The following is a 54356-nucleotide window of genomic DNA, read 5'->3' as shown; positions in this document are numbered from 1 at the left end:
TCCATGCCTTCGCGCTGGACGACGGCACCGAAGTGATCTGCTCGCTGACCGCGGACGGCGCGGTGCGCATCGATGCCTGCGAGGCGGAAGGCGTCGCCTGAGCCGCGCCCGGAACCGGCGCGGCGGGCGCCGGATTGCTCCCCCCGACAGATGAACCGTCGAGGAGGAGATATGTCCCACGACACCATCGGCATCGAGGCCGATTTCGCCACCCGCGATTCCGCCCACGCCGCCAAGAGCCGGCTGGTGCGCGCAGGGTTTGCCCGCAACAGCATCGACATCTTCCGCAGCGGCGACGGCTTCGTGGTGCGCGTGCCGATCCGCGAAGAGAACCGGGCGCGTGCCGCCCGCCTGCTCAAGGGCACGGCGCTGGTCGAGCGGGCCAAGCATGGCGGTCTGGCGGCGGCCGACCGCGTCGGTAGCCAGCCGTTGCTGGCGCTGGCGCTCGCTGGGCTCGCGGGGTTCGTGCTCTACGGGCTGACCAACCGGCGCTAACGGCGTCAGGCCCGTTCAAAAAAGCGGTTGCCCGGCCGCTTCAGGCCGAGGTGATCGCGCAACGTCGTGCCCTCGTACTCGGTGCGAAACAGGCCGCGGCGCTGCAATTCGGGCACGACGCCGTGGCAGAAATCGTCGAGCCCTTCGGGCACGAACGGGAACATGACGTTGAAGCCGTCGCAGGCTTGCGCCTGCAGCCACTCGGCCATCCGGTCGGCGATCTGCTCGGGCGTGCCGACGAAGGTCAGCCCGCTGTAGCCGCCGACCTTCTGCGCCAGTTGGCGCACGGTCGCGCCGGTGCGGCGGGCGTACTCGACGATCTGCGCCTGCCCGCTCTTGCTGGCGTTGGTTTCGGGAATCTCAGGGAGCGGCGCGTCGAGATCGAATCCCGAGGCGTCGGTGCCGAGCCGGACCGAGAGGTTGGCGAGCCCGCTCTCCACCGGCACCAGCGCATCGAGCCGTGCCTTCTTCTCGCGCGCCTCACCTTCCGTGCCGCCGACCACGACGAAGGCGCCGGGCAGGATCTTCAGCTCGTCCGGCGCGCGGCCGACCGTGCGCATCCGGCCCTTCACGTCGGCGTAGAATTTTTGCCCCGCCTCCAGCGACGAGGACGAGCCGAACACCATCTCGGCGGTCTCCGCCGCGATCTGCCGACCGGCGTCGGAGGCGCCCGCCTGCACGATCACCGGCCAGCCCTGGACCGGGCGGGCGACGTTGAGCGGGCCCTTCACCTTCAGGAATTCGCCCTTGTGGTTCAGGGTGTGCAGCTTGTCCGGGTCGAAGTAGAGCCCCTGCTCAACGTCGCGCACGAAGGCGTCGTCGGCCCAGGAATCCCACAGCCCCGTGACGACCTCGAAAAACTCGCGGGCGCGGGCGTAGCGGACCGGGTGGTCGAGATGAGCGTCGCGCCCGAAGTTCAGCGCCTCATCGGGGTTGCCCGAGGTGACGAGGTTCCAGGCCGCGCGGCCCTTCGAGATATGATCGAGCGAGGCGAACTTGCGGGCCACATGATAAGGCTCGTTGTAAGTGGTCGAGGCGGTGGCGATCAGCCCGATCCGCTCGGTCACCATGGCGAGCGCGGGCAGCAGCGTCAGCGGATCGAACGAGGTGACGGTGGCCGAGCGCTTGAGCGCCTCCATCGGCATCTTCATCACGGCGAGATGATCCGCCATGAAGAACGCATCGAACTTCGCCGCCTCCAGCGTGCGAATGAATCGCACGAGGTGATCGAGGTTGAAGTTCGCATCCGGATAACCGCCGGGATAGCGCCACCACGCGGTGTGGATGCCGATGGGGCGCATGAAGGCGCCGAGGTGGAGTTTTTTGTTTTTGGCTGTTTCGCCCATGGCTGGCTCCGGCCGCTTCTGGCTCGATCACGGGCGATATGGGGCGAGCTGGCGCGTGCGGCACGGCTCGGATCGCGCCCGAACCGGAGTCTTGTTTTCTCCCACCCGATCCCCTCATCCTGAGGTGCCGCGAAGCGGCCTCGAAGGAGGGCTCCAGGGATCGCCGAGCGACCTGGAGCCCTCCTTCGAGGCTACGCACCTCAGGATGAGGGTGCGGATTGGAAAAGGTGGGGAGCGATGACCGTCGATCCGACCAAGGACCCGGTGCTGGTCCGCTTCCGTGCCGCCCTTGAGGCGGCCTATGGCGAGCGAATCGAGCGCGTCGTGCTGTTCGGCTCACGGGCGCGGGGCGATGCGCGGCCGGATTCCGACTACGACATTGCTCTCTTCCTCAACGACATGGACAGCGTCGGTCGCGAGGCCAGAGTTCTCGCCGAGATCGGGACAGATGTGTTGATCGAGACTGGAGCAGTCATAAACGCTCTGCCTCTTCCGGCACACGCTCTCGCCGACCGCACAGGCTTCATGCTCGAAATGCGGCGCGACGGTCTCGCGCTATGACGCCTGAAGTCAGAGCCTATCTCGACAAGGCGGCAGAGGACTTGGCGGACGCGCGCAAAATCCATGCGATCTCACTCTACAAGGTTGCTGCGCGCTGCGCTTACTACGTTGCATTCCATGCAGCGGAAGCGCTGCTTCTGGCGCGCACCGGGCGGATCGCGAAGACGCACCGTGGCGTGCGCTCGGCGCTGTCACAGGTTCTATCCGGCGAAGGCCGGGAGATACTGACGTTCCTCGGACAGGCGTATACGTTCAAGGAGATTTCCGATTACGGCATCGGCCGTACATCCACCGTTTCGGAAGCTGAAGCGTCCGCGCTGATCGAGGAGGCGGTGCGCTGCCTCGATCAAGCGACAGCTCTGATCGCAGCGGGCGATTCAGAAGCCTGAGGGGAAGAGCGGTTGGATCAAATATCCAACTCCGCCCCATCCGCAAACGCCGCCCGCTCCGTAATGAACGCGAACCGCGCCTCCGGCTTGTTCCCCATCAGCCGCTCGACCGTATCGCCGGTCGATTCCCGCGCCTCGTCCAGGACCGCGACGCGCAGGAGCGTGCGCTTGCGCGGGTCCATCGTGGTCTCCTTGAGCTGGGCGGGCATCATCTCGCCGAGGCCCTTGAAGCGGCCGATGTCGACCTTGGCCCCCTTGAACACGGTCTTGATGATCCGCTCCTTGTCGGCGTCGTCGCGGGCATAGGCCGACTTGGCGCCTTGGCTGAGCCGGTAGAGCGGCGGGATCGCCAGATAAAGGTGGCCCTTGTCGATGAGCTTCGGCATCTGTCGGTAGAAGAAGGTGATCAGCAGCGAGGCGATGTGGGCGCCGTCCACGTCCGCGTCGGTCATGATGATGACCTTGTCGTAGCGCAGATCCCCCTCGCGGAAGTTGGCACCGGTGCCGCAGCCGAGCGCCAGCGTCAGGTCCGAGATCAGCTGGTTGGCGCCGAGCTTGTCGCGGCTGGCCGAGGCGACGTTGAGAATCTTTCCCCGCAGCGGCAGCACGGCTTGCGTGGCCCGGTCGCGGGCCTGCTTGGCCGAGCCGCCGGCCGAGTCGCCCTCGACGATGAAGATCTCAGAGCCCGCGGTGCCGGCGGCCGAGCAATCGGCGAGCTTGCCGGGCAGGCGCAGCTTGCGGGTGGCGCTCTTGCGGGCGACCTCCTTCTCCTGGCGGCGGCGCAGGCGCTCCTCGGCGCGGTCGATCACCCAGTCGAGCAGCTTGTTGGCCTGGGCCGGCGAGGCGGCGAGCCAGTGGTCGAAGGCGTCGCGCACCGCCGTCTCGACGATGCGGGAGGCTTCCACCGTCGCGAGCTTGTCCTTGGTCTGACCCTGGAATTCCGGCTCGCGGATGAAGACCGAGAGCATGGAGGCGCAGGTCGCCATCACGTCGTCGGTCGTCACCGACGTCATGCGCTTGGCCTGGTTCACCCGCTCGGCATGCTCGCGCAGGCCCCGCAGCAACGCGACGCGCAGGCCCGATTCGTGGGTGCCGCCCTCAGGGGTCGGAATCGTGTTGCAGTAGGAATGCGAGACGCCGTCGTCGGCCACCGTCCAGGCCACCGCCCATTCGAGCGAGCCGTGCGAGCCGGGCTTCGTCATCTTGCCCGAAAAAATCGCGTCGAGGACGAGTTCCTTCCCCTCGATGTCGCGGGCGAGATAGTCGGACAACCCGCCGGGGAAGCGGTGAACGGCCTCGGCCGGCACGTCCTCCAGGCCTTCGAGCAGGGCAGGGGCACAGCGCCAGCGAATCTCGACGCCGCCGAACAGGTAGGCCTTGGAGCGGGCCATCTTGAACAGGCGCCGCGGATCGAACTTGAGCGAGCCGAAGATCTGCGCGTCGGGATGGAAGCGCACCCGCGTGCCGCGCCGGTTCTGCACCCGGCCGACCGTCTCAAGCGAGCCCTGCGCATGGCCGCGCGAAAACGTCTGGCGATAGAGGGTCTGGTTGCGGGCGACCTCGACCTCCAGCACGTCGGAGAGCGCGTTGACCACGGAGATGCCGACGCCGTGCAGGCCTCCGCTCGTCTCGTAGACCTTAGAGTCGAACTTTCCGCCCGCGTGCAGCGTGGTCATGATGACCTCGAGCGCGGACTTGCCGGGAAACTTCGGGTGCGGATCGACCGGGATGCCGCGGCCGTTGTCGGTGACGACGAGGCTGCCGGATTCCTCCAACTCCACCTCGATGAAGCTCGCGTGGCCCGCGACCGCCTCGTCCATGGAATTGTCGATCACCTCGGCGAAGAGGTGGTGCAGAGCGCGCTCGTCGGTGCCGCCGATGTACATGCCGGGCCGCCGCCGCACCGGCTCCAGCCCCTCCAGCACCTCGATGGCCGAGGCGTCGTAGCCGGCCTCGGCGGGCTCCGGGGTCGGCACAGCAGCGAGCTTGCGGCGCTCGACCGGCTTCGGCTCGGCCGTAGACAGCGGCTTGCCCCCCGGCCCGAACAGATCGCGCGCCGGATCGCTCACGCGACGGCTCCTCGAATCGGGGCGGCGGGCTGCATGGCTCTTCATACCCTCTTGATACAGGAACAAACGGGAAACAAAAAGCACCCCGTTCGGCCGTACTCTCGCATGGCGACGGCGCGGCGTTCAAACCGGCCGGCGCGGGACCGTCACGCCAGTGATGCAAGCGGATGGTTAAAGAGTGACTGCCGGACGGGGCCGGAACCGATGTGCGGGTTCGCACGTTGTTCCGCCAATGAGAGCTTGACCATTGGGAGACACGCCGATGACCGCCGCTGCGCAGGCCCGCCACCTCTCCCTCTCGCGCCTGGAGCGCGTCGCCGGTCAGGCCTTCGGCTACGAAGAGCAGGAGGCCGTGGTCGCTCCCCGGGGCTCGCTGATGTTCGCGCATTCGGGCTTCGCCCTGGCGACCATGGCGACGGCGCTGGCTGCGACGATCACGTATTTCGTCTGATCGCCGCGCTTTCCGCTCCAACCCCGTCATTGCGAGGCGGAGCCGAAGCAATCCAGGGCGCAGTTTTTTCTGAAGCTTCACTGTGAGCTTCGGTGGCGTACCGTCAATGAAGTGAGCGGGCTTTGCGCCCGCCCCTCACTCCCAAAAAATCACTTGTCGTTCAGCACCTTGATCGGGTCGGTGCGTTGCGCCGGCGAGGGCTCCTTGGTCAAGTCGCTTCCGGTCTTGCGCTCCGGGGGCGCCTTGCCGCCGCCAACGGGGCTCTGGGCCGCAGCGTCGCGCCCCTGCGAGGGCACCGTGCCGCTGGCGAGTTCGAGGCAGGTCACCAGCTCGACATAGGAGGGCGAACCGCCCGCGGTGAATTGCTGCGAGCACTGAGTCTTGGCGGCGCCGGGGAACTTGCTCCAGTTCTTCTTCAGCTCGTCCTGGGCGCTGCGCTCGGATTGCAGGCAGCCCTCCAGGCTCGCGTTGTCGCTGATGCTGACCTGGGCGCGCTGCGCCGACTTGCAGGTCGATTCCACGTCGAGCTTGGGCGGGCCATCGGCGGCGAGGGCGGGTGCGGTCAGCGCGGCGAGGCCGAGGGCGGCGAGGAGCAGGCGGGGCGTCATGTCGGCTCGCGGAAGGGCAAGGGAATCGGACACGACAACGCGCGAGACGCCGCGATGTGTCGGGTGCCCTGCAAAAATCCCGCGCGACGGCTTCAGCCGCGCAGGGCCGCGTCGAGATCGCGAAACAGGTCGTCCGGGTCCTCGATGCCGGTGGAGAGCCGCAGCAGGTCGGGCGGGCAGGGCGTCGTCGGGCCCTCCACCGAGGCGCGGTGCTCGATCAGGCTCTCCACGCCACCGAGCGAGGTCGCCCGCTTCCACAGCCGCACCCGCGCGGCGGTGGCGATCGCCGCCGCCTCGCCCGCTGCGACGCGGATCGACAGCATGAAGCCGAAGCCGCCGCGCATCTGGCGCACCGCCACCGCGTGGCCGGGATGGTCGGGCAGGCCGGGATAGAGGACATGGCTCACTAGCGGATGACCGGAGAGGCGGTCGGCCAAGTGTTGCGCTCCGGCGCTCTGGGCGCTCGCGCGAAGGGGGAGGGTGCGCAGGCCCCGCATCAGCAGATAGGCCTCGAACGGCCCCAGGATCGCCCCCCAGGTGGCGCGGATCGCGACGATGCGCTCCCAGAACGCGTCGGCGCGGGCGGCGGCGAGCACGCCGGCCACCACGTCCGAATGGCCGTTCAGGATCTTTGTCCCTGAGTGCATCACGAGGTCGGCGCCGTGCTCCAGCGGCCGGGTCAGGATCGGGCTGGCCGCGGTGGAATCGACGGCGAGCCGGGCGCCGGCCGCATGCGCGATCCCGGCCACGCCCGCGAGATCGGTGATCGTGCAGAGCGGGTTGCCCGGCGTCTCGGCCCAGACGAGGCGGGTGCGGCCGGGGACGATCGCGGCGCGGACCGCCGCGAGGTCGTCCATCGCGACGAAATCGACCGTGAGGCCGAGCCGGTCCGCCTCCTGGCGCAGCCAGCGCTTGAGGCCCCAATACATCACCTCGGGCGCGACCACGTGGTCGCCGGGCGCGAGCGCGCAGAACACCGCCGCCGCCGCCGCCATGCCGGAGCCGAACAGCAGCGCGCCGGCGCCGGCGCCTTCCAGCGCGGCGATGACGCCTTCGGCCTCCCGCACGGTCGCGTTGTCGGGCCGGGCGTAGGAGAAGCCGGAGCGGTAGGCGTTGTCGGCGTCGCGCAGGTAGGTGGTCGAGAGGTGCAGCGGCGGCACCACCGCGCGGGTCACGGGATCGATATGGCCCATCGCCTGCGCGGCCAGCGTCCGCGGGCTCCACTCGGTCGCCGCGAGGGGAGCGGGATCGTCATCGCGGCCTGCATCCGGATCGGTCTCGGGCGCGTTGGTCCGGCTCATCGCATCCTCGTACGCTCTGCCCCGCGGGCTTGAGCGAAACCGAGGTTCCGGGCAAGGCGATCACACGACGGACGGAGCATCATACGGCGCATGACCACCCTGGAGGTTCCCGAGCGGCCGGCCCTGCCGCCGCTGCCCCGCCTCGCCGCGGCGATCCTGCCGGTGGTGCTGACCGCGGCGATCGGCTCGCTCGCCACCGGCCCAAACATCGAGACGTGGTACGAGACGATCCGCAAGCCCGCCTTCAACCCGCCGAACTGGCTGTTCCCGGTCGCCTGGACCGTCCTCTACGCCATGATCGCCGTCTCGCTGTGGCGGCTGCTCGGCGCGCGGCCGGTGGCGGGCCCGTCGCGGCGGGCGTGGTGGCTGGCGCTCGCGGCCTTCGCGGGCCAGCTCGTCCTCAACGCCGCCTGGACCCCGGTCTTCTTCGCCGCCCACGAACTCGGCCTCGCGCTGATCGTCGCGCTGGCGATGCTGGCGATGATCCTGTGGACGATCCGCCTGTCCTGGCGCTTCGACCGGGCCGCGGCGTGGCTGCTGGTGCCCTATGCGGCGTGGGTCAGTTTTGCCTGTTTGCTCAATGGCGTCATCTGGCAGATGAATTGAACTCGACCGGCATCACGACGGGACAAGAAGAGCCTCACCGTCATTGCGAGGCGGAGCCGAAGCAATCCAGCGCTCCGCACTTCCAGGATGGAGCGCTTGCGTGGCCGTATCTTCGGCGCGGTCTCGCCACATCCGAAAACGTCGCGCCCTGGATTGCTTCGGCTCCGCCTCGCAATGACGGCGCGGGGCCGTAATCCACGCGAAACGGGTGCCGGAACCCGGCGTTCAGGCCGCCAGCGCCCGCGATACCGTCGAGCGCAGGTCGGCCAGAGAGAACGGCTTCGTCAGCACGTCGGTGACGATGGCATCCAGGCCGCGGGCGCGTTCGCGCTGGTCGGCGAAGCCCGTCATCAACAGGATGGTCAGGTCGGGATAGTCGCGCTTGGCCGCGAGCGCCAAGGCGATGCCGTCCATCAGCGGCATGCGGATGTCGGTCAGCATCAGGTCGAAGCTGCCGCCGGCCTCGGACAGGCGGTCGAGCCCGTCGCTGCCGTCGATGGCGGTGACGACGGAGTGGCCGTCGAGTTCGAGACCCCGCTTCAGGAAGCCGCGCAAGGTGTCCTCGTCATCCACCAGCAGGATGCGCGCCATGACCGGCTGTCCTCTACCTTTCTCGGGATGTCGTCGTGTCGATCGATTGATCAAGCACGACCGTAGCCTGTCAAGCCTTTGTCGGGCTTCAGGTTCCTTCCGCCGCTTTTATGGGCGGAGTGTCGCCGATTTATCAGTCTCGACTGCGAATGAGCGTCAGGCGCCGCCGACGCGGCGTTAAGCGCCGCCGAACAGGTCCGGGTCGGTGCTCTCGTAATCGACGAGGCCGACGAAGGGGAGCTGGCGGAAGGCGTGGGCCGCGTCCATGCCGTAGCCGACGACGAACACGTCGGGGCAGGTGAAGCCGACGAAATCCGCCTCGATCGTCACCGCGCGCTTGCCGGGTTTTTCGAGCAGCACGGCGGTCAGCACCCGCCGGGCGCCGCGGGCCATCAGCAGGTCCTTGGCGAAGACCACGGTGCGGCCGGATTCGAGGATGTCGTCCACGAGCAGCACGTCGCGCCCGCGCACCTCGCTCTGCACGTCGCGCAGGATCTCGACCTGACCGGAGGACACCGTCGAGGTGCGGTAGCTCGACAGGTGCACGAACTCGACCTGCGGCGACAGCCCGGCCCGGTGCAGCGCCCGCAGCAGATCGGCGGCGAACATGAAGCTGCCCTTGAGCACCGCGACGACGAGGAGGTTGTCGGGCTTGGCCGCGACGATCTCGGCGGCGAGCTCGTCGTTGCGCTGGGCGATCGTGGCCTCGTCGAACAGGACGCGGACGCGCTTGGATGCAGTGCTCATGCGGATCTTGAAAACCTGGGACGCTCGCGACCGGCGCCGAAAGTGGGTGCTGCAGGGCAGCATAGCACGGGCCGCCGCCATCGCCAGCGTTCGAACCGGACGCTCAGGCGTCAGTGTTCCTGCGGCGCAGGCGACGGCACGGTCTCGCCGAAGCGCACCTCGATGCGGCGCCCCTGGGCCGGCGGGGCCGACAGGCTCGCCTTGAAGCGGGCTCGCTCGCCGGGCTCCAGCGCTGCGCGGGGGCCGGGCACCGACCAGCGATAGAGCGACTGGCCGTGCTCGTCGCGCACCTCGATCTCCACGGGCGGCACCGCCACGCGCTCGCGGGCGACGCCGACGAGGTCGCCCTCGACCACGAGGCGGGCCGGCTCGGCGCCCTCGGCCGGGCTCTGGAAGGCGGCGAGATCGGTGAAATCGATGCCGCGCAGGTTCACCGAGAGGCCGATGCCGGCATAGAGCGCGGCGGTCTGCGGCATCGCCCGCACCACGGTGGCGCGGCCGAGCAGGGCCAGCGGCAGCAGGGCGGCAACCGCGAGGCCCGCGGCGAGCGCGGGCGAGAGGCGGCGCGGACCGCTGCGCTTGGGCTTGCGCGTTGCCTTGGGCGGCGGGCGGCGGCGCGGCGGCGCTTCAGTTTTCGGGGCCGGCGGGGGCTCGGGCTCCGGCGCCTCGCTGCCGAGGCCGGTGCTGAACGGATCGGTCTCCGGCGTCATCTCGGCGAGCAGACCGGCGGCGACGTCGTCGGGGCCGATGAACCACGTCTCGCGGCAGGCGGCGCAGCGCACCGAGCGGCCGGCGGTGCCGACCTTCTCGGCATCGATGCGGTACTCGCTGGCGCAGGCCGGGCAGACGATCAGCATGGGGATACGCGGCCGAGTCCGGGGCGGCGGGTTGCCGCGCGCTCGAAAAGGACACAAACGTTCTCCCCCAGTAGGGTTAACCGGCGGTGAAGCCGGCCGCACCGCCCCGAATGCGGGGCCGGCGCCTGTGAAGAGTCAGCTGGAGCGAGCCTTGTCGGCTGGGAAGAACACGGGCAGCCTGCTGTCCGGCGCGCAGGAGCCCGTCGTCCGGTTCGAGGGTGTCGGCATGCGCTACGGGCTCGGCTCCGAGGTGCTCTCCGACGTGAGCTTCGAGATCGCGCCGCACTCGTTCCAGTTCCTCACCGGTCCCTCGGGGGCGGGCAAGACCACGCTGCTGCGCCTCATCCTGCTGTCGGTGAAGCCGACGCGGGGCCTCGTCTCGGTGTTCGGCGAGGAGGTGAGCGGCATCTCCAACGAGGCGCTGACGGGCCTGCGCCGCCGCATGGGCGTGGTGTTCCAGGATTTCCGCCTGCTCGACCATCTCACCACCTACGAGAACGTGGCGCTGCCCTTGCGCGTGCAGGAGCGGGCGGAGGCGAGCTACCGGGCCGAGGTCGTCGAGCTGCTGCGCTGGGTGGGGCTCGGCGAGCGCATGCACGTGCTGCCGCCGCTCCTGTCGGGCGGGGAGAAGCAGCGCGCGGCCATCGCCCGCGCGCTGATCGCCCGGCCCGAATTGCTGCTCGCCGACGAGCCCACCGGCAACGTCGATCCGAGCCTCGCCCGGCGCCTGCTGCGCCTGTTCATGGAGCTGAACCGGCTCGGCACCTCGGTGCTGATCGCCACCCACGATTACGGCCTGATGGACCTCGTCGATGCCCGCCGCATGGTGCTCGGCGAGGGCCGCCTGCGGATCGAGAACTGATGAACGAGGCCCGCCCCCCCGCGCCCGCGCGCCCGGCCAAGGCATCCGAGCCCTCCGAGCCGCCGCTGCCGGCGAACCTCCGGCGCAACGCCCCCCTGGTGCCGACCGATTCCGCGGCGAGCCGGGCGCTCGCCGCCGTCATCGCGATCCTGACCTTCCTCGCCGCCCTCTGCGCGGGGGCGGCCGAGATCGCCGTGTCGAGCGCCGGCCAGTGGCAGGGCAGCGTCGCGCAGGAAGTCACCGTGCAGGTCCGCCCCGGCGCCGGCCGCGACATCGAGGCCGACGTGAAGCGGGCGGAGGCCATCGCCCGCGCCCATCCGGGCATCGCCGGCGCCCGTGTCTTCTCCAAAGCGGAGTCCGAGCGGCTGCTGGAGCCCTGGCTCGGCAGCGGCCTCGACCTGTCGGACCTGCCCGTGCCGCGCCTCATCGCGCTGACCCTGCCGCCCGAGGCACGCCCCGACCTGTCGAGCCTGCGCACGGCGCTGACCGAGGCGCTGCCGGGGGTGGCGAGCCTCGACGACCACGCGCTCTGGCTCCAGCGGCTGTCGGTGATGGCCAACACCTTGGCCGGCATCGGCATCGGCGTCGTCGCCCTGGTGCTCATCGCGACGGGGCTCGCCGTGGTCTTCGCCACGCGGGGCGCCATGGCGGGCAACCGCGAGGTGGTCGAGGTGCTGCACTTCGTCGGTGCCGACGACGCCTATATCGCAAAAGCCTTCCAGAGCCGGTTCTTCCGCCTGGGGCTGCGCGGCGGCGCGCTCGGGGCGGGGGCGGCGCTCCTCGTCTGCGCGCTCGCCGGGTTGGCGGCCCGCGCGTGGCGCTCCGGCCCGGCGGGGGAGGAGATCGCCGCCCTGTTCGGCACCTTCCAGATCGGCTGGCAGGGCTACGCGGTGATCGTCGCGATCGGCGCCATCGCCTCCGTCGTCACCGCGATCGTCTCGCGGGTGACGGTGCGCCACTTCCTGCGCTGAAGGAGGAGAACCCCGTTAACCTTTCATCAAGCATTGCGGACCGAATCTCCGCCTCCATGATACCGCAATGAGCCGCTGTCCTGTCGCCCATGTCCGCGCGAACGTCACGACCGACGACCGGCGCCCTGACCCTGAAAGCACGGGACGCGCTCGGCTGGTCCTGGTCGGCGCCGGTGCCGCTGCGGATGGGTGAGGCGCGCAAGATCGGCCGGGGGCGCCTGCTGCTGCGGCTTGCCGTCTTCGTCGGGGGGCTCGGGTTCCTGGCGCTGGCGGGCGGCTTCTTCGCCTTCGTCACCGCGATCGAACGGGCCGAGCGCCCGACCCAGGGGAAGGCGGACGCCATCGTCGTCCTCACCGGCGGCTCGCAGCGCATCGGCGACGCCATCGATCTCCTGGCCGCCGGCCACGGCCGCCGCCTGCTGATCTCCGGCGTCAACGAGCGCACCAGCCGCGAGGAGATCGCCCGGCTCAACCCGAACCAGCAGCACTGGATCGATTGCTGCATCGATCTCGACTACCGGGCGCGCAACACCATCGGCAACGCCATCGAGACCCGCCGCTGGATGCGCCGCCACGGCTTCGCCAGCATCGCTGTGGTGACCTCGAACTACCACATGCCGCGCACCCTGGTGGAACTGCACCACGCGCTCGACGAGGGCGAGACGGTCATCCCCTATCCGGTCGTCTCCGACGGCTTCGACGTGTCGCGCTGGTGGGCCGACCCCTCCGCCGCCCGCCTGGTCGGCGCCGAGTACCTGAAATTCCTCGTCGCGTGGCTGCGCACGCAGGTCGAGTCCGACCCGGAGCAGTCCCACTTCGCCGTGCTGGTCGGCCGCCGCAAGCCGGTGAAGATCGTGGCGGAGCGATTGATGCGCGAATTGAATTGATCGTCGCCAGCTGAGGGCTCGGCCTCAGCTCAACGCCTCGCGAAACGCCTTCAGGTTCGCGCGCATCATCTCCAGATAGGTCGGCGCCGGGCCGGTCGGGCCGCTGAGGGCGTCGGAGAACAGGCGGGCGCCGACCTTGGCGCCGCTCTCGCGGGCGATCTGCTGCATCAGCCGGGGATCGGCGATGCTCTCCACGAACACCGCCGGCACCTTGTCGCGACGGATCTGGCGGATGATGCGCGCGACGTCCTTCGGGCCGGCCTCGCTGTTGGTCGAGATGCCCTGCGGCGCCAGGAAGCGGAGCCCATAGGCCGCCGCGTAGTAGCCGAAGGAATCGTGGGTGGTGATGACCCGCCGCTGCCCCTCGGGGATCGCCGCGAGCCCGGCCCGGATCTCCCCGTCCAGCGCGGCGAGTTTTTCTGTATAAGCCGCGGCCCGCGCCGAATAGTCGGCGGCGTGGTCCGGATCGGCCTTGGCCAGGGCGTCGCGGATGTTGGCCACGTAGGTCTTCACGTTGGCCACGCTCTGCCACGCATGCGGATCGGGATGGTCGCCCTCACCGTGGGCGTGCCCGTGATCGTGGTCGTGATCCTCGCTCGCGGGAATCGTTTGGATGCCGGTCGAGGCCGTGACGACCGGCGCCTTGGTGCCCGAAGCGCGTATCAGCCGCTCGATCCAGCCCTCGAAGCCGAGGCCGTTGACGACGACGAGGTCGGCCTCCGCCACCCTGCGAGCATCGCCCGGCGCCGGGCTGTAGCCGTGGGCGTCGGCGTCCGGCCCGACGAGGCTCGTCACCGCCACCCGCTCGCCGCCGACCTGCGCGACGAGATCGGCCAGGATCGAGAAGGTCGCCACCGCCTTCAGCTTCGCCTCGCCCGCCGTGGCGGAGAGGGGCGCCAGCGCCGCCAGCACGACCAAGACCCGCAACAATCCCCGGCCCATTCCCATACGCTCCCGACCTTTGGTCCGGTCGGCATAGTGTAACATTATCACATCGCCAAGAGTGGGAGGGACGATCCTTCATCGCAATCGCTCGGAACGAGCGACTGCGCCTTATGGCCCGGCGCGAAGAGCGCCGCGCGCAGCGGCCTCGGCTCAGCCGAGGCGTCTAGACCGTCGTCCTGGATATCGGATCCGAGACGACGGTCTAGATTCTTGAGCCGCATCGGCTTTTTCCGAAAGCCGGTTCCCACCTTTCGGGCCGATGCTCTAGCGGAGCGATAGCCAAGGCCGCGGATGCGGCCGCCGGCGATTGAGGCAAACAGGAAGCCGCGAACATGGACAACCTGTCATGTGCCGGACACCCTGCGGTGAGGCGAGCTTGTCCATTCTGGCGCCACTTCGGGGGAAGTGTCTCACGGGATGGAGTTCATCCATGCTGAATCGCAGAATGATGGGGGCCGCCGCCCTCGGGCTGATCGGGATCGGCTCCGCGGCCCTCGCCGCGCAAGCCAACGAACGGCCCGATCCGTTCGCCCGCGGCCACTGGCACGGCCGCTGGAACGCGCTCTCGCCGGAGGATCGGGCGGCCTTCACGGACGCCCGCCTCGCCGCCTTGCGCGCCGGGCTGAAGCTGACTCCCGATCAGGAAAAGCTGTGGCCGCCGGTCGAGACGGCGATCCGCGACCTCGCCAAGCAGCGCGACGCGCAGCGCACCGCCCGCCGCGAGCGCGGGCGCATGGTCGACGACGCCCCTGTGGCGCTCCGCGGCATGGCGGATGCCGCCACCGCCCGCGGCGAGGCCCTGCGCAAGCTCGCCGACGCCACCACCCCGCTCTTCGCCACCCTGGACGAGGGCCAGAAGCGCCGCGCCATGGTGTTGGCCCGACCGCTGCGCCCCGGCGGTGGCGGGCATCATTGGCGTCACCGCCACGGCCGCGATTGAGCCCCCGCGCTTGATCCGAGGCCGTTACGGCGGCAAACCCCGCGGGAGCCCTCCGGCTTCCCGCGGAAAGACACGGAACGATATGGCGCGCCGGCCGCTCCTGAGGGGCGACACCCTTCCCCTGCTCGGCCGGCTCTGGCGCGAATGGCTGTCGCCCCATCGCGGCACGCTGGCCGTTGTGCTGGTGCTCATCGCCATCGTCGGCGCCGCGACCGGCCTGTATCCGGCGCTGATCAAGGCCGCCTTCGACGCGTTCGACCACAAGGATTCGTCCGCGCTGGCTTACGGGCCCCTCGTCGTCATCGCGGTCACCTCGGTGCGGGGCTTCGCCCTGTTCGGGCAGACGGTACTGACCAATAAGGTCGTCACCCGCATCGAGGCCGACATGCAGGCGGCGCTCTACGGCCACCTGATCGAGGCCGACCTGGCGCAGCTCGGCCGCGAGAGCCCGGCCGCCTTCACCCAGCGCTTCACCACCGACTTCGCCTTCATCAAGGAGGCGCTGACCCGCATCTCGACGGTGCTCCTGCGCGACCTCGCCATGCTGATCGCGCTGGTGATCGCGCTGGTCTGGATGGACCCGCTGCTGACGCTCGCCGCCGCCGTCACGGTGCCGTTCGTCGCCGGACCCATCGGGAAGATCGGCAAGAAGCTGCGCCGGGTCTCGACCACGACGCAGGAGCAGATGGGCGCGACCGCGAGCCTCATCACCGAGAGCCTGCAAGGGGCGCGCGTCGCCAAGACCTACGCGCTGGAAGGCTACCTCAAGGGCCGCGCCTCACAGGCGCTCGACGAGGTGCGCCGCCTCAAGATGAAGGCCGCCAACGCCCGCGGCCGGCTCGACCCGCTGCTCGAAGTCGGCGGGGGCTTCGCGGTGGCCGGCGTCCTGGTGCTGGTGGGCCAGCGGGTGATGTCGGGCGACCGGACGGTCGGCGACTTCACCGGCTACGTCGCTGCCCTCCTGCTCGCCGCGCAGCCGGCTCGCGCCCTCGGCACCCTCAACGCCATCCTGCAGGAGGCGTCGGCCGCGCTGACCCGCTACTTCGCCCTGATGGACGAGGCGCCGACCATCCGCGAGAAGCCGGGCGCGCGGGCACTCACGGTTACCGCGGGCGAAATCCGCTTCGAGGGGGTGCATTTCCGCTACCGCGCCGACGCGCCGGCCCTGGAGGGCATCGACCTCGTCGTGCCCGCGGGCTCGACCACAGCGCTCGTCGGGCGCTCGGGCTCGGGAAAATCCTCGCTCCTCAACCTCGTGCCGCGGCTGCACGACGTCACCGCGGGCCGCGTCCTGATCGACGGGCAGGACCTGCGCGACGTGACGCTGAGTTCTCTCCGCGCCACCGTCGCCGTGGTGTCGCAGGAAGTCGTGCTGTTCGACGACACGGTGGCCGCCAATATCGGCTTCGGCCGCCCCGGCGCTACGCCCGCCGAGATCGAGGCGGCGGCCCGCGCGGCCGCCGCCCACGGCTTCATCGAACGGCTCGCCGAGGGCTACGAGTTTCGCGTCGGCCCGAGCGGCGGACGCTTGTCGGGGGGCGAGCGCCAGCGCATCTCGCTCGCCCGTGCCTTCCTCAAGGACGCGCCGATCCTGCTCCTCGACGAAGCGACCTCGGCGCTCGATTCCGAATCCGAGCATCTGGTGCAGGCGGCCCTGGAGCGGCTGATGCGCGGCCGCACCACGCTGGTCATCGCCCACCGCCTCTCGACCGTGCGCGAGGCCGGCCGCATCGCCGTACTGGAGGCCGGCCGCGTGGTCGAACTCGGCCGCCACGAGGAGCTTGTGGCCGCGGGCGGCACCTATGCGCGGCTGCACAGGCTCCAGTTGTCGGACGATTCCGGCCTCAACCGGGCTGGCGCCGACCGGTCGTGATGCTAAGCTTCGGCTCCGATGAGCCTGATCGACAACGAGCAGACGAAGCTGCTGGCGACTGCCCCGAACACGGCGGCGACCTCGTGCTTCACCGTGGGGATCGCGACGCCGATCGCGGGGTATCTCTATAATGTCGGCGGGTTGCAGGCCTATCTGTCTCCGGCGAGACTGATCGCCGGTGGGATCGGCTGGCTGGTCGCCGCGGTCGGACTACATCTGCTGGCGAGGCGGGCTCTGAGGAGGCTGGAAGCGTGAACGGATCGTTCGTCGTCGCCTTCATCGTCATGCCGCTCATCGTCCTCGCGATGGGCTACGCCGCCGTTCGCCTGCACGAATGGGACCTCGACCGCCGCCACCGCAACGACCCGGCCGAGTGAGCTTTTTTCGCCCACGAAAATGAGCCGGGCGCTGCCACCGGCGTCCCCCTTCGCGCGTAGTCTCGCGGGACACGAGGGACGCACCGCATGACACCCGCATTGTTCGGACGCACCGCCGCCGGCGAGGCTGTGACCCGCCATGCGCTGGTGCGTGGGGCGATGCGGGTCGAGATCATCACCTACGGCGCGGCGATCACTTCCATCGCGGTGCCGGACCGCGAGGGACGCACCGCCAACGTCGTCCTCGCGCTGGGTTCGGTCGAAGCCTACGAGACCCTGAGCCCGCATTTCGGCGCGGTGGCGGGCCGCTACGCCAACCGGATCGCGGGCGGGCGCTTCACCCTCGACGGTCGGACCTACGCGCTTCCCGTCAACGCGCCCCCCAACACCCTCCACGGCGGCCCAACCGGCTTCGGCAAGCGCAACTGGCGCGTCGCGGCGGCCGAGGCCACGCGGCTGGCGCTGGCGCGACGCAGCCCGGACGGGGAAGAGGGGTTTCCCGGCAACCTCGACGCCGAGGTGGTCTACAGCCTGCCCGAGGACGGGACGCTCCGGATCGACTACCGCGCCTGGAGCGACCGGCCGACGGTCGTGAACCTGACCAACCACAGCTATTTCAACCTCGCGGGCGAGGGGGCCGGCGACGTGTTCGGCCACGAAGTCGCGGTCTTCGCCGACGCCTTCACGCCGACCGACGCGACGCAGGTGCCGACCGGCGAAATCCGCGACGTGGCGGGCACGCCGTTCGATTTCCGCGAACCGACCCCGCTCGGCGCCCGCATCCGCGCGGGCGACCCGCAGATCGTGATCGCCAAGGGCTACGACCACAATTTCGTGCTGCGCGAACCCGGCGACACCCTGCGCCCGGCGGCGATTTGCCTCGATCCGGTCAGCGGGCGACGCCTTGAGGTCGCGACCACGCAACCGGGCCTGCAACTCTACACCGGCAACAACCTCGACGGCACGCTGGTCGGCCCGTCCGGCCGCACCTACCGGTCGGGCGACGGCGTCTGCTTCGAGACGCAAGCGTTTCCCGACGCGCCGAACCGCCCGGACTTCCCGAGCACGGTGATCCGGCCGGGGCAACGGTTCGTGTCGAGCACGGTGTACCGGTTCTCGACGGTGTGAGCGCCGGCTCGATCCCACCCTGACCCTCATCCTGAGGTGCTCCGCGAAGCGGAGCCTCGAAGGAGGGCTCCAGAAGTCGCGCGATCCGCTGGAGCCCTCCTTCGAGGCCGCTTACGCGGCACCTTGTATTAGCGATCCATGGCAGAGTGGCCTCATCCCGCGAGGGATGCCGGATCGAGGGTGGCCACCCTCGATCCGGCGGCGACCGTCGGATCCTGACGCACCTCAGCCCTCGGGGCTGATCCTGAGCCTGATCGCGGTCGCCCTCTTCATCGGACCCGGATGGTTGAAAGAACGCCCGGTTCGCATCGCAAGGATGGGACGACGAAGATGGCCCAACATACCAAACCCGTCGCCGGGATCGATACCGGCAAACTCCACCTCGACCTCGCCCTGCACACCCAGCCCGACGTGCAGCGCGTCACCAACAACGCCGACGGCTGGCCCGCGCTGATCGCCCACCTCAAGGCGCACGGCGTGGAGCATGTCGGTATCGTCCTTCGACAGGCTCAGGATGAGGGCCTCCGGCGGCTACGAACGCGGTGTGGTCGCCGCGTTGCGGGCGGCCGGCTTTCGGGTCAGCCTGCACCAGCCCCGGCAGATCAAGGCCTTCGCCAAGGCGCGCCTGCAGCGAGCCAAGAACGATCGCCTGGACGCACGCCTGATCGCGGCCTTCACCGCGCTCATCACCGAGCACCAGCCCGAGCGCAGCGCCCCCGATCCGCGCCTCCAGCCCCTGGCCGACCACCTCGTCTTCAACGAGCAGGCCATGGACGACGCCGCCCGCGCCCGCCTGCGCCTGGAGCACCAGCACGACCCGCGCCTGCGCTGCCAGCTCGAAGCCGACATCCGCCGGGCCGATGCCCGCGTCGAGCGCGAGCTCGACCGCCTGCTCGCCAAGGTTCGAGCCGAGCCCGATCTGGCCGAGCGCCTCGACCTGCTGTGCTCCATCCAGGGGCTCGGCGAGAAGACGGCGGTGCGCCTCGTCGTGCTGATGCCCGAGTTGGGAAGCCTGTCGCGCGAACAGGCCGCCAGCCTCGCCGGTCTCGCCCCGTACGATCACGACAGCGGAGAACACAAAGGCGAGCGCCACATCGCCGGCGGACGCGCCCGCGTGCGCACCGCCCTCTACACCGCCGCGCTGCCCGCCTCCCACCGCTGGAACCCGGCGCTCATCGCCCTGCGCACCCGCCTGATCGACCGTGGCAAGACCCACAAGAAGGCGCTCGTCGCCTGCGCCCGCAAGCTGCTCACCTACGCCAACGCCGTCCTCGCCAGGAACACACCGTGGGTGCCGGAGGGCAGGCCCGGATAACGGTTGCTCAGGATGAGGAAGATGGATCGGATGAGGCGGGCACACCGGGTCTCAGCCGCCTCCGACGACCCTCACCGTCATTGCGAGGCGGAGCCGAAGCAATCCAGAGCGCGACGCGGCAAGACGAGGCGCGGCGACCGACGGTCCGGGCACGACGGCGCGCCCTTTCCGGTGAGTGCGGAGCGCTGTTGGGGTGGACGGCCCCTGACGGCATCGGTGTGCCATGATGAGGTTGTCGAAGACTTCATCAGGAGGGACCGTCCATGAAGCAGTGTATCCGCATCGGGGTGGACACGTCGAAGCAATTGTTTCAGCTGCACGGGGTGAACGCGGCCGAGCAGCCGGTGCTGCGGCGTCAGTTGCGGCGGGAGAAGGTGCTGGCCTTCTTCACCCAGCATCCGCCGACGCTGGTGGCGCTTGCCCTTCGACAGGCTCAGGATGAGGGCCTGCGGCGCCTCGCACCACTGGGCGCGGGAGCCGACGCGGCTGGGGCACACGGTGAAGCTGATCGCGCCGCAGCTGGCCAAACCGTATGTCAGCCGGGGCAAGAGCGACGCGGCGGACGCGGCGGCCTTGTGCGAGGCGGTGAGCCGGCCGAGCATGCGCTTCGTGCCGGTCAAGACGCCCGAGCAGCAGGCGGCGCTGATGCTGGCGGGGCAGCGGATGCGGCTGGTGCGCCAGCGGGTGCAACTGGCCAACACGATCCGCGGGCATGCGAGCGAGTTCGGGCTGATCGCGGCCAAGGGGGCGGCGGCGATCGCGCCGTTGCTGGTGCGCCTGCGCACGGCCGAGATTCCGGAGCTGGCGCGGGCGCTGTTTGCCGAGATGGAGGCGGAGTACGCCGCCCTATGCGCGCGCATCACCGCGATCGATCGGCGGATGCGGGCGTGGTCGGCGCAGAGCGAGCCGGCCCGGCGCCTGTCCGCGATCCCGGGGGTGGGGCCGCTGATCGCGGCGTTTCTGGTGATGAAGACGCCCGATCCCGGCCGGTTCGCCACGGGGCGCGACTATGCGGCGTGGCTGGGGCTGACGCCCAAGAACCACTTGACGGCGGGCCGGACGCGGCTGGGGGTGATCACCCGGGCAGGCGACCCGATGCTGCGCAGCCTGCTCGTGGTAGGGGCGACCGCCATCGTCTGGCGGGTGCGGGACGCGAAGCCGAAGAGCGGACCGAAGAGCGATCCTGGGAGCGTGGGCGGGGCCGAGCCGCGGCTGCAGGCCTGGGTGCGGGCGCTGCTGATGCGCAAGCCGCCCAAGCTGGTGGCGGTGGCGCTGGCCAACAAGATCGCCCGCATCGCCTGGAGGCTGATGCTCAGCGGCGAGCGCTACCGGATGCCGGCCCTGCCCGCGGCGGGACCGCAGCCGGCGACCGCCTGACGGCGCTCCTCGCCTTGGCGGCGCCACAAGCGCCGCAGACCCCCATCGGGCGGCCAGGCCCGAACTGGACCCGGCCGCGTGACGTGCTTGCAAGCGGGAGATGAGGAACCGGGATCGTTCGATCCGGGACAGGGGATCAACCGTGCAATCCAGTGGCCGATCTCAGGTCGTCGCTCTGTGTGGATCCTCCGTCGCGGACCCCATCTTGGCCGGCAGCTCCCATGCTGCGCGAACAGGCCAGACACATGGAGGCAAGCGAACGCAGCCCCGGAAATCTCATCCGACCACCTTGCGAGAAGGGGGCCGTCCACACATGGATTGCTTCGGCTTCGCCTCGCAATGACGGTGAGGGTCTTTTGGATGCCGTGGCGCGAGCGTCGGCATTGCGACGCGGACAGCCGCTTGATCGCCCCCTGCGACCCAACGACCGCGCCCTTGACATCCCACCACCCAAATCCGAAATTTCAGTCATGACCGAAATTTCGGAAATCCCTCAAAAACTTCCTGCCGCCGTCGAGCGCTTCGTGCTGCACTGGGGCGATCTCGGCGGGCAGTGGGGGGTGAACCGGTCGGTCGCGCAGATTCATGCGCTGCTCTATCTGTCGGACCGGCCGCTCGCCGCCGAGGACATCGCCGGGACGCTCGGGATCGCCCGCTCCAGCGTCTCGACCTCGCTCAAGGAGCTGGCCGGCTGGCACCTGATCCGGCGGGTGCCGGTGCTCGGCGAGCGGCGCGACTTCTACGTCGCCGAGACCGACCTGTGGGAGATGGTCACGCGCATCGCCGCCGGGCGCAAGGAGCGCGAGATCGATCCGGCCATCGTGGCGCTCCGCGCCTGCGTGGCGGACGCCAAGGGCGATCCGGCGGTCGGCGCGGTCGCCAACCGGCGCCTCAAGGCGATGCTCGACTTCACCGAGACGCTCGACGGCTGGTACGCGCAGATGCTGCGGGTGCCCCACAACACGCTGGCCAAGCTGATCCGGCTCGGCGCCGGGATCGTGCGCTATCTACCGGTAAAATGAGGAGTCTTCGAAGCCGCGTAGCGGCTTCGCGGCGCGAAGAGCGCCGCGCGCAGCGGGCCTCGGCTTTGCCGAGGCGTCGAGCGGAGCGAAAGCCTGAGCCCGCGGAGGCGGGCGCCGGCGACTGAGGCTCACTAGAAATCAAACTACTTCGCGGGCCGTCAGCCCGCGAGCAGGTGCCCGCTCGGCCGGTCGGAACCCCAGATCTTTTCGAGGTTGTAGAAGCCGCGCACCTCGGGGCGGAAGATGTGGACGAGGACGTCGCCCGCATCGATCAGCACCCAGTCGCAGGCCTGCAGGCCCTCGACGCGGGCGTTGCCGAAGCCCTGGTTCTTCATCTCCTGGATGATCTTGTCGGCGATCGAGCCGACATGGCGCTGCGAGCGGCCGGAGGCGATGATCATCGTGTCGGCGAGCGAGGTCTTGCCGACGAGGTCGATCTCGACGGTCTCCTCGGCCTTCATCTCGTCGAGGCAGCCGAGGGCAAGGGCCTTGAGGGCGCCGGACGCGGCGGCCTGGGCATCGGAGCCGGCGGCTCCCTGGGTCACGGTCTCGGTCAGTGTCCGGGTTCCTGCGTAACGAACGGCGCGCGGCGATTCCGCCAGCGTGCTGAAATTGGCGGCTTTCTCGACGCTTTTCAAGTTCGCCAAACGCCCTACGGCCATGCCCAGGCCGGGCAGCGTGAACGGTTTCGCACCATTCAGGGGCTCCGGCCCTCCCGCAACGCCGTCGAGGACAACGCCGAGCGCGGGCCGTGCAGGAACACCCAGGCCGGAGGTTTGCGGGACGGGAGGGTGGGGGCTTCCGCCTCCGGCAGCCGGGCAGCGGCATAGCGCTGGGCGGCGCGGGCGGCGATGGCGGTGAGCGTATGGCCGGGGCGGTCGATCACCGCGATCGGCATCAGCGCCGCGATCGCTTCGTAGTGGCGCCAGCGGTGGAAGCTGCCGAGGGAGTCGGCGCCCATGATCCAGACGAAGCGGAGATCGGGCCGGCGGCGGCGCAGCCAGCGCAGGGTGTCCACGGTGTAGCGGATGCCGATCTCCGCTTCGAACCCGGTGACGACGATGCGCGGATCGGCACCGACGCGGCGCGCCTCAGCGATTCGCGCGCTCAGCGGCGCCAACTCCCCCAGATCCTTCAGCGGATTGCCGGGGGTGACGAGCCACCACACCCGATCGAGCCGCAGGCGCCGGAGCGCCGTGCGGCCGACATGGAGATGGCCGGCATGGGCCGGGTTGAACGAGCCGCCGTAGAGGCCGATCCGCTGGCCGGGAGCGGCCGGCGGCAGGAGGTCCGTGCGCAAGCGCCGGTCAGCGGGCGGTCACGGCCGGGTCTGGCCGCTGCCGTGGACGCGGTACTTGAAGGTTGTCAGCTGCTCGACGCCGACGGGGCCGCGAGCGTGCATCCGCCCGGTGGCGATGCCGATCTCGGCGCCGAAACCGAACTCGCCGCCATCGGCGAACTGGGTCGAGGCGTTGTGCACGACGATGGCGGAATCGACCTCGTTGAGGAAGCGGGTCGCCGCCTCGGTGTCGTCGGTGATGATCGCGTCGGTGTGGTGCGAGCCGTTGGCCTCGATATGGGCGATGGCAGCATCCAGCCCATCGACCACGCGGGCCGAGATGATCGCGTCGAGATACTCCGTGCGCCAGTCGGCTTCGCTCGCCGAGGTCACCCGCGGATCGACGGCGCGGACCGCCTCGTCGCCGCGCACCGCGCAGCCGGATTCGAGCAGCGCCTCGACCAGGGGCTTCAGGTGGGTCCCGGCGACCGCGGCATCGACCAGCAGCGTCTCGGCAGCGCCGCAGATGCCGGTGCGGCGCATCTTGCTGTTCAGGAGCACCGTGCGGGCCATGCCGAGATCGGCCTGCGCCCCGACATAGACGTGGCAGACGCCGTCGAGATGGGCGAAGACCGGCACCTTGGCCTCGGACTGGACGCGCTCGACGAGGCTGCGCCCGCCGCGGGGCACGATCACGTCGACGCAGCCATCGAGGCCCGCGAGCATCAGGCCGACCGCGGCGCGGTCGCGGGTGGGCACGAGTTGGATCGCATCCGCGGGCAGGCCGGAGCGGGCCAGCCCCTCGCTCATGGCGGTAGCGATGGCGGTGGCGGTGCGGTGCGAATCCGAGCCGGCGCGCAGGATCGCGGCGTTGCCGGCCTTGAGGCAGAGCGCGCCGGCATCGGCCGTGACGTTGGGGCGGCTCTCGAAAATCACGCCGACGACGCCGAGCGGCACCGAGATGCGCTCGATCAGCAGGCCGTTCGGCCGCTCGAAGGCGGCGAGTTGGCGCCCGACCGGATCGGCGAGGCCGGCGACCTTGTCGACGGCGTCGGCGATGGCCGCGACGCGGCCCTCGTCGAGCGTCAGCCGGTCGATGATCGCGGCAGTGAGGCCCGCGGCCTTGGCGGCGGTGACGTCGCGGGCGTTCTCGCGAAGGATCGTCGGCGCGGCCTCGCGGATGCTCTCGGCGACCGCGCGGAGCGCGAGATCCTTGGCCTGGGCGGAGGCGAGCGCGATGCCGCGGCTCGCCGCGCGGGCGCGCCGGCCGATCTCGGCCATCTGAGTGGCGAGGTCGTCGGCACCCGCGAAATCGGACTTGAGGTTCAGGACCGGCACGTTCCCGCTTCCCTGATTGGCGTCGGTTTCAGTCCATATGGCTCATCCATATGGAGAATGATGGGCCCCTTCGCACGACGCGCGGGGGTTGAACAAGCGCATGCGGCGGGTTGCCGGCATGATATTTCATCGCAGCGGAGCGATGCGCGGGATGATGCCGGTCAGCTTCCGACCATGGCGAGGTCGTCGCGGTGGATCATCTCGGTGCGCCCCGGCTGGGCCGCGCCTGCTGCGATGTCGCGGCTGGACCGGCCGATGATCGCGGCGGCCTCGGAACTGTCGTAGTTGACGAGGCCGCGGCCGAGCACACGGCCTTCCGGCCCGCGGATCAGCACGGCGTCGCCCTTGGCGAAGCGCCCCTCGATGCCGGTGACGCCGACCGGCAGCAGGCTCGCCCCGCCGCGCAGCGCCTGGGCCGCGCCGGCATCGACGACGAGCGTGCCCGAGGGCTCCAACGCCCCGGCAATCCAGGTCTTTCGCGCGGCGGTGGGCGTCGAGCCGGAGAGGAACCACGTGCAGCGCCCGCCCTCGCGGATGGTGCGCAGCGGGTTCTTTCGGCGCCCATCGGCGATGACCATGTGGGTGCCGCCGGAGGCCGCGATCTTGGCGGCCTCGACCTTGGTGCGCATGCCGCCGCGGGAGAGTTCCGAGGCGGGGCCGCCGGCCATCGCCTCGATCTCCGGCGTCACCCGCTCGACCACGGGCAGATGGCGGGCGTCCGGGTCGGTGTGGGGCGGGGCGGTGTAGAGCCCATCGATGTCGGAGAACAGCACCAGCACGTCGGCGCCGATCATGGTGGCGACGCGGGCGGCCAAGCGGTCGTTGTCGCCGTAGCGGATCTCGATGGTCGCCACCGTGTCGTTCTCGTTGACGACCGGCACGGCGCGGACTTCCAGGAGCTTCTGCACGGTCGCTCGCGCGTTGAGGTAGCGGCGGCGCTCCTCGGTGTCCTTCGGGGTGACGAGCACCTGACCGGCGACGATGCCGTGGTGCCCGAGCACCTCGGTCCAGTGGCGGGCGAGCGCGATCTGCCCGACGGCGGCCGCGGCCTGGCTCTCCTCCAGCCGCAGCGGGCCCGGCGGCAGGCCGAGCACGGTGCGGCCCAGCGCGATGGCGCCCGACGAGACCACGAGCACATCGACGCCGCGTGCATGCAGATCGGCGATGTCCTCGGCGAGCGCGGCGAGCCAAGCATGGCGCAGGCGCCCGCGGGCGCTGTCGACCAGCAGCGCGGAGCCGACCTTGACGACGACGCGGCGGAACTCTTCGAGGGCGGGCGGCTGAAGCACTGACATAGGCAGAGCGAGAAGCGGACGACGCCGTTCCTGTGCCTCAAGCGGTCGGCCTTGACCAGACGGGCGGGGCGCATGGGTGCCGCCCCCGGGCGAAGCGCTCCGGTTTTCCTTTCCGGGCACGAAGCGTGTACAATTCCGCGTGAGTGAGGACCGCCGATCCGGCGGCGTTGGCGAGAGCATGCCGTTGCCCGAGAACCGCGCCTGGGAGAGCCTGCTGCGCGGTCGGCGCGTGCTCGTGATCGAGGACGACTACTTCTGGGCGGACGAGCTCTCGACCGGCCTGCGCCGAGCCGGCGCCCTCGTGCTCGGCCCCACCGGCACGCTCGCCTCGGCGCTGGCGCTGCTCGCGCCGGAACCCGAACTCGACGCGGCGGTGATCGACATGAACCTGCGCGGCGAGCGGGCCGAGCCCCTGGTCGATCGGCTGGTGGCGCTAGGGGTGCCGCTGCTCCTCGTCACCGGCTACGAGTGCTCCAGCCTGTCCGAGGCCCATATCGGGCTGCCGTGCCTGGAAAAGCCGGTGGCGCTCGCCGCGGTGCTCACCGCCGTGAGCCGTCTGCTGCCGCAGGGATAGACGCCACACGCCCGCGCCACAGCTTCCCCGCCTCGACCCTGACGCGGCGGGAGCCCGGACCCTTGACCTCACCGATCGGATTCTACCTCGCGGCGGCCTGCGCCGGCGTCGCCTTCGTGGTGCAGCAGGCGGCCAACGCGAAGCTGCGCGGGGCGCTCGGCTCCGGCCTGTGGGCGGGCTTCACCAACTTCGCCGTCGGCGGCATCGCGGTGCTCGTCGTCATCGCGATCCTGCGCGAGAGCCTGCCGACGCTCGGCGCGGCGGGGAGAGCGCCCTGGTACGCCTGGACCGGGGGCGGGCTCGGGGCGCTCTACATCATCGGCTCGGTGTTTCTGCTGCCGCGCATCGGCGCGGCCTCGCTGATTGCCCTAATCATCGTCGGCCAGATGCTGGCCTCGCTCGCCTTCGACCATTTCGGGCTGATGGGTGTCCCGGTCCACGAGGCCAATGTTTTTCGCATTCTCGGCGCGGTGCTGCTGATCGCGGGCGTGGCGCTGATCACCCTGTTCTGACCGCGCGACGGCGCTTCAGGCGTCGTCCTCGGGCGCGAAGACTTCGCCGCGCTCGGCGAGGCGCACGTTGTCCTCGTCGGCCCGGAGCTGTCGCGCGGCGCGGTATTCCGCGGCGGCCCGGTGCAGCCGCGCCTCGTCCGGGTCGGTCGGCGCGGGGGCGGTAGGGTCGGCCCGGTCGGCCAGCGCCTCCACCTCGCGGTCGAGGGTCGCGCGCTCGTCGGGGTCGAGCCCGGCCGGATCGCCGAGGCCGAGCCGGCGGGCCGCGAGTTCCGCCAGGGCCTGCCGCTTCGTCTCCCACTCCGCCATTGCGCTCCCTTCCTCGCGGTATGCTTGCCCGATTCAGCGCGTGGAAGCAGACGCGGTTCCGCGACGGGCGGACCCGCGGGGCCGCCGCGCGGGTTGCCCCGGCATGATCGACGCCCTCGACCTTCCGCCCGATGCGCGCCCGCGGGAGACCCGCTCCAAGCCGGCCCGCCTCTGGCGCCCGCGCCGGGTGCTGGTCACGCCGGCCGCCTTGGCGCATGCCCACGGCCGCGCCATGGCCGAGCGGGCGGAGGCCGAGGGGCTGCCGGTGGAGTATCTGGCGAGCAACCGCATCGCTGCGCCCAAGGGCGATCCGCGCCGGGCCTATGCCGAGGCCAAGGCGACGCTGGCCATTGTCGTGGCGCCGCCCTCGAAGCTGAAGCTCCAGCCGATCCCGCCGAGCGCCGACTGGCGCTTCGACCTCGCCGAGGGCTGCCCGGCGCATTGCCAGTACTGCTACCTCGCCGGCTCGCTCTCGGGCCCGCCGGTGACGCGCGCCTACGCCAATCTCGACGCGATCCTGGGGAACTTGAGCGACTATGTCGGCCGCGGCGGCGTCACCAGCGCCTCCGTCGAGCGCGCCGTGGAGGGCACCACCTTCGAGGCCTCCTGCTACACCGATCCCCTCGGTATCGAGCACCTGACCGGCTCCCTTTCGGCGGCGATCCGGCATTTCGGCGCCTGGGACGCGCCCGTGCAGCTGCGCTTCACCACCAAGTTCGCCGCGGTCGGCCCGCTGCTCGACCTGCCGCATCGCGGGCGCACCCGCATCCGCTTCTCGGTCAACGCCGCACCCGCCGCCCGCTACGAGGGCGGGACCGCGCCGCTCGCCGAGCGGCTTTCCGCGATGGGCGCGGTGGCGGAAGCCGGCTACCCCGTCGGCCTCACCATCGCGCCGATCCTGCCGGTGGAGGGCTGGCGCGCGGCCTACGACGCGCTGCTCGCCGACGCCGCGGACGCGCTCGTGCGCGTGAAGGCGCCGGACCTGACGGTCGAACTCATCACCCACCGCTTCACGCCGGGCTCGAAGGAGGTGCTGGCGGGCTGGTATCCGGGCTCCGACCTGCCGATGCGCGAGGACGAGCGCAGCCGCAAGTTCACGAAGTTCGGCTCGGTGAAATACGTACTGCCGACGGAGATCATGCGCGAGATGCGGGGGTATTTTTACGAGCGGATCGGTGCGCGGCTGCCGTTCGCGAGGATTCTGTATTGGACCTGACGGCCGTTTTGCTCGCCTCCTCCCATCCAACCCCCTCATCCTGAGGTGCTGCGCAGCAGCCTCGAAGGAGGGCTCCAGAAGTCGCGCGATCCTCTGGAGCCCTCCTTCGAGGCTCCGCTTCGCTGCGCACCTCAGGATGAGGGGGTTAGGTTGGATTGCTGACGCAGTGGAGCGCGGCCGTCGCGCTACCGCTTCATCCGCGCCTGCCCCGTCGGGCACATATCGAGCAGCACGCATCCGGCGCAGGCCGGGCTGTGGTGGAAGCACACCTTCTGCCCGTGCAGCATCAGCACCTCGTGATTGTCGTAGAGCTTCTGCGCCGACCAGTCGTCGGGGAGCTGCGCCCGCAGGATCGGATGGCTCGGACCGACATCGACGCTCTTGCCGATCAGCCCGGTGCGCTGCGCCACCCGGTGGTGATGGCTGTCGACGGGCAGCGCCGGCATCCGGAGCGTGCTGAACGACAGCACCGCCGCGCTGGTCTTCGGCCCGATGCCGGGGATCGCCTGGAGCCACGCGCGGGCCTCGTCCACGCCGAGATCGGCCAGGAAATCGAGGTTCAGAGCGCCGTTCCTCTCGCGCACGGCCGAGAGAACCGCCTTGATGCGCGGCGCCTTCAGCTCCGGCCACGTGACGCCGCGGATGGTGTCCTCGATCTCGGGCGTCTCGGCCGCCTCGACCGCGGCCCAGTCCGGCCAGCGCGCCCGCAGCGCCTTGAAGGCGCGGCCGGACTCGGCGTTACGGGTGCGGTGGGACAGGAGCGAGGAGATCAGCTCCGAGAGCGGGTCGAGGCTGTGGAAATACGGAATCGGACAGCCGTAGACGCCGCAGAGGCGGCGGTGGACTGCAAGCGCCTTCTCCTTCAGCGCCGCGCTCGGCGCGGGTGCTTCCGCGCGGCGGGCGCGGCGCGGGGCGGGGGTGTCGAGTCCGGGCAGCATCGGCATAAAAGCCGAATCGCCGACCGGACTCGCAGGTTCCCGCAGAGCATTCGCTCTGCTTTTTCCCTGGGCCTCAAACGCCGGCGGTCGCATCCGCGACCTTAGGCTTCTCGCTCCGCTAGACGCCTCGGCTGAAAGCCGAGGCCGCTCCGCGGGGCGCTCTTCGCGCCCGGAATACGGTGCCATCGCTCGTTCCGAGCGATGGCTCGGCCGGCTACTTCGTGGCCTCTTTGGGCAGCGCGTAGATGTTGATGTCGAGCTTCTCTTCCGAGCCGCCCTTCAGGTCGCTGACGTATTCCTCGACGAAGCGGTCCTGCACGTCGATCTCCTTCACCTCGAGATAGGCCGTCAGGGTCTCGTAGGTGCCGTCGATCTCCTCGTAGGTGCCGGTGTGCTTGAACCGCAGCGCCTTGCCGGACGGCGTCGAACCGAAGCGCACGCCGTCGATCTCGGCCCCACCCGCGGGTGCGGATTCGATCGGGATCATCGCCTCGTAGGAGAAGCCGTCCTCCTCCGTCTTGGTGAAGACCGAGAGCGGGCGCCCGGCGGGTTTGAGGCCGGCCTTGGCGAGCGCCGTCTCGATCCGCTTGAACGAATCGGTGAGGCTCGCCACCGCGTCGTCCCACTTGGTTTGCCCCGAGACGATCGCCGCGGGCTTGGCCGGCAGCGTCACCTCGTCGACGTCGTTGGCCTCGCCGGGGCTCGGCACCAGGGTCGGCAGCGCCGAGGGGCCGGGCCGCGCGACCGGGGCCGGATCGGACGTGCCGGGGTTGCGCACCGGCGCCTGCTCGGGGGCGGGCATCGCCGTGCCGGGGCCGGATTTCGACGGATCGGGCGCGGTCGTCAGCGGCAGCGGCTGGGTCTCGGCCGGGGAGGGGGCGTTGGTAGGGGGCGGCGCGTTCTGGGCCATGGCCGCGAGCGGGCCGAGGATCAGGAGGCCGGCGGCAACGAGGGCGGGACGGGTCAAGGCGCGAGGCTCCAATCGGCGGCGGGCGCGGGCCGTGCGTAACGTTAGGGCCGAACGGTCGGTTTCGCGAGGGTGCAGAGCGGCCCCGCGTCGGCTCCCGCGACGCGAGACGCGGTTTGGGCTATGGGGCGGGCCGACTCGTCTCAAGCCGCACAAAGAGGCCGCATGAGCCCTCTCGCAGACCGCCGCTTCCTGAAGATGCACGGCGCGGGCAACGCCATCGTGGTGCTGGACCTGCGCGGCACCGACATCCGCGTCACCGCGGAAGAAGCCCGCGCCATCGGCGCCGACCCGCGCTCGCGCTTCGACCAGCTCATGGTCGTGCACGATCCGGTGAGCCCCGGCACCGACGCGTTCATGCGCATCTACAACACCGACGGCTCGGAATCGGGCGCCTGCGGCAATGGCACCCGCTGCGTCGCCTACGCGCTGCACGACGACCCGGCCATGGCGCGCCCGACCGAGGGCGGGCGGCTGACGCTGGAGACCAAGGCCGGCCTCGTCGCGGTCACCCGCGTCGGCGAACTCGCCTTCACCGTGGACATGGGCCAACCGAGGCTCGCCTGGGACGAGATCCCGCTGGCCGAACCGTTCCCCGACACGCGGCGCATCGAATTGCAGGTCGGGCCGATCGACGATCCGGTGCTGCACTCGCCCGCCGCCGTCAGCATGGGCAACCCGCACGCGATCTTCTTCGTCGAGCGCGACCCCGACACGTTCGATCTCGGTCGCATCGGCCCGCTCTTGGAGGCGCATCCGCTCTTCCCGGAGCGCGCCAACATCTCCATCGCCCAGGTGACGGGGCGCGACACCATCAAGCTGCGCGTCTGGGAGCGCGGCGCCGGGCTGACGCTCGCCTGCGGAACCGCCGCCTGCGCCACGGTGGTGGCGGCCTCGCGCCTGCGCATGATCGGGCGCGCAGCCCGCGTGGCGCTGCCGGGCGGCGAACTCTCCATCGAGTGGCGGGCCGACGACCACGTGTTGATGACCGGCCCGGTCTTCCTCGAAGGGGAGGGCACCTTCGCCCCCGAGGTCTTTGCCGGGGCGGCCGGATGAGCGTCGAGACGCTGACCTTCGGCTGCCGGCTCAACACCGTCGAGTCCGAGGTGATGCGCGCCCGCGCCGAGGCCGGGGCCGCGGATCGCGACCTTGTGCTGGTCAACACCTGCGCCGTCACGACGGAAGCCGGGCGGCAGGCCCGCAAGGCGATCCGCCGGCTCGCCCGCACGCGGCCGGGCGCCGAGATCGTGGTGACGGGCTGCGGCGCCGAGGTCGAGCGCGCGGCTTACGCGGCGATGCCGGAGGTGGCCCGCCTCGTCGGCAATGCGGTGAAGCTCCGGCCCGAGAGCTGGAACGATCCCGCCGACATCATGGCCGCGCGTCACGCCGAATCGACGGGCATCGACCGGATGGCCGGGCATACCCGCGCCTTCGTGCCCGTGCAGAACGGCTGCGACCACTGCTGCACCTTCTGCGTCATCCCGTTCGGGCGCGGCCATTCCCGCTCGGTGCCGCTCATCGACGCCGTGGCTCAGGTGCGCCGCATCGTCGAGCATGGCGGGCGCGAAGTCGTGCTGACCGGCGTCGATCTCACGGCTTACGGCCGCGATCTCGACGCCGACCTCACCCTCGGACGCCTCGTCCGCGCGATCCTGCGGGCGGTGCCCGATCTCGCGCGGCTGCGGCTGTCCTCGATCGATTCGGTCGAGGCCGATCCCGACCTGATCGCGGCGTTCGCGGAGGAGCCGCGGCTGATGCCGCATCTCCATCTCTCGCTCCAGGCCGGCGACGACCTGATCCTCAAGCGGATGAAGCGCCGCCACTCCCGCGACGACGCGATCCGCTTCTGCGCGACCCTGCGGGATCTGCGCCCCGGCCTCGTCTTCGGGGCCGACCTGATCGCGGGTTTCCCGACCGAGACGGAAGAACAGTTCACCCGCTCCCTCGACCTCGTGGCGGAATGCGGGCTGACGCATCTGCACGTCTTCCCCTACTCGCCCCGCCCCGGCACGCCGGCCGCCCGGATGCCGGCGGTGGCGCCGGAGGCCATCCGCAGCCGTGCCGCGCGCCTGCGCGAGGCCGGGGCGGCGGCGTTGGCGTGCCATCTCGATGGGGCGGTCGGCCAGACCCGGCTGGTGCTGACGGAGCGGGGCGGGATGGGGCGGACGGAGGATTTTTCCGGCGTGCGGTTCGGCAGCGAGGTGCCGGCCGGAGACATCCGCGAGGCGACGATCACCGGCCACGACGGACAAGTGCTGATCGCGGCGTAGACGCTGCGATTCCTTCTCCCCTCCGCGGGAGAAGGTGGCCCCCGAAGGGGGTCGGATGAGGGGAGACCCCGTGTCAGGATCGGGCAGTGAGTCGGTTGGCGGGCGCTTCGTTCGGCTCCGTCGCTCCCCACACCCGCCCGCTCCGCGGGCACCCTCTCCCACCCAGGTCGGGCCTGCCCGACCTGGGCATTTAGCTGCGAATTTCGGGCAAGCCCGAAGTTCGTTGGGGGAGAGGGGTTTCTGCCGGCGACCAACCACAGGCCGCCAGCCCCTCCCGCATATGCCCCGGCGCCGGCGCCGCGACCGCAATCGCCTCCCGCTTCGGATACAACGGCAGGCTCAACCCCCGCGCATGGAGCTGCAACACGCCGTCCCGCCCGGCGCTGCCGTAGATCGCATCCCCGACGATCGGCCAACCCATCGCCGAGCAGTGGACGCGCAGCTGATGCGTGCGCCCCGTCACCGGCCGCAGCTCCATCCAGGCGCGGCCCGCCGCGCGCCCGAGCACGCGGAAATGCGTCAGCGAGGGGAGCCCGGCGGGGTCGGCCTTCATCCACCAGCTGCGCGGATCGTCGGAGCGGCGGGCGAGGGCCAAGTCGATGCTGCCTTCGTCGGGCGGTGAGCCCTCCACCAGCGCCCAGTAGGTTTTTTGGACCTTTCCATCGGCAAACAGGCGGTTCAGCCGGGCTAGCGCCTTGGCGTGGCGCCCGAGCACGAGGCAGCCCGAGGTGTCGCGGTCGAGGCGGTGGGCGGCCTCGGGGCGGCGCGGCAGGCCGAAGCGCAGCGCGTCGAGTCTGTCGGTCAGCGTCGGCCCGCCCTTCGGCCCCGGATGCACCGGCAGGCCCGCCGGCTTGTCGATGACGAGCATCAGGGCATCGCGGTAGAGGAGGGAAAGCCCTATCTGCGGGTCGACGCTGCGGTTCGGTGCCTCGGGGATCATGCCCCTGGGCTAGAGTGCCGGACCTTCGTGAGCAAGGTTTTCGAGGATGAGCGACGACGAGAAGCCCGGCTGGTTCGGGCGCCTGTTCGGGCGGAAGGCGGAGCCCAAGCCGTCCGAGGAGGCGGTGGTGCCGGAGCTGACCTCGCCGGCCTCGGAATCCGAGGGCGTGCCGGACTTCGCCACCGGCGCCGACGACGTGACTCATGTGCCGCCGCCCGTCAGCGAGCCCTCCACCGAGGACCCGGACAAGAACCGCATCCCCGACGAGATCGAGGGCGCCGACCTCCAGCCCGAGCCGCAACCGCCGGTGGAGGACGTGGCGTTCGAGGAACCGCAGGCGGAAGCCCCGGAGCCCGAACCGGCCCCCGAGCCCCAGCCCGTCCCTGCGGAAAAACGCGGCTGGTGGTCCCGCGTCACCGGCGCCGAGGCGCAACCCGCGGAGCTTTCCGCCCCGGCGGAGGCCGACATCCAGCCCGTCGACAGCGCCGCCGCGCTCGCCAGCGACGCGATCCAGGGCGCCGTCGAGGGCACGGAGAAGCGGGGCTGGTGGTCGCGCCTCACCGGCGGCCTCATGCGCACCTCGTCGGCCCTGTCCGACCGGGTGACGGGCCTCTTCACCAAGCGCAAACTCGACGCCACCACCCTCGAAGACCTCGAGGATGCGCTGATCCAGGCCGATTTCGGCGTCGAGACCGCGACCCGCATGGCCGAGGCCGTCGGCAAGGGCCGCTACGAGAAGGGCATCTCGCCCGACGAGGTGCGGGCGATCCTGGCCGCCGAGATCGAGCGGGCGCTGGACCCGGTGGCGGTGCCGATCACGCTCGACACGACGAAGAAGCCCTACGTGATCCTGACGGTGGGCGTGAACGGCGCCGGCAAGACGACGACGATCGGCAAGCTCGCCCTCAAGTTCAAGGCGGAAGGCCGCAGCGTCATGCTGGCGGCGGGCGACACGTTCCGCGCCGCGGCGATCGAGCAGCTTCGGGTGTGGGGGGATCGCACCGGTGTGCCGGTGATCAGCCGCGAGCAGGGCTCGGACGCCGCGGGGCTGGCCTTCGACGCCTTCAAGGAGGCGCGCGAGGCCGGGACCGACGTGCTGCTGATCGACACCGCCGGCCGGCTCCAGAACAAGGCCGGGCTGATGGCGGAGCTGGAAAAGATCGTGCGGGTGATCCGCAAGCTCGATGCGGAAGCGCCGCACGCCACCCTTCTGGTGCTCGACGCCACGGTAGGGCAGAACGCGCTGAGCCAAGTCGAGCTGTTCTCGCAGGCCGCCCCCGTGTCGGGCCTGGTGATGACCAAGCTCGACGGCACGGCGCGCGGCGGCATCCTCGTGGCGCTCGCCGCCAAGTTCGGCCTGCCGGTGCACTTCATCGGCGTCGGCGAGGGCGTCGAGGATCTGGAGCCGTTCGCGGCCTGGGACTTCGCCCGCGCCATCACCGGCCTGCCCAGGGAGGAGCGCGCATGATCACCGACCGGACCGGCGCGACTGTCGAGAGCGTGCCCCCGCGCCGCCACCTGCCGCCGCTCTTGAAGCTCGCCCTGGAGATGGGCCCGCTCGTCGTGTTCTTCCTCGGCAACGCCTATGCCGAGCGCTTCGGCGTTCACCCCGAGAGCAAGCTGTTCGTGGCGACCGGCGTGTTCATCGCCGCCACCACCCTCGCGCTCGGCGTCCACTTCGTCCTGCTGCGGCGATTGCCGATCATGCCGCTGGTGTCGGGCGTCGTCGTGCTGGTGTTCGGCGGCCTGACGCTGGCGTTGCAGGACAAGACCTTCATCATGATGAAGCCGACCATCGTGAACACGCTGTTCGGCCTCGTGCTGCTCGGCGGGCTGGCCTTCGGCAAGCCGCTGCTCTCGGTGGTGCTCGACAGCATGTTCGCCCTCTCCGACGAGGGCTGGCGCAAGCTGACCTTCCGCTGGGGCCTGTTCTTCCTCGCGCTCGCCGCCCTCAACGAGATCGTCTGGCGCACCCAGACCGAGGACTTTTGGGTGAATTTCAAGGTGTTCGGCATCATGCCGCTCACCGTCGCCTTCGCCCTGGCGCAGACGCCGCTGCTGCTCAAGCATGAGAAGAAGGATGGGGCGGAGGGAGCTTAATCACTCCGCACGGCCTTCGATCATCCGCTTCGGCGTCCGCCTTACTCAATCATTGCGAGGCGGAGCCGAAGCAATCCAGTACGCCACGCTTCAAGATGAAACGAAGCAAGCCGCCGCTCACGTTGCCAGCAGAATGCGGTGAGCGGGATGACCATTCCGTCGAGTGCGGAGACCTGGATTGCTTCGGCTCCGCCTCGCAATTGTGGATGTTCACAAATTCGTTGATCGCGGCGGGGTGGTCAGTTGACGATCAGGGTGTCGAGGAAGGCCTTCGGCGGGATGCCGCCGAGGGCCTGATGTGGGCGCATCTCGTTGTAGTAGATCATGTATCGCAGAAGCTCGTGCGAGAAATGATCGACGTCCTCGAAGGTGGTGTCGTCGATCATGTCCTCGCCCAGGCTGCGCCAGAAGCGCTCGATTTTCCCGTTGGTTTGCGGCCGGTAGGGGCCGGCGTAGCGGTGCTTGATGCCGAGGTTGAGCAGGAGTGTCTCGAAGGGGTGCTCCTGCGGCTTCGATCGGCCGACGCACTCGGCGCCGTTGTCGGTCATCAGTTCGGAAAAGTGCAGCCCGTAGCGCTGGTTGAGCGTGTTGAGCGCCTTGAGGGTGGCAAACATCACCGCCAGCGCCTTCTTGCCGGTCACCATCTCGACCCAAACCAGCCGGGTGCAGGTGCAGATGACGCCGACGAGGTAGATGTCTCCCTTGGGCGGCGTGAGGAACAGGTCGCGCGACAGGAGATGCAAATCGACGTGACCGAGCTCGCCGGCCTTCTGGCGGATGATGCGGCGTATCTCCTCCGGCATCGGCTTGGCGTGGCGGTTGAGGCCCTGACGCTTGAGGGCACGGTAGATCGCCGAGGGTGAGGGCGGATCGGGCCGGCGCTCGGCCAGCACAGCATAGATCTCGTAGCGGTTGAGGCCAAGCTGGCGTTCGACGGCGACCTCGGCCTCGACCGCTGCCGACATCCGCCGCGCCGCCCAGCGCGGGCCGCGCTTATGCGGCAGCAGATCGTCCTCGCAGCCGCTGCGCAGATAGCGGTTGTAATACTTGCGGAAGGTCTGCGAGCAGGTGCCGTGATGGCGGTAGAACGCTCCGACCGAGGCGAACGTCTCCGATTGGCCGGCTTTGACCTGCTCGTATTCCTTGATCAGGAAGCGCCACTTCTGAACGTAGTTGCGCTCGATCGTCCGGTCGAAGCTGTTGTCGCGCATCGCTTGGGCCCTCCCAGGCCAGCGTGCCGCGATCAACGAATTTGTGAACCTCTACAGCAATGACGGGGGAGGTGTCAGCGCCGTATTCTCCGCGGCATCCGGAACGGCAGCATGAACTGCACCGCCGGGTTCCGAAACCGCCCGAGCGACAGGCTCTCGTGCACTGGCTGCACCGCCTCGCCGTCGAGCGTCGAGGCCAGCAGCGAGCGGGCGTAGAACGGCGTGTCTTCGAAAGTCTCGACCACGCTGGCCCGCCCGTCGTCGCTGCGGGTCGGGCGCGGCATCTTCCAGAAGCGCGTCTTCGGCAGTTCGGCCGCGAGCGGCGGGCGCATGTCGCGGCGGCTGCCGTCGGCGTCGAAGCGGAGTGTCAGGTTCTGGGCGCTGCCGTCCCTGCGATGCACGTCGTAGAGGATCGCCGAACCGCGCTTCAGCGAGGCGCGGCACCATGTCCAATCCGAAAACGAATCCTCGAGCCGCCCGTCACCGTCGTTGGTGTCGAAGTAGCCGTTGCCGCGCCACGCCAGATCGGGGGCGGTGAAGGCGGCCTCGACCTCGCAGGACGGGGCCATCGGCCACCAGCGATGCAGGCCGTGGGAATCGAGGGTGAAGGGCCGGGCGGTGATCGCCCGTGGGCGCACCCGCACGGTGCCCCGCAGCGCCCGCGGGATCGGCGCGCCGCGCTCGTCGAGGCGGATCGTCAGCACGCTGCCGTCCCAGTCGAGCGAGGACGGGCCGATGGCGATGGAGGTGGCGTCTCGGGAGAGCGAGCGGGCGTTGCGCTCCGTCATGGTGAAGCGCTTATCGGCGCCGTAGAGCACGACGTTGACGGCGCAGTGATTGAACGGGTCCTGCTTCGCGTTGAGAAAGTAGTAGGGCGAAAACACGCTGCCGATGAAGGCGATGACGGTGAGCCCGTGGCGCCCGTCCTCGCTCAGCGCATCGACGTACCACCAGACATAGCCGCCCCGCGCCACGTCGGCGTCGAAGCGAGGTCCACGATCAGTGCCGCCGCCGCGAGCCGGCCGGATTGCGCCGCCATCGGCACGCCCGGCCCCGGATGCACGCTGCCCCCCGCCAGGTAGAGCCCCGGCACCCGCGTCCGCGCCCCCGGCCGCTTGAAGGTCGCCGTCCAGCCGTGCGAGGCCCGGCCGTAGAGCGCCCCCCCGGTCCCCGGAAACAGGGCGCCGAACCCCTCCGGCGTCGTCACCGCGGCCGGCGAGGCCGGCTCCAGCTTCAGCCCGCAGGCCGCGAGTCTCTTCGTCCAGCTCGTCTCGCATGCGGCGATCTCCTGAGGGGTGAAGCGGCGCTCGCCGTCGGCGGGCGCGTTGACGAGGACGAGCAGGCGCTCAGAACCGTCCGGGCCGGCGCCCGCATCGTCCCGGTCCTGCGCGCAGACATAGACGGTGGGGTCCGGCGGCAGGCGCCGCCCGCGCAGGATCGCGTCGAACTCGGCGCGGTAATCGGAGGAGAAGAACACGCTGTGATGGGCGAGCGGGAAGCCGCGCGCCCGCGCGTTCAGGCAGAACGTCACCGCCGAGAGCGAGCGCTCGCGCGCCGGCACCCGGTCGCCCTCGCGCGCGGCGTCCGGCCCGAGCAGCCCGGCGCCGAGCGCCGCCACGTCGCCGCCCGCGATCACCGCGTCCGCCGCGATCCGCTCGCCATCAGCGAGTTGCACGCCCGCGATCCGGCCGCGCTCGGTGACGATGCGGGCGACATGCGCCCCCGTGCGGATGCGCGCCCCGCGCCGCTCGGCGAGGTCGGCCACCGCGCGGGCGAGCCGGCTCAAGCCGCCCTCGACGGTCCAGATTCCGGCCTGCTCGACATGCGCCACGAGCATCAGGGTGGCAGGCGCGGCGAAGGGCGAGGCGCCGCAATAGGTCGCGTAGCGGCCGAACAGCTGGCGCAGCCGCGGGTCGGAAAAATAGTCGCCGAGCGCCGACCAAAGCGTCGCGAAGGGCTGGATGCGCCAGAGATCGCCGATGCCGGTGAGCCCGACGCGCTTGCCGAGTTCGACCGGGTTCGGCCGGTCCGAGCGGATGAACGGCCCTTCCAGCGTGCGGTAGACCTCCGCCGCCCGCGCGCAGAAGCGCCGGTAGCCGTCGGCCTCCCGCGGTCCGGCGAAGGCGGAAACCGCCGCGGCCGAAGCGTCGATGTCGGCGAAGAGATCCAGCCGTTCGTTCGCCGTCCAGGCGTGGCGCGCCAGCACGGAGGCCGCCCGCAGCCGCACCTCCGATTCGAGCGAGGCGCCGGCCTCGGCAAAAAGCTCCTCGAACACCCAGCGCATGGTGAAGACGGTGGGGCCCGCCTCGATCGCGGCACCGCCCACCGGCAGCGCCCGCATCTTGCCGCCCACAGAAGCGGCGCGCTCCAGCACCGTCACGTCGAACCCGCGCGCGGCCAGCGTCAGGGCGGCGGAGAGGCCGCCGATGCCGGCGCCGACGACGATGACGCGCTTCTCCGTCACGAAACCCTCATGTCTGCCGCGATCAGCGTTGATCCGGGAAACGGAAAGTGTCAATCTGGAATGACAGAACAAGAGACAGCATGAATTGACATAGGGAGTCGGCGCCATGGATGTCGGCAGGCGGATCGAAACGGCGCTCGATGTGGCGGTCTCGCATCTGGAGGCGCCCGGCGCGCCGCCGCAGCTCGCGGAGGCGATCCGCTACGCGGTCTTCCCCGGCGGCCACCGCATCCGGCCGCGCCTGTGCCTCGCGGTGGCGCTCGCCTGTGGCGACGACGATCCGGCCGCCTCCGATGCGGCGGCGGCGGCGATCGAGCTTCTGCACTGCGCGAGCCTCGTCCACGACGATCTGCCCTGCTTCGACGATGCGCCGATGCGCCGCCAGAAACCCTCGGTCCACGCCGCCTTCGGGGTACCGCTGGCGGTGCTGACCGGCGACGCGCTGATCGTCGCCGCCTTCGAGACGCTGGCCCGCGGCGCCGCCCGCCGGCCGGAACGGCTCGCCGCCCTGGTCGGCCTCGTGGCGCGGGCGGCCGGCTCGCCCGTCGGCATCGTCGCCGGACAGGCCTGGGAATCCGAATCGCACGTGGACCTGAGCGCATACCAGCAGGCCAAGACCGGCGCGCTGTTCGCCGCCGCGACCGTCGCGGGTGCCGCCGCCGCGGGCGCCGCGCCGCTGCCCTGGCGCCTGCTGGGCGAGTGCCTCGGTGAAGCCTATCAGGTCGCCGACGACCTGCGCGACGTCGCCTGCCGCCAGGAGGAGATCGGCAAGCCCGCCGGCCGCGACGCCACCCTCGGGCGCCCCAACGCCGCGGCGCTTCTCGGCATGGGCGGCGCGCTCGACCGGCTCAAGCGCCTCACCCGCGAGGCCATGGAGGTGATTCCGGTCTGTCCGGGCCTCGACACGATCCGCGCCGAGATCGAGGCGCAGAGCCGGTTGTTCCTGCCCGCCTCGCTGCGCCCGGCGCTCGTCTGAAGGCGCCGATGACGGCCCCTTCGCCCGCCGCGACGACGCAGAGCGAACTGCCGGCGGCGCCCGCCCGCCGGAGCTGGCGCGAGCGCTGGCTCGCCTTCCGCAACGGCACGGTGGCGAGCCCGGCCTTCCAGCGCTGGGCCGCCGGCTTTCCGCTCACCCGCGGCATCGCGCGACGCAACACGCGGGCGCTTTTCGATCTCTGCGCCGGCTTCGTCTACGCGCAGGTGCTGTTCGCCTGCGTGCGGCTCGACCTGTTCCGCCTGCTCCAACCCGGCCCGCTCGCGCCCGACATCGTCGCCCGGCGACTCGACTTGCCGCCTGAGCGCGCCCTCACGCTGCTCAAGGCCGCCGCCTCGCTCGACCTGCTGACCCGCCTGCCCGACGGCCGCTTCGGCCTCGCCGATCTGGGGGCCGCGATGATCGGCAACCCGTCGATCTCGGCCATGGTCGAGCACCACGCCATGCTCTACGCCGACCTCGCCGACCCGGTCGCGCTGCTGCGCCAGAGGCCCGACCGCACCCGGCTCTCGGCCTACTGGCCCTATGCCGAGGCAAAAGCGGCGGATCATGCGGCGGTCGCCCCCGATTCGGTCGCCGCCTATAGCGGGCTGATGGCCGCCTCCCAGGCGATGATCGCGGGCGACGTGCTCGACGCGCTGCCGCTGTCTGAGCGCGCCTGCCTCATGGATATCGGGGGCGGGGAGGGCGTGTTTCTCTCGGAGGCCGCCCGGCGCCATCCGCACCTGTCGCTGAAGCTCCTCGATCTGCCGCCCGTCGCCGAGCGGGCCCGCGCGCGCTTCGAATCGGCCGGGCTCGGCCCCCGTGTCACCTGCCACGGCGGCAGTTTTCGCGACGAGGCGCTGCCGCGGGGAGCCGACGCGATCTCCCTGGTGCGCGTCGTCCACGACCACGACGACGCCGTCATCGAGCCGCTGCTGCGCGCCGTCCACGCCGCGCTGCCCCCCGGCGGCCTCGTCGCCATCGCCGAACCCATGGCCGGCACGCCGGGGGCCGAGCCCATCGGCGATGCCTATTTCGGCTTCTACCTCATGGCGATGGGCAGCGGCCGTCCGCGCGAAGCCGCCGAGCTTTCCGCGATGCTCGCCAGCGCCGGCTTCACCGAGATCCGCGAGCGCCCGACCCGCCGGCCGCTGCTCGCGCGACTGATCACGGCAAAGCGCGGGTGAAAGTGTAAACTCTGCTTGACGCCCTATGGTGTCAGTCTAGGATGACACAAAGGACGCCACCGACCGGTGGAGTCGCAACAACCAGGGCGGAGGCGAGGACATGGAGGCTTTGGCCGTCGTCCTTGAACGACCGGAGCACTTGGCGCTCAACCGCCTCGCGCTGACCCCTGCCACCGCCGGCGATGCGGTGGTCGCCGTCTCTTGGAGCGGCATCAGCACCGGCACCGAACGTCTGCTGTGGTCGGGCCGTATGCCGAGCTTCCCCGGCATGGGCTACCCCCTCGTTCCCGGCTACGAATCCGTCGGCACCGTCGTCGAGGCCGGACCCGATTGCGGGGTCGCGATCGGCCAGACCGTGTTCGTGCCGGGCGCCCGCTGCTTCGGCGAGGTGCGCGGCCTGTTCGGCGGCGCCGCCTCCCATCTCGTGGTCCCGGCCGCCCGCCTCGTCCCGGTCGATGCCGCCCTCGGCGACCGGGCCTGCCTCATCGCGCTCGCCGCCACCGCCTACCACGCGCTGTCCGGCGTCACACCGGGCTCCGCCAGCCTCATCGTCGGCCACGGCGTGCTCGGGCGGTTGCTCGCCCGGCTAACCGTGCTGGCGGGCGGCCAGCCGGTGGTGTGGGAGCGCGACCCCGTGCGGCGGAGCGGCAGCTTCGGCTATCCGGTGATCGCGCCGGAGGGCGACACCACCCGCGACTACGCCACCATCACCGACGTGAGCGGTAGCGCGGGCCTCCTCGACACGCTGATCGGCCACCTCGCGCCGCAAGGCGAGATCGTGCTCGCGGGCTTCTACGAGGCGCCGCTCTCCTTCGCCTTCCCGCCCGCCTTCCTGCGCGAGGCCCGCATCCGGGTCTCGGCCGAGTGGCGGCCCGACGACCTCGCGGCGGTGACGGCGTTGGTGCGCGGCGGCGGCCTCTCGCTCGACGGGCTGATCACCCATCGCCTGCCCGCCGCGAGCGCCGAGGCGGCGTACCGCACCGCCTTCACCGACACGGCCTGCCTCAAGATGATCCTCGATTGGAGGGCCTGCGCATGAACGTCCAGCTCAACAAGGCGTCGCTGAACGCCGCGGAGCGGCTGCGCGAGGAAGCCGCCCGCGAGCCGGACCCGGTCGCCACCGGCCCGGTCAAGCGCGAGACGCAGATCATCGCGATCTACGGCAAGGGCGGCATCGGCAAGTCGTTCACGCTGGCCAACCTCAGCTACATGATGGCCCAGCAGGGCAAGAAGGTGCTGCTGATCGGCTGCGACCCGAAGAGCGACACCACCTCGCTGCTGTTCGGCGGCCGGGCCTGCCCGACCATCATCGAGACCTCGACCAAGAAGAAGCTCGCGGGCGAGGCGGTCTCCATCGGCGACGTCTGCTTCAAGCGCGACGGCGTCTACGCGATGGAACTCGGCGGCCCCGAGGTCGGGCGCGGCTGCGGCGGGCGCGGCATCATCCACGGCTTCGAGCTCTTGGAGAAGCTCGGCTTCCACGAATGGGGCTTTGACTACGTCCTGCTCGACTTCCTCGGCGACGTGGTCTGCGGCGGCTTCGGTCTGCCGATCGCCCGCGATATGTGCCAGAAGGTCATCGTCGTCGGCTCGAACGACCTGCAATCGCTCTACGTCGCCAACAACGTCTGCTCCGCGGTCGAATACTTCCGCAAGATGGGCGGCAATGTCGGCGTCGGCGGCCTCGTCATCAACAAGGACGACGGCACCGGCGAGGCGCAGGCCTTCGCGGACGCAGCCGGCATTCCGGTGCTGGCCTCGATCCCGGCCAACGAGGACATCCGCCGCAAGAGCGCGAACTACGAAATCATCGGCAAGCCGGACGGGCGCTGGGGCGACCTGTTCGCCGAACTCGCCAAGAACGTCGCCGAGGCCGCCCCCCACCGCCCGACCCCGCTTAGCCAGGACGGCCTGCTCGGCCTGTTCTCCAGCGAGACGACGGGCCGCGACTACGTGCTGGAGCCCGCCACCATCGAGGACATGTGCGGGGTCTCGACCCTGGTGAAGCCGTCCCTCGAAGTCGTCTACGACGAGGTCTGAGGCATGGCGGTCTCCCTCGATATCGGGGCGCTCCGCGCCCGCAAGCCGGCGGAACCGGTCAACGTCGAGGCCACGAAGGGCGACGGACTCGGCTGCCACGCCGGCAAGGACGCGATGCGGGCGGCCGCGGAAGCCGCCGGCATGTCGGAGACGCTGGAGCAATTGCGCCAGGATTATCCGGCGGGCCCCCACGACCAGCCCCAGAGCATGTGCCCGGCCTTCGGAAGCTTGCGCGTGGGCCTGCGCATGCGCCGCACCGCGACGATCCTGTCCGGCTCGGCCTGCTGCGTCTACGGGCTGACCTTCACCTCGCATTTCTACGGCGCGCGCCGGAGCGTCGGCTACGTCCCGTTCAATTCCGAGACGCTGGTCACCGGCAAGCTGTTCGAGGATATCCGCGAGGCGGTCCACGCCTCGGCCAAGCCCGAGGACTGCGACGCCGTCGTCGTCATCAACCTCTGCGTCCCGACCGCCTCCGGTGTGCCGCTCCGGCTTCTGCCGAAGGAGATCGATGGCGTCCGCATCATCGGCATCGACGTGCCGGGCTTCGGCGTGCCGACCCACGCCGAGGCCAAGGATGTGCTGGCCGGCGCTATGCTGAAATTCGCCCGCTCGGAGGCCGAGCAGGGCCCGGTCCCCGCGCCCCGCGGCGGCCGTTCCGAGCGCCCGAGCGTCGCGCTCCTCGGCGAGATTTTCCCGGCCGATCCGGTGGTGATCGGCGCGCTGCTCGAACCGCTGGGCCTCTCGGCCGGCCCCGTGGTGCCGACGCGCGAGTGGCGCGAACTCTACGCGGCCCTCGACGCCAGCGCGGTCGCGGCGATCCACCCGTTCTACACGGCCAGTATCCGTGAGTTCGAGGCCGCCGGGCGCCCCATCGTCGGCTCCGCTCCCGTCGGCCACGACGGCACCGCCGAGTGGCTCTCCGCCATCGGCAACGCGTGCGACGTGCCCTCGGAAAAAATCGCGGCGGCGCAGAACCGCATCCTGCCCGCGATCCGCGGCGCGCTGTCGGCCATGCCGATCAAGGGCCGCATCACGCTCTCGGGCTACGAGGGCTCGGAGCTTCTGGTCGCCCGCTTGCTGATCGAGAGCGGCGCCGAGGTTCCCTACGTCGGCACCGCCTGCCCGCGCACGCCCTGGTCCGAGCCGGACCGGGTGTGGCTGGAGGAGCGCGGCGTCACGATCCGCTACCGCGCCTCGCTGGAAGACGACCTTGCCGCCTTCCACGAGTTCCGGCCCGATCTGGCGGTCGGCACCACGCCGGTGGTGCAGCACGCCAAGGAGCGCGGCACGCCGGCCCTCTACTTCACCAACCTGATCTCGGCCCGGCCGCTGATGGGGGCGGCGGGCGCCGGCTCGCTCGCCCGCGTGATCAACGCGGCGCTCGCCAACCGTCCGCGGTTCGACGCCATGCGCGACTTCTTCGAGGGCGTCGGCACCGGCCATGCCGCGGGCATCTGGCAGGAGATTCCGCGCGCCAAGGCCGCGCCGAAGGCTGCCGCTCCCCTGAAGCCGATCGGGGAGATGGCTTGATGCTCGTCCTCGATCACGACCGCGCCGGCGGCTACTGGGGCGCCGTCTACGTCTTCACCGCGATCAAGGGTCTGCAGGTCGTCATCGACGGCCCTGTGGGCTGCGAGAACCTGCCGGTGACCTCGGTGCTGCACTACACCGACGCGCTGCCGCCGCACGAACTCCCCATCGTCGTCACGGGGCTGGCGGAAGAGGAACTCGGCCGCCACGGCACGGAAGGCGCGATGAAGCGGGCGCATGCCACGCTCGATCCGGGTCAGCCCAGCGTCGTCGTCACCGGCTCCATCGCCGAGATGATCGGCGGCGGCGTGACGCCGGAGGGCACCGGCCTCCAGCGCTTCCTGCCGCGCACCATCGACGAGGACCAATGGCAGGCCGCCGACCGGGCGATGTCCTGGCTCTGGCAGGAATACGGCGCCAAGCGCTTCGCCAAGAAGGGCATTCCGGCCCGGCCCGAGCGCAAGGCGGGCGAGAAGCCCCGCGTCAACATCATCGGCCCGGCCTACGGCACCTTCAACATGGCGTCCGATCTCGCCGAGATCCGTCGCCTGGTCGAGGGCATCGGCGCCGAGATCAACCTGACCTTCCCGCTCGGCTCGCATCTGGCCGACGTGCCCAAGCTCGTCAACGCCGACGCCAACATCTGCCTCTACCGCGAGTTCGGGCGCCTGCTCTGCGAGAGCCTGGAGCGGCCCTATCTCCAGGCGCCGATCGGCGTCCTCTCGACCACCAAGTTCCTGCGGACGCTCGGGGAAATCCTCGGGCTCGATCCCGAACCGTTCATCGAGCGCGAGCGCCACACCACGATCAAGCCGGTCTGGGACCTGTGGCGCTCGGTGACCCAGGATTTCTTCGGGACCGCGAGCTTCGGCATCGTCGCGACCGATACCTACGCCCGCGGCGTGCGGCACTTTCTCGAAGACGAGATGGGCCTGCCCTGCCACTTCGCGTTCTCGCGCACCGCCGGGCAGAAGCCCGACAATGCCGCCGTGCGCGAGGCGATCCGGGCGAATCCGCCGCTCGTCCTGTTCGGTTCGTTCAACGAGCGGATGTACCTCGCGGAATGCGGCGGGCGGGCGGTCTACGTGCCGGCCTCCTTCCCCGGCGCGATCATCCGGCGGCACACCGGCACGCCGTTCATGGGCTATGCCGGGGCGACCTACCTCGTGCAGGAGGTCTGCAACGCCCTGTTCGACATGCTCTTCCACATCCTGCCGCTCGCCCGCGACATGGATGCGGTCGAAGCCACGCCCGCGCGCACCCACCGCGAACTGCCCTGGGATTCGGCCGCGCGGGAGAAGCTCGACGCCCTGGTCGAGGCGCAACCGGTGCTGGTGCGGATCTCCGCGGCCAAGCGTCTGCGCGACGCCGCCGAGCGCGCCGCCCGCCGCGCTGCCGCCGAGCGGGTGGCCCCCGCCCATGTCGAGCGGGCGCAGGCCGATCTCACCGTGGGAGCGGCCGCATGAGCGCCGCCGCCACGTCCCCCCTTCACCGTCCGGCCCGCGACAGCGGCGGACCCATCGCGGAGAGCCACTCCATGCAACGCTCCCTGACCGCACCGTCGCGCCAGCACAACGAGGCGATCCAGTTCCGGATCATCCTGGCGGCGACCTACCCGTTCTTCCTCGCCGCCGCCCTGGCGCAGCGGGTGCTCCCCGGGCGCGCCCCGACGCGCCGCGGCCTGCCCGTGATGCGCCGCTCCGTCTTCGGCGAGGCCAAGGCCATGGCGGTCTCGGCCATTCCCTTCGCCTTCATGGGCTGACCCAGCCCTGAGGCGAACTCACCTTCCGTGCGGTGTCACGGGGGATCCTACGCCGCGATTGTCATCGAGTTGCGGCGTCACCCGCTGCGTCCCTTCGAGGGCGCGGCCCAACCAGCGGAGGTTCAATCGATGGCCAGCGGAATGACCACTGAAAGACCGAGCAGCCTGTCGGGGCTGACGGAACCGGAAGCCAAGGAGTTCCACGCGATCTTCCTGACGAGCTTCATCATCTTCACGGCGATCGCCGTGGTCGCCCACATCCTCGTGTGGATGTGGCGCCCCTGGCTTCCCGGACCGAAGGGCTACGCCATGCTCGACGGCGTGCAGCAGGCCGCCCACGGCCTCGTCTCGATGATCAGCTGAGGAGGATCGCATGCACAAGGTTTGGCTTCTGTTCGATCCGCGCCGCACGCTGGTGGCGCTCTTCACCTTCCTGTTCATCCTGGCGCTGCTGATCCACTTCATCCTGCTCAGCACCGACCGGTTCAACTGGCTGGAAGGCCCGAAGGACGCCAAGGCGGCCGCCGCCCATAGCCTCGTCCTCCCGTCGATGCCGGGCTGACGCGCGAACACCCCGCCGCGGGCCGGTTCCGGCCCGCCCGCGGCATTCCCTCTCCGACCCCCCGGGAGGAACCGGCCCATGGCGATGCTGAGTTTCGAGCGAAAATACCGGGTCCGCGGCGGCACCTTGCTCGGCGGCGACCTGTTCGACTTCTGGCTGGGGCCGTTCTACGTCGGCTTCTTCGGGGTCACCGGAATGTTCTTCACGGTGCTCGGCACCGCGCTGGTGATCTACGGCGCGGCCATCGGCCCGACGTGGAACATCTGGCAGATCAACATCGCCCCGCCGGACCTGAAATACGGTCTCGCGCTGGCGCCCCTGAAGGAGGGGGGCCTGTGGCAGATCATCACCTTCTGCGCGGTCGGGTCGTTCTCGTCCTGGGCCCTGCGCGAGGTCGAGATCTGCCGCAAGCTCGGCATCGGCTACCACGTGCCGTTCGCCTTCTCGGTGGCGATCTTCGCCTACGTGACGCTGGTGGTGATCCGCCCGTTCCTGATGGGCGCCTGGGGCTACGGCTTCCCCTACGGCATCCTCAGCCACCTCGATTGGGTGTCGAACACCGGATACCAGTACCTGCACTTCCACTATAACCCGGCGCACATGCTCGCGGTGAGCTTCTTCTTCACCACGACCTTCGCGCTGGCGCTGCACGGCTCGCTGATCCTGTCCTCGACGAACCCGCCGAAGGGCGAGGTCGTCAAGACGCCGGAGCACGAGGACACCTACTTCCGCGACACGATCGGCTACTCGATCGGCACGCTCGGCATCCACCGGCTCGGCCTGTTCCTGGCGCTGTCGGCGGGCTTCTGGAGCGCGGTCTGCATCGTCATCAGCGGGCCGTTCTGGACGCAAGGGTGGCCCGAATGGTGGGGCTGGTGGCTCAACCTGCCGATCTGGCGCTGACCCGACACCGACACTCACACAAGCGGCCGGCGGCACGTTCCGCCGACCGCACCCCCGGTAACGATCGATCGACGGGCACGAGGGTCCACCTCGGGCGACCGTAGGTCCAGGGAGGGAGAACCCGTGGCCTACTACCAGAACATCTTCACCGCGGTGCAGGTGCGCCCGCGCGAGCCCGAGCACGGCATCCCGGTCGCGGTCGACAACCGCATCGGCAAGCCGTTCAACAGCTACCTGTTCGGCCTGATGGGCAATTCGCAGGTCGGGCCGATCTACGGCGGCTACCTGTTCACGCTGTCGCTGACCTGCGGCCTGATCGCCTTCGAGATCATCGGCCTCAACATGCTGGCCTCCGTGAACTGGGACCCGATCCAGTTCGTGCGCCAGCTCCCCTGGCTGGCGTTGGAGCCGCCGCTGCCGAAATACGGCCTCAAGGTGCTGCCGCCGCTCAACGAGGGCGGATGGTGGCTGATCGCCGGCTTCTTCCTCACCGCCTCGATCCTGCTGTGGTGGGTGCGCATGTACCGCCGCGCCAAGGCGCTGGGGCTCGGCTCGCACACCGCCTGGGCCTTCGCCGCGGCGATCTGGCTCTACCTCGTGCTCGGCTTCATCCGCCCGCTGATGATGGGCTCGTGGAGCGAGGCGGTGCCCTTCGGCATCTTCCCGCACCTCGATTGGACCGCCGCGTTCTCGCTGCGCTACGGCAACCTGTTCTACAACCCGTTCCACATGCTCTCGATCACGTTTCTCTACGGATCGACGCTGCTGTTTGCCATGCACGGCGCCACCATCCTGGCGACCAGCCGCTACGGCGCGGAGCGTGAGATCGACCAGATCGTCGATCGCGGCACGGCGACGGAACGCGCCGCCCTGTTCTGGCGCTGGACCATGGGCTTCAACGCCACGATGGAATCGATCCACCGCTGGGCGTGGTGGTTCGCGGTGCTCACCACGATCACCGGCGGCATCGGCATCCTGCTCACCGGCACGGTCGTCGACAACTGGTATCTCTGGGCGGTCAAGCACGGCGTCGCGCCGTCCTACCCGCAGGTCTTCGGACCGATCACCGATCCGCTCAGCGCACCGGGGGGCACGCCATGAAGACCCTGCTCCTCGTCGCGGCGGCCGTCGTCGCCGCCTTCCTCACCATCGCCCAGTTCGGCACCGCCGGCTGGACGAGGCCCCCGATCCTGGCCCAGCAGCACGGCTTCCGCGGCACGGGCATGGATCAGATCCAGACCAAGGCGGGGGCGGCCGCGCTCAAGGCCGCCAACGTCGCCCCCGCTCCGGCCGAGCCGGTCGAGCAGGGCACGGACAAGGCCGGCGCGGTCTACCAGAACGTCCAAGTGCTCAAGGACGTCAGCGTCGAGGAATTCAACCGCCTCATGGCCTCCATGACCGAATGGGTGGCGCCGGAGCAGGGCTGCACCTACTGCCACAACACCGAGAACATGGCCGACGACAGCCTCTACCAGAAGAAGGTCGCCCGGCGCATGATCCAGATGGTGCAGCACATCAACACCAGCTGGAAGGAGAAGCATGTCGGCGAAGCGGGGGTGAACTGCTACACCTGCCACCGCGGACAGCCGGTGCCGAAGAACATCTGGTTCGAGAACCCGGGCCCGAACTACAAGACCGCCTTCACCCCGCGCAACAACGGGCAGAACATGGCCTCCGCCACGGTCGGCCTGTCCTCGCTCCCGTACGATGTCATGACCGAATATTTCGGCAAGAAGGACATCGACAACAACGTCATCCGCGTCAACGCCACGACGGCGCTGCCCGAGACCAAGGGCAAGCCGATCCAAGCGGCGGAGAAGACCTTCGGCCTGATGATCCACATGTCGTCGGCTTTAGGCGTCAACTGCACCTACTGCCACAACACCCGGGCGATCTCGGACTGGTCGCAGAGCACGCCGCAGCGGACTCTGGCTTGGCACGCGATCCGGATGGTGCGCGACCTCAACGGTGACTACATCGAGCCGCTGACCGCGACCTTCCCGGCCAACCGCCTCGGTCCGACCGGCGACGCGCCGAAGCTCAACTGCGCCACCTGCCACAACGGCCAGAACAAGCCGCTCGCCGGCGCCCACGTGGTCGAGACCTATCCGGAGCTGACCCAGGTGACGGCGGAAGCCGGTGCAGCCCCGGCCAAGGACGGGGAGATGCCGGCCCCGGCACCCGCGCCGAGCCCGCCCCCGCAATAGCGGGACCGCGCAGCCCGAACGATCCCGAGAGACCAAGCCGCCGGCCCGAGCGATCGGGCTGGCGGTTTTTCGTCGTCCGATATCCGGGGTGCCGCGGACGCGCCGCTTTCGCCATCTTTCCGAAACCGATCGATGCCATAAGGCTCGCACGGCGATCCGCTGGGGCGGCGCGCCGACCTCGTTCGCCGTCCGCGCCCTTCGCGACAACAGACGCGCGGGCGCCGGCCGGTTCGTCATGGGTCAATACGCGCATGAACCGCCGCGACCGGCATCGAAATCCACGAAATCGCGTCTCGTCGCAGCGATCGACTGATTTTTACGACTCCTCTTCTCGAAAAATGCCGGGGCGGCGCGTTCGCTTTGACTTCAGCTTCGCAGTATCGGCGCGAAATAGGCTGAACGGGCGCTTAAATTTGGACACGATTGGCCTTATGAACGCAGGACGGTCGCAGTCTCCGAACGGAGCCGGCCGGAACGGCGGACGGTTGGCCGCCGGACATCGGGGGGCGGGGCGGTGAGCAAAGGGCGCGACAGGAACGAGATCGCCGCGGCACTGGGGCAGTGCAAGGCGGCGTTCATCGGCGTCGCCGTGATGAGCGGCCTCGTCAACATCCTCTACCTCACCGGCTCGTTCTACATGCTCGAGGTCTACGACCGGGTGATCCCGAGCCGGAGCGTGCCGACGCTGGTCGGCCTCAGCGTTCTGGCGCTGGTGCTCTACGGCTTCCAGGGCGTGCTGGAGGCGATCCGCTCGCGCATCCTGGCGCGCATCGGCGCCGCGCTCGACGAGTCGCTCAGCGGCCGGGTGTTCGACATTGTCGTGCGCGCGCCCCTCAAGGGCGCGGTGCCGGGCGACGGCCTGCTGCCCTTGCGCGATCTCGACCAGATCCGCTCGTTCCTGTCGGGCTCCGGCCCGTCGGCCTTCTTCGATCTGCCGTGGATGCCGATCTATGTCGGCATCTGCTTCCTGTTCCATCCCTATATCGGCATCGCCGCCATCGTCGGTACCGCGATCCTGGCCGGCCTCACCTTCCTGACCGACCGGGCCACCAAGGGGCCGACCCAGGCCGCCACCGGCCACGGCCTGCGCCGCAACGGGCTCGCCGAATCCGGCCGTCGCAACGCCGAGGTGCTCGCCGCCATGGGCATGCAGGATCGGCTGGCCGCCCGCTGGGCCGTGTCCAACCGCGACTACATGGAATCGCACCAGAGCGTGGCCGATGTCGGCGGCGGCTTCGGCGCCGGCTCCAAGGTCTTTCGCATGGCGCTGCAATCGGGCGTGCTGGCGCTCGGCGCGTGGCTGGTGATCCACGCCGAGGCCACCCCCGGCATCATCATCGCCGGCTCGATCCTCGTGTCCCGCGCGCTGGCCCCGGCCGAACTCGCCATCGCCAACTGGAAGGGCTTCGTCGCCGCCCGCCAGAGCTGGCGGCGCCTGTCGGAGCTGTTCGCCAAGCTGCCGGCCACCGACCAGCCGCACGCGCTCCCGGCCCCGAGTCAGGCGATCACGGTCGAGGGCGTCAGCATCGCCCCGCCCGGCACCGCCCGCATCGTCGTGCAGGACGTCACCTTCACCCTCAAGGCCGGCCAGGGCGTCGGCGTGATCGGCCCCTCCGCCTCGGGCAAATCCTCGCTGGTGCGCGCCATGGTCGGCGTGTGGCCGCCGGTGCGCGGCAAGGTCCGCATCGACGGCGCGGCGCTGGACCAGTGGTCGAGCACCGATCTCGGCGTGCATGTCGGCTTCCTGCCCCAGGAGGTGGAGCTGTTCGCCGGCACGGTGGCCGAGAACATCGCCCGGTTCGAGCCGAACCCGCCCTCGGAACTCGTCATCGCGGCGGCCCGCGCCGCGGGCGTCCACGACCTGATCCTGCGCCTGCCGGAGGGCTACGACAGCCGCATCGGCGAGGGCGGGGCCGGGCTCTCGGCGGGCCAGCGCCAGCGCATCGGGCTTGCCCGCGCGCTCTACCGCGACCCGTTCCTCGTGGTGCTCGACGAGCCCAACGCCAACCTCGACAGTGAGGGCGAGAACGCCCTGACCCAGGCGATCCTCGGCGTGCGCCAGCGCGGCGGCGTCTGCGTCGTCGTCGCCCACCGCCCGAGCGCGCTCGCCGCCGTCGATCTGATCCTGATGATGGCCGACGGGCGCTCCCAGGCCTTCGGGCCGAAGGACGAGGTGCTCAAGCGCGTGCTGCGCCCGGCTCCCGCCCCGGTCTCGGCCCCGCCCGCCGCGCAAGCCGTCGCCAACGCCCGGCAGGAGAGCGCCTGATGTCCACGAGCCTCGCGCCCCTCACGGGCCTCGCCCCCGCCCTGCCGCGGCCGACCGCCCACGGCTCGATCCGCCGCCACCTCGCCGTGACCCTCGGGCTCGCCGTCGTCCTCGTCTTCGGCATCGGCGGCTGGGCCACCTTCACCCACGTCTCGGCGGCCGTGATCGCGCCGGGCCAGCTCGTGGTCGAGACCGACATCAAGAAGGTGCAGCACCCCACCGGCGGCGTCGTCGGCCAGCTCCTCGTGCGCGAGGGGCAGAAGGTGTCGGCGGGCGACGTGCTGATCCGCCTCGACGAGACCCAGACGCGGGCCAATCTCGACATCGTCTTGAAGGCGATGGACGAACTCACCGCGCGCCGCGCCCGCGACGAGGCAGAGCGCGACGGCCACAAGACCATCGCGTTCCCCGACGAACTGGTCTCGCGGATCGACACCGACCCGTCGGTCGCCCGGCTCATCGACGGCGAATCGCGCCTGTTCGCCTCCCGCGTCGCCGGCCGCGAGGGCCAGAAGGCGCAGCTGCGCGAGCGCATCGATCAGCTCCGCCAGGAAATTTCCGGCCTCACCGAGCAGGCAGCCGCCAAGAACCGCGAGATCGTCCTGATCGGCCAGGAGCTGAAGGGCGTGCGCGAGCTCTATTCCAAGAACCTCGTGCCGCTGTCGCGCGTCACGGCGCTGGAGCGCGACGCCGCCCGGATCGAGGGTGAGCGCGGGCAGCTCATCGCCTCGACGGCGTCCGCCCGCGGCAAGATCGCCGAGACCGAGCTGCAGATCTTCCAGATCGATCAGGAGATGCGCACCGAGGTCGGCAAGGATCTCGCCGAAATCCGCGGACGGTGGTCGGAGCTGCGCGAGAAGCGCGTCGCGGCGGAAGACCAGCTCAAGCGCATCGAGCTGCGCGCGCCGCAGGACGGCTACGTCCACCAGATGACCGTGCACACCATCGGCGGCCTCGTGACGCCGAGCGAGCCGGCCATGCTGATCGTGCCGGCGGCCGACCAGCTCCTCGTCGAGGTGCGGGTGCAGCCGCAGGACATCGACAACGTCCGCGTCGGCCAGAAGGCGAACCTGCGCTTCTCCGCCTTCAACATGCGCACCACGCCCGAGATCGACGGCGTCGTCGCGCGCGTCTCGGCCGACGTGACGACCGACCCGAAGACCGGGATGAGCTTCTACACCGCCCGCATCCGCATCGCCGACGACGAGAAGAACCACCTCCAAGGCCTGCGCCTCGTGCCCGGCATGCCGGTCGAGTCCTACACGCAGATCGGCGAGCGCTCGGTGCTGTCCTATCTGGTGAAGCCGCTGACCGATCAGCTGGCGAAGGCGTGGCGCGAGCGGTAAGCGCGACACCTTGCCTGCGAAGCCCGTTGTCTGGTAAGGCGGCGGCCTTCCCGCGATGTCCTGAACCACCATCGCCGGAGTGCCGTCCGCGGCGCTCCGTTCCGATAAACACTTTCCGACAACAGGCGGCCGGTCTCGATCCGCGCCGACGTGAGACCGATGAAGATTCGCAACTCCCTCAAGTCCCTGCGCGGCCGTCACCGCGACAACCAGCTCGTCCGCCGCAAGGGCCGGGTCTACGTCATCAACAAGACCCAGAAGCGCTTCAAGGCCCGCCAGGGCTGAGTCCGGCCATCGCTCGGAACGAGCGATTGGGCCGCATGGCCGGGCGCGAAGAGCGCCCCGCTCGAGCGGCCTCGGCTTTTGCCGAGGCGTCTAGCGGAGCGAGAAGCCTTAAGGCTGCGGATGCGGCCGCCGGCGCTTGAGGCCGACAAGGAAACAAGATG

Annotated in this window: 58 protein-coding genes and 1 pseudogene (1 of these 59 running past the window's edge); 39 read left to right on the top strand and 20 right to left on the bottom strand. The window is 70.3% G+C overall.

Going from position 1 to position 54356, the window contains the following annotated elements; all coding sequences use genetic code 11:
* A protein-coding gene (locus tag AAHG03_RS06540) for a hypothetical protein (protein ID WP_342149618.1) crosses the window boundary here: on the top strand, positions 1-101 show its end. The gene continues 142 nt to the left of window position 1, outside the view; only the last 101 of its 243 coding nucleotides appear in the window; its start codon lies beyond the left edge, outside the window; it ends in the stop codon at positions 99-101.
* A gap of 70 nt (positions 102-171) precedes the next feature.
* Complete coding sequence (locus AAHG03_RS06535; protein ID WP_342149617.1) at positions 172-495, top strand: hypothetical protein; 324 nt, start codon at positions 172-174, stop codon at positions 493-495.
* A gap of 5 nt (positions 496-500) precedes the next feature.
* Here AAHG03_RS06535 and AAHG03_RS06530 read toward each other — a convergent pair whose 3' ends face one another.
* Positions 501-1796 (bottom strand): LLM class flavin-dependent oxidoreductase, encoded by a 1296-nt coding sequence (locus AAHG03_RS06530; RefSeq protein WP_342149765.1) that lies wholly within the window; start codon positions 1794-1796, stop codon positions 501-503.
* A 282-nt stretch (positions 1797-2078) separates the two neighbouring features.
* On the opposite strand from AAHG03_RS06530, the gene AAHG03_RS06525 reads away from it, so the two are divergent.
* Both AAHG03_RS06525 and AAHG03_RS06520 read left to right on the top strand, forming a co-directional pair.
* Positions 2079-2402 (top strand): nucleotidyltransferase domain-containing protein, encoded by a 324-nt coding sequence (locus tag AAHG03_RS06525; RefSeq protein WP_342149616.1) that lies wholly within the window; start codon positions 2079-2081, stop codon positions 2400-2402.
* Complete coding sequence (locus tag AAHG03_RS06520; RefSeq protein ID WP_342149614.1) at positions 2399-2791, top strand: HEPN domain-containing protein; 393 nt, start codon at positions 2399-2401, stop codon at positions 2789-2791. The genes AAHG03_RS06525 and AAHG03_RS06520 overlap by 4 nt, the downstream gene beginning before the upstream one ends.
* Before the next feature lie 17 nt (positions 2792-2808).
* Here AAHG03_RS06520 and parE read toward each other — a convergent pair whose 3' ends face one another.
* A complete protein-coding gene (gene parE / locus AAHG03_RS06515; protein WP_342149613.1) occupies positions 2809-4860 on the bottom strand; it encodes a DNA topoisomerase IV subunit B in 2052 nt (683 codons plus the stop codon).
* A gap of 262 nt (positions 4861-5122) precedes the next feature.
* Between parE and AAHG03_RS06510 the strand changes: the two genes are divergently transcribed.
* A complete protein-coding gene (locus tag AAHG03_RS06510) occupies positions 5123-5311 on the top strand; it encodes a hypothetical protein (RefSeq protein ID WP_342149612.1) in 189 nt (62 codons plus the stop codon).
* 149 nt (positions 5312-5460) lie between these two features.
* Here the strand turns inward: AAHG03_RS06510 and AAHG03_RS06505 are convergent, their stop codons facing one another.
* Together AAHG03_RS06505 and AAHG03_RS06500 are read right to left on the bottom strand one after the other, a co-directional pair.
* On the bottom strand, positions 5461-5919 hold the full coding sequence (locus AAHG03_RS06505; protein WP_342149609.1) for a hypothetical protein: 459 nt from the start codon (positions 5917-5919) through the stop codon (positions 5461-5463).
* A gap of 92 nt (positions 5920-6011) precedes the next feature.
* On the bottom strand, positions 6012-7220 hold the full coding sequence (locus AAHG03_RS06500) for a trans-sulfuration enzyme family protein (RefSeq protein ID WP_342149608.1): 1209 nt from the start codon (positions 7218-7220) through the stop codon (positions 6012-6014).
* Between the two features lie 90 nt (positions 7221-7310).
* Between AAHG03_RS06500 and AAHG03_RS06495 the strand changes: the two genes are divergently transcribed.
* Positions 7311-7826: a TspO/MBR family protein gene (locus AAHG03_RS06495; RefSeq protein ID WP_342149607.1), complete on the top strand. Its 516-nt coding sequence runs from the start codon at positions 7311-7313 to the stop codon at positions 7824-7826.
* A gap of 225 nt (positions 7827-8051) precedes the next feature.
* On the opposite strand, the gene AAHG03_RS06490 is transcribed toward AAHG03_RS06495, so the two are convergent.
* The 3 genes from AAHG03_RS06490 to AAHG03_RS06480 form a co-directional block, all read right to left on the bottom strand.
* On the bottom strand, positions 8052-8417 hold the full coding sequence (locus tag AAHG03_RS06490) for a response regulator (protein ID WP_342149606.1): 366 nt from the start codon (positions 8415-8417) through the stop codon (positions 8052-8054).
* A gap of 177 nt (positions 8418-8594) precedes the next feature.
* Entirely contained in the window at positions 8595-9164 is a 570-nt protein-coding gene (hpt, locus tag AAHG03_RS06485; protein ID WP_056243345.1) for a hypoxanthine phosphoribosyltransferase, read from the bottom strand.
* 110 nt (positions 9165-9274) lie between these two features.
* Positions 9275-10021 (bottom strand): zinc-ribbon domain-containing protein, encoded by a 747-nt coding sequence (locus tag AAHG03_RS06480; RefSeq protein WP_342149604.1) that lies wholly within the window; start codon positions 10019-10021, stop codon positions 9275-9277.
* Positions 10022-10172: 151 nt separating this feature from the next.
* Here AAHG03_RS06480 and ftsE point away from each other — a divergent pair, with 151 nt between their 5' ends.
* From ftsE to AAHG03_RS06465, 3 genes are all read left to right on the top strand, one after another.
* A complete protein-coding gene (gene ftsE / locus AAHG03_RS06475; RefSeq protein WP_342149603.1) occupies positions 10173-10883 on the top strand; it encodes a cell division ATP-binding protein FtsE in 711 nt (236 codons plus the stop codon).
* Entirely contained in the window at positions 10883-11854 is a 972-nt protein-coding gene (locus tag AAHG03_RS06470; RefSeq protein WP_342149601.1) for a cell division protein FtsX, read from the top strand. The genes ftsE and AAHG03_RS06470 overlap by 1 nt, the downstream gene beginning before the upstream one ends.
* A gap of 185 nt (positions 11855-12039) precedes the next feature.
* The gene (locus tag AAHG03_RS06465) at positions 12040-12741 is read left to right on the top strand and encodes a YdcF family protein (RefSeq protein ID WP_342149764.1); all 702 of its coding nucleotides are present in this window, start codon (positions 12040-12042) and stop codon (positions 12739-12741) included.
* A 24-nt stretch (positions 12742-12765) separates the two neighbouring features.
* Here AAHG03_RS06465 and AAHG03_RS06460 read toward each other — a convergent pair whose 3' ends face one another.
* Positions 12766-13689: a metal ABC transporter substrate-binding protein gene (locus AAHG03_RS06460; protein WP_342149599.1), complete on the bottom strand. Its 924-nt coding sequence runs from the start codon at positions 13687-13689 to the stop codon at positions 12766-12768.
* Between the two features lie 427 nt (positions 13690-14116).
* Between AAHG03_RS06460 and AAHG03_RS06455 the strand changes: the two genes are divergently transcribed.
* The 5 genes from AAHG03_RS06455 (at position 14117) to AAHG03_RS06435 (ending at position 18004) form a co-directional block, all read left to right on the top strand.
* Positions 14117-14626: a Spy/CpxP family protein refolding chaperone gene (locus AAHG03_RS06455; RefSeq protein ID WP_342149598.1), complete on the top strand. Its 510-nt coding sequence runs from the start codon at positions 14117-14119 to the stop codon at positions 14624-14626.
* 82 nt (positions 14627-14708) lie between these two features.
* The gene (locus tag AAHG03_RS06450; protein WP_342149596.1) at positions 14709-16499 is read left to right on the top strand and encodes an ABC transporter ATP-binding protein; all 1791 of its coding nucleotides are present in this window, start codon (positions 14709-14711) and stop codon (positions 16497-16499) included.
* 18 nt (positions 16500-16517) lie between these two features.
* Complete coding sequence (locus AAHG03_RS06445; protein WP_342149595.1) at positions 16518-16754, top strand: hypothetical protein; 237 nt, start codon at positions 16518-16520, stop codon at positions 16752-16754.
* Positions 16751-16876, top strand: coding sequence for a hypothetical protein (locus AAHG03_RS06440; protein WP_342149593.1), 126 nt, complete (start codon positions 16751-16753; stop codon positions 16874-16876). Before AAHG03_RS06445 ends, AAHG03_RS06440 begins: the two co-directional genes overlap by 4 nt.
* A gap of 87 nt (positions 16877-16963) precedes the next feature.
* Entirely contained in the window at positions 16964-18004 is a 1041-nt protein-coding gene (locus tag AAHG03_RS06435; RefSeq protein WP_342149591.1) for an aldose epimerase family protein, read from the top strand.
* A 225-nt stretch (positions 18005-18229) separates the two neighbouring features.
* Here the strand turns inward: AAHG03_RS06435 and AAHG03_RS06430 are convergent, their stop codons facing one another.
* The gene (locus AAHG03_RS06430; protein ID WP_342149590.1) at positions 18230-18490 is read right to left on the bottom strand and encodes a hypothetical protein; all 261 of its coding nucleotides are present in this window, start codon (positions 18488-18490) and stop codon (positions 18230-18232) included.
* A 28-nt stretch (positions 18491-18518) separates the two neighbouring features.
* Between AAHG03_RS06430 and AAHG03_RS06425 the strand changes: the two genes are divergently transcribed.
* From AAHG03_RS06425 to AAHG03_RS06415, 3 genes and pseudogenes are all read left to right on the top strand, one after another.
* A complete protein-coding gene (locus AAHG03_RS06425) occupies positions 18519-19319 on the top strand; it encodes an IS110 family transposase (protein WP_412759721.1) in 801 nt (266 codons plus the stop codon).
* Positions 19320-19582: 263 nt separating this feature from the next.
* A pseudogene (locus AAHG03_RS06420) lies at positions 19583-20696 on the top strand (IS110 family RNA-guided transposase).
* Positions 20697-21166: 470 nt separating this feature from the next.
* A complete protein-coding gene (locus AAHG03_RS06415; RefSeq protein ID WP_342149586.1) occupies positions 21167-21718 on the top strand; it encodes a GbsR/MarR family transcriptional regulator in 552 nt (183 codons plus the stop codon).
* A gap of 158 nt (positions 21719-21876) precedes the next feature.
* Here AAHG03_RS06415 and rsfS read toward each other — a convergent pair whose 3' ends face one another.
* From rsfS to proB, 4 genes are all read right to left on the bottom strand, one after another.
* Positions 21877-22263, bottom strand: coding sequence for a ribosome silencing factor (gene rsfS / locus AAHG03_RS06410; protein WP_342149585.1), 387 nt, complete (start codon positions 22261-22263; stop codon positions 21877-21879).
* Between the two features lie 152 nt (positions 22264-22415).
* Entirely contained in the window at positions 22416-23018 is a 603-nt protein-coding gene (locus AAHG03_RS06405; protein ID WP_342149584.1) for a nicotinate-nucleotide adenylyltransferase, read from the bottom strand.
* Between the two features lie 18 nt (positions 23019-23036).
* Entirely contained in the window at positions 23037-24335 is a 1299-nt protein-coding gene (locus AAHG03_RS06400; protein WP_342149582.1) for a glutamate-5-semialdehyde dehydrogenase, read from the bottom strand.
* A gap of 161 nt (positions 24336-24496) precedes the next feature.
* Positions 24497-25630 (bottom strand): glutamate 5-kinase, encoded by a 1134-nt coding sequence (gene proB / locus AAHG03_RS06395; protein ID WP_342149581.1) that lies wholly within the window; start codon positions 25628-25630, stop codon positions 24497-24499.
* Positions 25631-25808: 178 nt separating this feature from the next.
* Here proB and AAHG03_RS06390 point away from each other — a divergent pair, with 178 nt between their 5' ends.
* Complete coding sequence (locus AAHG03_RS06390; protein WP_342149579.1) at positions 25809-26204, top strand: response regulator; 396 nt, start codon at positions 25809-25811, stop codon at positions 26202-26204.
* A 62-nt stretch (positions 26205-26266) separates the two neighbouring features.
* A complete protein-coding gene (locus AAHG03_RS06385) occupies positions 26267-26716 on the top strand; it encodes a DMT family transporter (RefSeq protein ID WP_342149577.1) in 450 nt (149 codons plus the stop codon).
* A gap of 15 nt (positions 26717-26731) precedes the next feature.
* Here AAHG03_RS06385 and AAHG03_RS06380 read toward each other — a convergent pair whose 3' ends face one another.
* Positions 26732-27022 carry a hypothetical protein gene (locus AAHG03_RS06380; protein ID WP_342149576.1) on the bottom strand — a complete coding sequence of 97 codons (291 nt, stop codon included), beginning with the start codon at positions 27020-27022 and terminating at the stop codon, positions 26732-26734.
* A 103-nt stretch (positions 27023-27125) separates the two neighbouring features.
* On the opposite strand from AAHG03_RS06380, the gene AAHG03_RS06375 reads away from it, so the two are divergent.
* A complete protein-coding gene (locus AAHG03_RS06375) occupies positions 27126-28238 on the top strand; it encodes an SPL family radical SAM protein (RefSeq protein ID WP_342149575.1) in 1113 nt (370 codons plus the stop codon).
* Between the two features lie 185 nt (positions 28239-28423).
* Here AAHG03_RS06375 and AAHG03_RS06370 read toward each other — a convergent pair whose 3' ends face one another.
* Complete coding sequence (locus AAHG03_RS06370) at positions 28424-29182, bottom strand: endonuclease III domain-containing protein (protein WP_342149573.1); 759 nt, start codon at positions 29180-29182, stop codon at positions 28424-28426.
* 208 nt (positions 29183-29390) lie between these two features.
* On the bottom strand, positions 29391-30143 hold the full coding sequence (locus AAHG03_RS06365; RefSeq protein ID WP_342149572.1) for a GyrI-like domain-containing protein: 753 nt from the start codon (positions 30141-30143) through the stop codon (positions 29391-29393).
* A gap of 165 nt (positions 30144-30308) precedes the next feature.
* Between AAHG03_RS06365 and dapF the strand changes: the two genes are divergently transcribed.
* A complete protein-coding gene (gene dapF / locus AAHG03_RS06360; protein ID WP_342149571.1) occupies positions 30309-31199 on the top strand; it encodes a diaminopimelate epimerase in 891 nt (296 codons plus the stop codon).
* The gene (gene mtaB, locus AAHG03_RS06355) at positions 31196-32413 is read left to right on the top strand and encodes a tRNA (N(6)-L-threonylcarbamoyladenosine(37)-C(2))-methylthiotransferase MtaB (RefSeq protein WP_342149570.1); all 1218 of its coding nucleotides are present in this window, start codon (positions 31196-31198) and stop codon (positions 32411-32413) included. The genes dapF and mtaB overlap by 4 nt, the downstream gene beginning before the upstream one ends.
* Before the next feature lie 190 nt (positions 32414-32603).
* Here the strand turns inward: mtaB and AAHG03_RS06350 are convergent, their stop codons facing one another.
* On the bottom strand, positions 32604-33281 hold the full coding sequence (locus AAHG03_RS06350; protein WP_342149569.1) for an RluA family pseudouridine synthase: 678 nt from the start codon (positions 33279-33281) through the stop codon (positions 32604-32606).
* Positions 33282-33399: 118 nt separating this feature from the next.
* Here AAHG03_RS06350 and ftsY point away from each other — a divergent pair, with 118 nt between their 5' ends.
* Together ftsY and AAHG03_RS06340 are read left to right on the top strand one after the other, a co-directional pair.
* Positions 33400-34821 (top strand): signal recognition particle-docking protein FtsY, encoded by a 1422-nt coding sequence (gene ftsY / locus AAHG03_RS06345; RefSeq protein ID WP_342149567.1) that lies wholly within the window; start codon positions 33400-33402, stop codon positions 34819-34821.
* Positions 34818-35453, top strand: a complete 636-nt coding sequence (locus AAHG03_RS06340) for a septation protein A (protein WP_342149565.1) — start codon at positions 34818-34820, stop codon at positions 35451-35453. Before ftsY ends, AAHG03_RS06340 begins: the two co-directional genes overlap by 4 nt.
* A 239-nt stretch (positions 35454-35692) precedes the next feature.
* Here AAHG03_RS06340 and AAHG03_RS06335 read toward each other — a convergent pair whose 3' ends face one another.
* The 3 genes from AAHG03_RS06335 to crtD form a co-directional block, all read right to left on the bottom strand.
* Positions 35693-36664 carry an integrase core domain-containing protein gene (locus AAHG03_RS06335; RefSeq protein ID WP_342149564.1) on the bottom strand — a complete coding sequence of 324 codons (972 nt, stop codon included), beginning with the start codon at positions 36662-36664 and terminating at the stop codon, positions 35693-35695.
* Between the two features lie 74 nt (positions 36665-36738).
* Entirely contained in the window at positions 36739-37638 is a 900-nt protein-coding gene (locus AAHG03_RS06330) for a carotenoid 1,2-hydratase (RefSeq protein WP_342149563.1), read from the bottom strand.
* Positions 37596-39128: a 1-hydroxycarotenoid 3,4-desaturase CrtD gene (gene crtD, locus AAHG03_RS06325; protein ID WP_342149561.1), complete on the bottom strand. Its 1533-nt coding sequence runs from the start codon at positions 39126-39128 to the stop codon at positions 37596-37598. The genes AAHG03_RS06330 and crtD overlap by 43 nt, the downstream gene beginning before the upstream one ends.
* A 106-nt stretch (positions 39129-39234) precedes the next feature.
* Between crtD and AAHG03_RS06320 the strand changes: the two genes are divergently transcribed.
* The 15 genes from AAHG03_RS06320 (at position 39235) to ykgO (ending at position 54195) form a co-directional block, all read left to right on the top strand.
* Positions 39235-40104, top strand: coding sequence for a polyprenyl synthetase family protein (locus AAHG03_RS06320; protein ID WP_342149559.1), 870 nt, complete (start codon positions 39235-39237; stop codon positions 40102-40104).
* 8 nt (positions 40105-40112) lie between these two features.
* Positions 40113-41291, top strand: a complete 1179-nt coding sequence (locus AAHG03_RS06315; protein WP_342149558.1) for a methyltransferase — start codon at positions 40113-40115, stop codon at positions 41289-41291.
* Positions 41292-41391: 100 nt separating this feature from the next.
* Positions 41392-42330, top strand: a complete 939-nt coding sequence (bchC, locus tag AAHG03_RS06310) for a chlorophyll synthesis pathway protein BchC (RefSeq protein WP_342149556.1) — start codon at positions 41392-41394, stop codon at positions 42328-42330.
* Positions 42327-43331, top strand: coding sequence for a chlorophyllide a reductase iron protein subunit X (locus AAHG03_RS06305; RefSeq protein WP_342149554.1), 1005 nt, complete (start codon positions 42327-42329; stop codon positions 43329-43331). Before bchC ends, AAHG03_RS06305 begins: the two co-directional genes overlap by 4 nt.
* Before the next feature lie 3 nt (positions 43332-43334).
* Complete coding sequence (gene bchY / locus AAHG03_RS06300) at positions 43335-44864, top strand: chlorophyllide a reductase subunit Y (RefSeq protein ID WP_342149553.1); 1530 nt, start codon at positions 43335-43337, stop codon at positions 44862-44864.
* Positions 44864-46330 (top strand): chlorophyllide a reductase subunit Z, encoded by a 1467-nt coding sequence (bchZ, locus tag AAHG03_RS06295; protein ID WP_342149552.1) that lies wholly within the window; start codon positions 44864-44866, stop codon positions 46328-46330. The genes bchY and bchZ overlap by 1 nt, the downstream gene beginning before the upstream one ends.
* Before the next feature lie 71 nt (positions 46331-46401).
* Positions 46402-46626: a hypothetical protein gene (locus AAHG03_RS06290; protein ID WP_342149551.1), complete on the top strand. Its 225-nt coding sequence runs from the start codon at positions 46402-46404 to the stop codon at positions 46624-46626.
* A gap of 129 nt (positions 46627-46755) precedes the next feature.
* A complete protein-coding gene (gene pufB / locus AAHG03_RS06285) occupies positions 46756-46989 on the top strand; it encodes a light-harvesting antenna LH1, beta subunit (protein WP_342149549.1) in 234 nt (77 codons plus the stop codon).
* A 10-nt stretch (positions 46990-46999) separates the two neighbouring features.
* Positions 47000-47188, top strand: a complete 189-nt coding sequence (pufA, locus tag AAHG03_RS06280) for a light-harvesting antenna LH1, alpha subunit (protein WP_056242949.1) — start codon at positions 47000-47002, stop codon at positions 47186-47188.
* Positions 47189-47266: 78 nt separating this feature from the next.
* Positions 47267-48091: a photosynthetic reaction center subunit L gene (gene pufL / locus AAHG03_RS06275; protein WP_342149548.1), complete on the top strand. Its 825-nt coding sequence runs from the start codon at positions 47267-47269 to the stop codon at positions 48089-48091.
* Positions 48092-48214: 123 nt separating this feature from the next.
* Positions 48215-49192: a photosynthetic reaction center subunit M gene (gene pufM / locus AAHG03_RS06270; protein ID WP_342149546.1), complete on the top strand. Its 978-nt coding sequence runs from the start codon at positions 48215-48217 to the stop codon at positions 49190-49192.
* Positions 49189-50298, top strand: a complete 1110-nt coding sequence (gene pufC, locus AAHG03_RS06265; RefSeq protein ID WP_342149544.1) for a photosynthetic reaction center cytochrome PufC — start codon at positions 49189-49191, stop codon at positions 50296-50298. Before pufM ends, pufC begins: the two co-directional genes overlap by 4 nt.
* Positions 50299-50812: 514 nt before the next feature.
* Entirely contained in the window at positions 50813-52564 is a 1752-nt protein-coding gene (locus AAHG03_RS06260) for a type I secretion system permease/ATPase (RefSeq protein ID WP_342149542.1), read from the top strand.
* Positions 52564-53910 (top strand): HlyD family type I secretion periplasmic adaptor subunit, encoded by a 1347-nt coding sequence (locus AAHG03_RS06255; protein ID WP_342149540.1) that lies wholly within the window; start codon positions 52564-52566, stop codon positions 53908-53910. The genes AAHG03_RS06260 and AAHG03_RS06255 overlap by 1 nt, the downstream gene beginning before the upstream one ends.
* A gap of 159 nt (positions 53911-54069) precedes the next feature.
* A complete protein-coding gene (gene ykgO / locus AAHG03_RS06250) occupies positions 54070-54195 on the top strand; it encodes a type B 50S ribosomal protein L36 (protein ID WP_003601867.1) in 126 nt (41 codons plus the stop codon).
* Positions 54196-54356: the final 161 nt, after the last annotated feature.

The sequence above is a fragment of the Methylorubrum subtropicum genome, assembly GCF_038442325.1.
In the GTDB taxonomy this organism is placed as follows: Bacteria; Pseudomonadota; Alphaproteobacteria; order Rhizobiales; family Beijerinckiaceae; genus Methylobacterium; species Methylobacterium subtropicum.
Note: the sequence above shows the minus strand (reverse complement) of the source record. Positions and strands in the feature narration are given on the sequence as shown.

Coding starts and splice junctions, on each gene's coding strand:
- AAHG03_RS06450 (WP_342149596.1), top strand. CDS start 14,709: ATGGCGCGCCGGCCGCTCCTGAGGGGCGACACCCTTCCCCTGCTCGGC.
- AAHG03_RS06530 (WP_342149765.1), bottom strand. CDS start 1,796: ATGCGCCCCATCGGCATCCACACCGCGTGGTGGCGCTATCCCGGCGGT.
- AAHG03_RS06255 (WP_342149540.1), top strand. CDS start 52,564: ATGTCCACGAGCCTCGCGCCCCTCACGGGCCTCGCCCCCGCCCTGCCG.
- AAHG03_RS06460 (WP_342149599.1), bottom strand. CDS start 13,689: ATGGGAATGGGCCGGGGATTGTTGCGGGTCTTGGTCGTGCTGGCGGCG.
- AAHG03_RS06455 (WP_342149598.1), top strand. CDS start 14,117: ATGCTGAATCGCAGAATGATGGGGGCCGCCGCCCTCGGGCTGATCGGG.
- AAHG03_RS06500 (WP_342149608.1), bottom strand. CDS start 7,220: ATGAGCCGGACCAACGCGCCCGAGACCGATCCGGATGCAGGCCGCGAT.
- AAHG03_RS06435 (WP_342149591.1), top strand. CDS start 16,964: ATGACACCCGCATTGTTCGGACGCACCGCCGCCGGCGAGGCTGTGACC.
- AAHG03_RS06350 (WP_342149569.1), bottom strand. CDS start 33,281: ATGCTCGTCATCGACAAGCCGGCGGGCCTGCCGGTGCATCCGGGGCCG.
- ftsY (WP_342149567.1), top strand. CDS start 33,400: ATGAGCGACGACGAGAAGCCCGGCTGGTTCGGGCGCCTGTTCGGGCGG.
- AAHG03_RS06490 (WP_342149606.1), bottom strand. CDS start 8,417: ATGGCGCGCATCCTGCTGGTGGATGACGAGGACACCTTGCGCGGCTTC.
- AAHG03_RS06465 (WP_342149764.1), top strand. CDS start 12,040: ATGGGTGAGGCGCGCAAGATCGGCCGGGGGCGCCTGCTGCTGCGGCTT.
- pufA (WP_056242949.1), top strand. CDS start 47,000: ATGCACAAGGTTTGGCTTCTGTTCGATCCGCGCCGCACGCTGGTGGCG.
- AAHG03_RS06510 (WP_342149612.1), top strand. CDS start 5,123: ATGACCGCCGCTGCGCAGGCCCGCCACCTCTCCCTCTCGCGCCTGGAG.
- AAHG03_RS06370 (WP_342149573.1), bottom strand. CDS start 29,182: ATGCCGATGCTGCCCGGACTCGACACCCCCGCCCCGCGCCGCGCCCGC.
- AAHG03_RS06480 (WP_342149604.1), bottom strand. CDS start 10,021: ATGCTGATCGTCTGCCCGGCCTGCGCCAGCGAGTACCGCATCGATGCC.
- AAHG03_RS06415 (WP_342149586.1), top strand. CDS start 21,167: ATGACCGAAATTTCGGAAATCCCTCAAAAACTTCCTGCCGCCGTCGAG.
- AAHG03_RS06470 (WP_342149601.1), top strand. CDS start 10,883: ATGAACGAGGCCCGCCCCCCCGCGCCCGCGCGCCCGGCCAAGGCATCC.
- pufL (WP_342149548.1), top strand. CDS start 47,267: ATGGCGATGCTGAGTTTCGAGCGAAAATACCGGGTCCGCGGCGGCACC.
- bchC (WP_342149556.1), top strand. CDS start 41,392: ATGGAGGCTTTGGCCGTCGTCCTTGAACGACCGGAGCACTTGGCGCTC.
- ykgO (WP_003601867.1), top strand. CDS start 54,070: ATGAAGATTCGCAACTCCCTCAAGTCCCTGCGCGGCCGTCACCGCGAC.
- AAHG03_RS06425 (WP_412759721.1), top strand. CDS start 18,519: ATGAGGGCCTCCGGCGGCTACGAACGCGGTGTGGTCGCCGCGTTGCGG.
- AAHG03_RS06380 (WP_342149576.1), bottom strand. CDS start 27,022: ATGGCGGAGTGGGAGACGAAGCGGCAGGCCCTGGCGGAACTCGCGGCC.
- pufC (WP_342149544.1), top strand. CDS start 49,189: ATGAAGACCCTGCTCCTCGTCGCGGCGGCCGTCGTCGCCGCCTTCCTC.
- AAHG03_RS06520 (WP_342149614.1), top strand. CDS start 2,399: ATGACGCCTGAAGTCAGAGCCTATCTCGACAAGGCGGCAGAGGACTTG.
- AAHG03_RS06525 (WP_342149616.1), top strand. CDS start 2,079: ATGACCGTCGATCCGACCAAGGACCCGGTGCTGGTCCGCTTCCGTGCC.
- pufB (WP_342149549.1), top strand. CDS start 46,756: ATGGCCAGCGGAATGACCACTGAAAGACCGAGCAGCCTGTCGGGGCTG.
- AAHG03_RS06315 (WP_342149558.1), top strand. CDS start 40,113: ATGACGGCCCCTTCGCCCGCCGCGACGACGCAGAGCGAACTGCCGGCG.
- AAHG03_RS06320 (WP_342149559.1), top strand. CDS start 39,235: ATGGATGTCGGCAGGCGGATCGAAACGGCGCTCGATGTGGCGGTCTCG.
- AAHG03_RS06445 (WP_342149595.1), top strand. CDS start 16,518: ATGAGCCTGATCGACAACGAGCAGACGAAGCTGCTGGCGACTGCCCCG.
- mtaB (WP_342149570.1), top strand. CDS start 31,196: ATGAGCGTCGAGACGCTGACCTTCGGCTGCCGGCTCAACACCGTCGAG.
- AAHG03_RS06535 (WP_342149617.1), top strand. CDS start 172: ATGTCCCACGACACCATCGGCATCGAGGCCGATTTCGCCACCCGCGAT.
- AAHG03_RS06505 (WP_342149609.1), bottom strand. CDS start 5,919: ATGACGCCCCGCCTGCTCCTCGCCGCCCTCGGCCTCGCCGCGCTGACC.
- AAHG03_RS06390 (WP_342149579.1), top strand. CDS start 25,809: ATGCCGTTGCCCGAGAACCGCGCCTGGGAGAGCCTGCTGCGCGGTCGG.
- hpt (WP_056243345.1), bottom strand. CDS start 9,164: ATGAGCACTGCATCCAAGCGCGTCCGCGTCCTGTTCGACGAGGCCACG.
- AAHG03_RS06335 (WP_342149564.1), bottom strand. CDS start 36,664: ATGCGCGACAACAGCTTCGACCGGACGATCGAGCGCAACTACGTTCAG.
- AAHG03_RS06430 (WP_342149590.1), bottom strand. CDS start 18,490: ATGCTCCACGCCGTGCGCCTTGAGGTGGGCGATCAGCGCGGGCCAGCC.
- AAHG03_RS06305 (WP_342149554.1), top strand. CDS start 42,327: ATGAACGTCCAGCTCAACAAGGCGTCGCTGAACGCCGCGGAGCGGCTG.
- bchY (WP_342149553.1), top strand. CDS start 43,335: ATGGCGGTCTCCCTCGATATCGGGGCGCTCCGCGCCCGCAAGCCGGCG.
- bchZ (WP_342149552.1), top strand. CDS start 44,864: ATGCTCGTCCTCGATCACGACCGCGCCGGCGGCTACTGGGGCGCCGTC.
- dapF (WP_342149571.1), top strand. CDS start 30,309: ATGAGCCCTCTCGCAGACCGCCGCTTCCTGAAGATGCACGGCGCGGGC.
- AAHG03_RS06340 (WP_342149565.1), top strand. CDS start 34,818: ATGATCACCGACCGGACCGGCGCGACTGTCGAGAGCGTGCCCCCGCGC.
- AAHG03_RS06375 (WP_342149575.1), top strand. CDS start 27,126: ATGATCGACGCCCTCGACCTTCCGCCCGATGCGCGCCCGCGGGAGACC.
- AAHG03_RS06495 (WP_342149607.1), top strand. CDS start 7,311: ATGACCACCCTGGAGGTTCCCGAGCGGCCGGCCCTGCCGCCGCTGCCC.
- proB (WP_342149581.1), bottom strand. CDS start 25,630: ATGTCAGTGCTTCAGCCGCCCGCCCTCGAAGAGTTCCGCCGCGTCGTC.
- AAHG03_RS06290 (WP_342149551.1), top strand. CDS start 46,402: ATGCAACGCTCCCTGACCGCACCGTCGCGCCAGCACAACGAGGCGATC.